Origin of the sequence: Acinetobacter pragensis (assembly GCF_001605895.1) — a bacterium.
Classification (GTDB): domain Bacteria; phylum Pseudomonadota; class Gammaproteobacteria; order Pseudomonadales; family Moraxellaceae; genus Acinetobacter; species Acinetobacter pragensis.
In genome coordinates this window covers 1-57,671 of the sequence record NZ_LUAW01000034.1, presented here as the reverse complement: position 1 = coordinate 57,671, position 57,671 = coordinate 1, and the positions used below count along the sequence as shown (strand labels likewise).

Here is a 57,671-nt window from a genome sequence, read left to right as displayed (position 1 = left end):
TTCATTGCGTGCTTGCCTGAAACCACAAATTCATGTGGAATGCCATTGGCTTCAAAACTGAAACGGCTTTGATCCGCCAGCTCAAATGGTGAATCAATCAGCTGTGCATAACTGTCGGCATATAAGGTATAGCGGCCTTTCACCAAGGTTTTAGATTTTAAACCGGTCGCCAATTGAAAATGCCGCAACTCCTTTGGCAGAAACACTTCAACTTCAACCGCTTTGCCCTCTTGTCCATCCAGCCCTAAACATGCGCAAGCCGGATTTACATATAATCGGTTTTGATCGACATAAGCGCCGCGCACAGACAGATCATAGGCGTAAACATCATATTCAACGGTAATCAGCTCATGATCGGTATTGAATAAACGCCATTTATTCTTTTCAAATTTCTGAATCTGCAAAACCCGCCCGTCTTCATCATAAGCTCGGACAGATTCAATATGTTTTGAAAACTCACGAATTAAATAGCTTCCCGGTATCCAAGTTGGAAGTGATAAAACTTGCGTCGGGTCTGCCAGAAAACGTGCAGTGACATGAATAAGGTGCTGACGATAATCGTCAAATTCGATTTGATAATGCAGCATAATGGGCAATACAAAATAAAAAATGTTAACTTAACAATAAGCTTAACATTTTTTAGCTGAACGATGCAGGACTGTCGCAATTGTCTACAATTATGACTAGTCAGCAGAAAAAAAAAGGCATAGCATTCCACTAATTTTTTCGTATTTTTGGACTCAGGGATGGGTCTTAAGGAACCTCATTGAAACGCGTGATCTACTTCATCCTGGCGCTATTCGCTTTATGCTCCACGATAGCAAATGCTGCACTGCTTAACATCAATCCAGAAACCGTAGAAGCTGAAGCATGGACCATTCTTGACCCGCAGTCAGGCCAAGTCATTGCTGAGCATAACAGCCATGTGCAGCGCGCTCCTGCATCATTAACCAAGATGATGGTAGCCTATATCGCCTTAAAGGAGATTCAGGCAGGCCACTTAAATAAGAATGATGTCCTTACTGCAACACCCGTAGTGAATGTCGTGCAGTGGGATGAATCCCAGATGTACCTAAAAGAAGGTGAACAAATTACTGTAGACCATCTTTTGGCCGGCTTGATTGTGATGTCAGCCAATGATGCCGCAGTCACTTTGGCAGAAAAAATTTCTGGCGGCCTTCCGCAGTTTATTGACCGGATGAATAAAGAAGCCAAAGCGCTGGGCATGAATGACACACATTTCCAAAACCCCGCCGGCATCACCATGCCGGACCATTATTCGTCAGCATCTGATTTGGCCCGTTTAGGGCGTGCGCTGGTACAGGAAACACCAGACTATCTCAATTATTCCAAACAGACCAGTTTCAGCTATAACAATCATTTTCATAAAGCCACCAATATTCTGCTCAAGCAAGATCCAACCGTCGACGGCATGAAAACAGGCTTTACCAAAGCTGCCGGCTATAACTTGGCTTTAACGGCAAACCGCCCGTCCGGACTGCACAATGTCCCTGACCGCCGTTTAATTGTAGTGGTTATGGGCACTAAAAGCGGCTTAAAGCGCGCCGAGGTTGCTCATAAACTGATGAATCTGGCTTATACCTATAGCCGCAATGAAGTTGCAATTAAAGACAAGCAGCTGGTAGCGGAATTGCCCGTCATTAAATCGACTTTGAAAATGTTTAAGGTAGAAACGAAAAAACCGCAAATTATTACCACGTCATTATTCGATCCTGCACAGACTATTGACCTGAATACTTTTGACCAGCCGCATCAGCGCATCATGCTGAATACGGGCAGCCTTGTTCAAACCATAGAGCCGCTTCAGCAAACCCAGACCCAGATGAATATTGAAGTAAATGAAAAACTGCTGACTGCGCCTTTGACTCAGGTCATGAAACTCGTCACTGTCAACGTGTATCAAAACAACCAGCTGATCAATACCATTGATATTGAAGATGACGTCAATATTGAAGAAGCTAATGTTTTTGAACGCTTCTTATTTTGGATTAAAAGTATTTTCGGTCTTTTCTCAGCCGATGCAGGCGCTGTTAAAACCTACCCTTTGTCGCAATAGATATACTTCGGATGGCATTGTGTAACTTGTAAGACAATTCAAAAACACCCTGAAAAAGAAGATGGCATACTCCTGCCATCTTCTTTTTTTTACAATAAAAATAGGCATTTCGAATGAACCAGCAACAGCAAAATGAACTGCACAGAATTGTTATTGTCGGCGGCGGTGCAGGCGGCTTGGAATTGGTTACTCAATTGGGTGACAGTATTGGAAAATCAAGTAAAGCGCATATCACGCTGATTGATATGAAACTGACACACGTCTGGAAACCGCTGCTGCATGAAATTGCAGCCGGCACAATGAATATCAATGAAGAAGAAACCAATTACTACAGCCATGCAGCCAAACATCATTATGAATTCGTTTTAGGCTGCTTAGAGGACATTCTTCCGGCCAAAAAACAAATCATCCTGAGTCCAACCCGATTAGGAAAATACGGCAGCTCGAATGAAAAGCTCACACTCAATTACGACACTTTAATTTTAGCCGTAGGTTCGGTGTCCAATGATTTTGGCACAGCAGGCGTGCTTGAGCATTGCCACTATCTCGACAGCCTGCAGCAGGCTGAAATTTTCCAGCAAGACATGCTGCGCCTTTATTTAGATGCTCAAGGCAGCCATGAACCGCGCCAGCTGAATATCGGCATTATTGGCGCGGGTGCGACTGGGGTGGAACTTGCTGCAGAGCTGGTGCAGGCAAAGCAGAACTTCTACAAATACGGCTTGAACAAGATTCTGCCTCAAAATGTGCAAATCAATCTAATCGAAGGTGCAGATAGAATCCTGCCGGCCCTGCCTGAAAAGCTGGCCGATCATGCGCAGAAGCAATTAGAACGGATGAGCATAGACATTCACACATCCAAACGCGTTGAAAAGGTGGATGCCGAAAAAATTTATTTCACTGACGGCAGCAGAATTCATGCGGAACTCAAAGTCTGGGCCGCCGGCATTAAAGTGCCCGCAGTGATTGCGGATTTAAACGGTTTTGCAAAAGACCGCCTAGGCCGCTTAGAAGTCTATGCGACGCTGCAGACTAAAGCTGATCCTGATATTTTTGCCTTCGGTGACTGTGCGCATTGCCAGCCGCGTGCAGATGAAGCAGTACTTGGCCCGCGCGCGCAAGTGGCCAGCCAGCAGGCTGCATTTTTAACCGAGGCGATAAAAGCCCGCCTGCGCGGCCAGCAGCTGCCGATGTTTAATTTTTCCGATAAAGGCTCTTTGGTTTCTTTAAGCAAAAATAAAGCCGTCGGTGAATTATTGGGGCAAGTCAATGTACAAGGCTTCATTGCAAAATCTATGTACGTCTCTTTATACCGCATGCATCAAGCCGCCATCCACGGCTATACACATGCGGGTTTATTAACCGTAAAAGATTTTATGAGCAAAAAAATCACGCCAAAAATAAAATTGCATTGAAATTTTAATATTCACCCCGATTAATGAAAAAACCATCATCTAAATAGTAAAAATGCAATTTTTTAGTAAATTTAGTCTACAAAAATGCAATTTCACTTTATGATGTACCCTTTAAAAAATTGAATGGATCATTAACATGACTGCTATTGCAAATAACCTTGTGGTGTCTTTCCACTACACATTAACTAATGCTGAAGGTGAAACACTTGACCAATCTCAAGGTGAGCCGCTTGCCTATTTGCACGGCGCTGGCAATATCATTCCTGGTCTTGAAAAAGCTTTAGAAGGCAAAACTGTAGGTGAAAAATTCACTGTAAATGTTCCTGCTGCAGAAGGCTATGGCGAATATAATCCTGATTTAGTTCAAGAAGTTCCTGCTCAAATGTTCCAAGGCGTTGACAACATTCAAGCTGGCATGCAATTCCAAGCGCAAACAGATGACGGCGTTCAAATTGTTACTGTTAAAGCAGTTGAAGGCGACAATGTTGTTGTTGATGCAAACTTCCCGCTTGCTGGCCAAGATTTGACTTTCGAAGTTGAAATTGTAGAAATCCGTGAACCTTCTCAAGAAGAATTAGATCACGGTCACGTACACGGTGCAGGTGGCCACCACCACTAAGATCTTATGATCTGACGTGCAAAAGGCAAAGTTTTACTTTGCCTTTTTTGCGCCCTTAAGTTTAGACCGCACTTTTAAATATGCAGTCAAAGACATAAAAAAGCAGAGCCTATGCCCTGCTTTTTTCAATTCACTTAGATAGATCGCTTTATTTCCGCTGATTGTAAATTGCTTGCGCCGCTGGCAAGTTCTTGCGCATGGCCTCTATACGCTGGCCATTTGACGGGTGAGTCGACAAGAATGAAGAGCCGCCCGCGCCATCAAGTTTGTTCATTTTTTCCCACAAGGTAATCGCGGCTTGCGGATTGTAGCCTGCGCGCGCCATCAGCATTAATCCGCCTTGGTCTGCACGGCTTTCCAAGTTCCGCGAATATGGCAAACCGATACCAATTTGGCTGCCCAGCTGCGCCGCTGCAGCGCCGGTTTGACCAACGCCTGCCGCGCTAAGGCCTATGCCAAGCGCCAAATCAGTCAAAGCTTGCGCCCCCACTTTATTCTTAGAATGCTCTTCCAGCGCATGCACCATTTCATGGCCCATCACTGCCGCAATTTCCGCATCTGTTAAATTCAGCTTAGTAACAATACCGGTATAGAACACCACTTTACCGCCTGGCGCCACATAAGCATTCACTTGTGAAGACTTTAATACAGCAAGCTGCCAATCAAACTTCGTGCCCGTTTGGTTCATTTGATCTGCATAAGGCTTAATGCGGGTGAATACGCTGTAAATGCGCTTATAGGTCGCAGATGACGTATCCAAAGTATTATTGCCGCGCGCTTCAGTGACTGTTTTATTAAAACCCTGTGTTGCTGCGGCGTTTAATGTAGCTGTATCTGCACCTGCCATATCCGCTACGGTTGTACAGCCAGAAATTGTTACAGCACTGGCAGCGCATAAGCTCATTAATATATTTTTATTCATTATTCAGGACTCCAGACCCACAATCTAACATGCATAAATTATAGCAATTATATTCTTTAAATTTAGGAGGTTAAATAAAGTTAAAGCGCATTATCATATGATTTATGTAAAATAGGTTTATCCAATGAACTGAATATACAGCCAGTAAATCAAACAGCAGGCATTTAAAAATAAATAGACTTTGCACAGCGGCTCAACTTTGGCCTCAACTGCCGCATTATTGCGTTTAAAAAACAGATAGGCATTTTGAATTAAAATAATAGGCACTAGAATGCAGGCAATAATGACTGACAGCCCGACCAGCGCTTTATAAATAATTTCTGGATTTTGCGTCTGCGCGCGAATGATCATCATGGCAATCGTCGGCGCTCCGCCCATTGCAAACAGCAATGAATAAAAAATCGTTCCGGAAATATACTTCTGCATCCTGCATTGCCTGAAAATTTAGGTAAAAGGCATTTTAGCAATTCCCTTTCTGCTGTACAGCAAACAGTACTGCAACTTTAGTCTTGATTTTTATCTATATACACCTGAATGCTTCCCTATCTGCATAAAAAAAGCCCCGCCTATGCGGAGCTTTTTCAACATCAGGATTCTAAGCGGATTAAGCTTGGAATGGATGACGTAAAATCATTGTTTCTTCACGGTCAGGACCAGTCGAAATGATGTCGATTGGGCATTCAATTAACTGCTCGATACGCTTAATGTAGTTAATCGCATTTTGCGGCAATTGATCTAAAGATTTTGCACCAAAAGTAGATTCAGACCAGCCTGGCATAGTTTCGTAGATTGGTTTTAAAGTTTCAAATGCAAGCGCATCAGAAGAACCGACACAGCCAGAATCTGCAGCTTCGTAACCTACACAGATTTTCACTTCTTCCAAGCCATCCAGAACGTCAAGCTTAGTCAAGCAAATGCCTGAAAGTGAGTTAACATCTACAGAACGGCGAAGAATTTCTGCATCGAACCAGCCACAGCGGCGCTGACGGCCAGTAGATGCGCCAAATTCTGAACCAATTGTACCCAAATGCTTACCGATTGCATCGCCAACATCATTCGCGGCATCGTAAACAAGTTCAGTTGGGAACGGACCCGCGCCTACACGAGTGGTGTACGCTTTGGTAATGCCAAGAACATAATCAAGGTGCAATGGACCAAGGCCTGAACCTGAGCTTACGCCGCCAGCTGTTGTATTTGAAGAAGTCACATACGGGTATGTGCCGTGGTCTACGTCAAGAAGTGAACCTTGCGCGCCTTCAAACATGATGTTGTCGCCGTTTTTACGGTAGTTGTGCAGCTCTGTTGTTACATCAATCACCAGCGGAGCAACGACTTTACGCCATTCATCACACAGCGCAACCACATCATCAACATTCACAGCTTCAACACCGAAGAATTGAGTCAACTGGAAGTTATGGTATTCAAGCAATTCTTCAAGCTGCGCTTTTAAATGATCGCCGCCGCGAACCAAGTCAGCTACGCGGATTGCACGGCGCGCTACTTTATCTTCGTACGCAGGGCCAATGCCGCGGCCTGTTGTACCAATTTTAGCATTGCCGCGTTTAATTTCACGCGCTTGGTCAAGCGCAATATGATGCGGCAAGATCAATGGACAGTTTGGAGAAATACGTAAACGCTCACGAACTGGCACACCTTCTTTTTCAAGGATGTCCATTTCTTTGATCAGCGCTTCAGGTGAAAGCACAACACCATTACCAATTAAGCACAGTACGTTTTCACGCAAAATGCCAGATGGAATGAGGTGTAATACAGTTTTCTTACCACCAACCACGAGAGTATGGCCAGCGTTGTGACCGCCTTGATAGCGAACAACTGCAGCCGCCTGATCTGTGAGCAGGTCGACGATCTTGCCTTTGCCTTCGTCGCCCCATTGGGTACCAAGTACCACAACATTCTTGCCCATAATAGCCTCATTACATCATGCTGTTAAAATTGAAAGTAAAGCTGAATGACATGAACATTCAGCCTTGCCATTAAATTGTTTCGACTAAACTGCTTCGACTTTCCACTCAGCGCCAGCATTCACCAATCGGTGAGTTGCATTCGGCACAGAGCTTAAATCATCATCACCAAGCAGCTGAATGACGCTTAAACCTTGTGCACGGACCTGCGCAATTGCTTCTAGCAATGCCTTATCTGTGCCTTTAGGCGCAACGACTTTCTGAATCTGCTTGAACTGCCCCGCGCTCAGCGCGTACAAGTCACAAGAGAAGCCTGTTGCTGGACGCGCACGCCCAAAGTGTTCACCGATACCGTCATAGCGGCCGCCTTGAGCCAGCGGCGCTGCCCGATTCGGCGCATATACTGCATACATTAAACCTGTGTGGTAGTGATATGAACGGAGTTCTACAACATCAATACCAATATGCAGCGCTGGCCAGCGGGATTGAATCTCTGACTGAGTTTGCTTAACTGCATCAAATGCTTGCTTAAACTCAAGATTTTCAAATATTTCAACACTTAAATTCGCTTGGAGCGCATCCAAGTCACTTGCATAACGCCCTAAATTATAAAAATCTGAACCGCATTTCAGGTCTTGAGTAAACTCTGCAAGTTCAGGCAAGGCTTTACGCTGATACATATCTGAAAGCTGACGCTCTGTCGCTTTAGATAAGCCCGCATGCTTCACCAGACTGCGGAATAAACCGACATGGCCTAAATCCAGATGAATGCTATCTGCCAGTCCTGATTTTTCAAGCAGGCCCAGCATCACATCGACCATTTCTACATCAGCGTCGATACTATCTGAACCAAATAATTCTGCACCCAGCTGCAGCGGGGCGCGTGTGGTATTAAAACCCTGAGGTTTCGTATGCAAAACCGTGCCAGCATAGCAATAACGCGCTACGCCTTCGACTGGATGTACATGCGCATCGATACGGGCCACTTGCGGTGTCATATCGGCACGCACACCAAGTAAACGGCCAGATAATTGGTCGATAACTTTAAAAGTGGCTAAGTCTAAATCTTGATTCGATTCTGAGAGAGAAGAAAGAGATTCGATGTATTCGATAAATGGCGTGTACACCAGCTGATAACCTCGAGTTGCGAGGAAATCCAATGCTTCACGGCGCAAAGCTTCAATTACTTGCGCTTGTTCTGGTAATACATCAGCTACACCATCAGGTAATAACCATGTCTCTGAAATGGGCATGTTGTAAACCTAAATACTTGTCAGCGCGGAAGTAATCCGCATAAAAAAATCGGGAACACACCCGATTTCTCATAGTCTATCACGTTCGATTTAGCCATGCATCAGACTTTTTTCAGATTTGTATATTTTTAAGGCCCGAATGTCTGCGATTTAAAAATCAAAGGAGTTAGATGCTTTTATTTTGGCAATTTTACATAAATTTATTGATGCAAAACCTTATTTTCAACCAATTGGTCAATTTAAATATGCAAAAACCTCCGTCGTGTACTATAGCTATAGAATGACAAGTATGCTGGCAGCTTGCTTAGCGAGCCAATTTAGCAAGATTTTCTTGTGACACTCCTGCCGTTGGAAAATGCTGTTGTGAAAAGCCCGTATCAAGATATCCGAGTGGTGGAGCTGAATAAATAGTGCGGATAAACCGTATTCATGATTACTGCATTTCGTCAACCCAAAGGCAATTCAGTGGTTTGTTTAATTTTTTGCAAAGGAATTTCAGTCTTTACGTTTTGAATACTGCTGATTTTGTTTAAGCGCTGAATTTGAAATTTACGGTAGGCATCCAAATCCGCCACCATAATTCGCAAGAAAAAATCACAATCCCCTGCCATTAACTGACATTCCACCACCTCATCCATGGACTGAATCGCATCTACAAATGCATTGACAGTTTTTTCATCCTGACCTTTTAGCCAAATACGGGCAAACACTGTCAATCCTAAGTTAATCTTCTGCGGATTCAGCAGCGCAACATATTTTTCAATAATGCCATCATCTTCCAGCTGTTTGACACGGCGAAGACAGGGTGATGGTGACAGCCCTACTTTTTGAGCCAGCTCGACATTCTGAAGCCGACCATTGCGCTGAATTTCCAGAAGTATTCTTTTATCAATATGATCCATCTTAAACCTCAGCATTTAATGCCAATATTTTATCCATATGCAGCATATTATGCCAAAAACAAATCCAGATAAATTAAATTCAGCGCCAAATGCCACAACGAAACTTTTACAATTGTTTTCTTTATGACTTATTGCTTGGAAAGCCTTATGTTGACCTTTCGGACCGATGCTGCTGATATCAAAACTTCTGATAGATTCTCAGAATTTAAACGCGGTCTGAAAACCTCCGTTCCACTGCTGTTAGGCATTATTCCCTTTGCCTTAGTGCTTGGCGCTCAAGCCACCAATAAAGGCTTGTCATTGCTTGAAGTTCCTTTATTGACCGGCTTAAACTTCGCTGGCGGCTCTGAATTTGCCATTTTAGAAGTATGGAGCAACCCGCCAAACATCATCATGCTGATCTTCATTACCTTTTTAGTGAACAGCCGGCATTTGCTGATGGGTGCAAGCTTGGCGCCATACTTACGGCACCTGCCCAATAAAACTGCATTTACAGCGCTGTTTTTTATGGTGGATGAAAGCTGGGCAGTCAGCCTAGCCGATGCACAGAAAAAACAGCCCTATTTAGGCTATCAGCGCGCGTTCAGCATGCTGTTCTATGCAGGGCTATGTTTTGCGCTTTACATCATGTGGGTAGGTTTTACAACGCTAGGCGCAATGATTGGGCCTGTTTTGGGTGATGTCAGCCGTTTTGGCTTTGACATGGCATTTCCAGCGGTCTTTTTAGTGTTATTGCGCGGCATGTGGAAAGGCGTCCGCGCTGCCCGGCCATGGCTGATCAGCTTAATTGCGGCGGCATTCGCTTATTTATACCTGCCGTCTGGCTGGTACGTTCCAATTGGCGCCATCAGCGGCATTGTTTCTGCGGTATTTTTAACTGGAGATGATGCATGATTCACTCGACTACACTCATTGCCATTATTTTCATTGCCGCCACGACCTATCTCACGCGAATTCTTGGCTATGTCTTACTGAAAAATAAAACCCTCAGCAATAAACAGCGACAAATTTTGGAAGTTGTGCCGGGCTGTGTGCTGATTTCTGTCATTGCGCCCTATTTTGTTCAAGACAATCCTGCAGATATGCTTGCCATTGTCATTACCTTGCTGGCTGCAGCACGTTTTTCTTTACTGCCCACTGTTGCCATCAGCATGGCTTCTGCAGCGTTGCTGCGCTTAGCGCTGACTTAATTTTTACACTTTATCGGCATGTTTCTTTTAATTAGTCTGCGCTGTTCTTTTGCGCAAAGCAGGATGCCCTTTGACAGCAATTGCTCAGAAGGAATCCTAATGAAAAGTGCAAAGCTTCATTCACGGATGAAGCTCTGCATGGCCAATCACTCTTTTGGCGTCATCACTTTGGTCAATAAATTGACCAGCTCGGCATTTTGCAGTTCGACCTGCTGCAGCTTATGAGAGGTTTGATCCATTGCTTCCTGCTGAACATGCATTTTCTTGGCCAAGTCCTGCATAATTTCTAAGGTCTTCTTCAAATTCGCTTCCAAATGGACAATTTTTTCTTCCAATTGAAAATTAGCTTGAACTTCAGCATTATCATCTTGATTTTTAAACTGCAACCAAATCAGAAAAATAACGGCCATTGAAAGTAAAAAGATAAATGCCCACAGTAAAATCATCAGTCTTGCTCTTTTTAATCATTTATTTGCTTCATCTTACCTAATTTTTAAAATGTTTTTTAGAAAAAACAGTGATTTCCTCACTTTTATGATTAACCGTGCAATCCAAGCGCTTTATTCTTTAAATAAAAATAAAGCGCCCAAAGGCGCCTTCAATGCATATAGCAAACACTGCTATGCAAAGGATTCGCATAAATCCAGCAGGCGGTTGGCATAGCCCCACTCATTATCATACCAAGCAAAGACTTTGGCCTGCCGTCCGACTGTCATGGTTTGCCCTAAGTCCACAACCAAAGAATAAGGAGAATGGTTAAAATCACTCGAAACCAGCGGTTCGTCTGTCACCGACATAATTGAGGCATAATCTTGCGCGGCGGATTTCACCAAAACCTCATTGATGCTATGCACAGTTATCGGCGACTGAGAGATAAAGGTCAGATCGATGGCCGCTACATTAATGGTCGGAACACGGATTGAAAACCCATCAATACGGTTTTCCATTTTCGGCATAACGCGTTTTAAGGCGCCTAAAGCAGACGATGTCGTTGGAATAATATTCTGACCCGATGCTCGGGCACGCCGCAAATCACGGTGCGCATGATCCAGCACCGACTGATCCGCAGTCACGGCATGAATTTCAGTCATGAGCGCAGATTCTATGCCAAAAGCATCATCAATAATTTTCACCAATGGTACTAAAGCCTGCGTGGTGCACGATACGCTGGAAATGATCTGATCCGCAGCTTTGACTTCATGATGATTAACACCATACACAATCGCGGCATCAACACTGTCAAATGGCGCTGCGCCAATGATCACGCGTTTTGCCCCTGCAGCAATATGCTGTGTCGCCGCTTCCCGCGAACGGAATAAGCCCGTACATTCCAGCACGACATCAATATTCAGCTCTTGCCAAGGCAACTGTGAAGGCTCAGCGCTGCGCAGCACTTGCACCCTTAACGCCGAATCTCCCGCTTGAATCTTTAAATACTGCTTGCCTTCATCTGCATCAATTTCTGCAGTGCCGTGAAAGCGGCCATGGGCAGAATCGTATTTAAATAAATGCAGTAAGGTTTCAATGTCTGCAATATCATTAATGGCAATAATTTCAAAATGAAACTGCTTTGGATTTTCAAACCACGCGCGAAGCACATTACGCCCAATTCGGCCAAACCCATTGATTGCCACTCGCTGCATGACTTATCCTTCATTTTGAAACAATTAAAAAGCGCCTATATATTAATGGATTTCTATTATCAACCGTTATCATTAATTCATTTAAGGCTTATTTGGCAGTATTTTTATTTTTAATAAAAAAGAGATGAACAATGAAAAAAAGAAACCTTATTCCAAGATTAGGGCTGCAAAGAATTGCACACAACGTTGAAGCTCCAACTTTCAGCACCCTTAATCATTGGTACAGCCACCTATTCCAGTTTTAGTTCTGCCGGTATGTTTCAACCTTGCTCTGCCGCCGAGCTTCAAAAATCCAAACAAAATCAGCGACCACGTCTGCAAAAAAAGTTCGGTGCAAACGGAAGAACCCGTATTTTTTGACTGCATGTACGTGCAGCAGAATAAATCTATTCTTACGCTAAGCGGCCGCCCTATTGGCACAATCCAAAATAATGCAGGCAATTACGATTTAACCACCACTTTGCTTCACCCAACAACACTAAAAATATTGAATCAATTTCAACCCGTTAAACAAATCGTTCCTGCGAGTCGTTTGGATGCCATTAAATTTGATAGAAACCCCTATTCTCCACAACAGGATTTAGTGGGGATTGCAATTTATCAATCACATATCGGCGGGATAAATTCATCCAGACGTTTGCTCAACCTGTATTCGACCAACCAACAGAGCAGTATTAAACAAGTTTTAAATGGGCTTATGACCAATTATCAAAGCAGCACTTCAAATAATAACTGTGATGACTGGAATACAGTTGAATTGAAGCGTACGATTCATTTAACAGGAAAAAATAAAAATCAGCTCCCTATTTTACGCATTAAAGAACACATAATTGATAACGATTACGACCAAAAATCATGCCATGCTGAAATTTCAAAACATCAAAAAACGTATCAAATCCAATTCAATGGCACAGATTATCCAATACAACAGATCACGAAAAATGACTTGGAATATTAATATTCACACGCAATTTATTTTTGCAAAATACAAATAAATTTGAATATCAAAACCAGTCAAATGGCGCTGAGTGGCCAATGTAAAAATGCAAAACAATCCGAAATAAAAATTAATCAAAAATTTGACAATTTTCAGAGAAATGCATGAATTCAGATGAATTGTATAAAAAGTCATAGAGATAACTGAAAATCATTGGTCGCAGTGGCTTTTTCCGTTATAATTTGTCGTTTTAAAATTTTAAGCCAGTATCTCAAGCCAGCTTTATCTATATGTAAGACTTGCTTGACATGCTATTAGCCAAATTCAAGATTTATGGAGTGACTTGGTGTGAGTACTCGTTTTATGACATCAGCTGAAATTCGCGAAGCTTTTTTAAGCTATTTTGAATCGCAAGGGCATACACGTGTCGCGTCGAGTTCTCTGGTTCCTGCCAACGACCCAACATTATTATTTACAAATGCTGGTATGAACCAGTTCAAAGACTGCTTCCTCGGTCTAGAAAAACGTGATTATGTCCGCGCAACAAGTTCACAAAAATGCGTACGCGCAGGCGGCAAGCACAACGACTTAGATAACGTCGGCTACACAGCGCGCCATCACACATTCTTTGAAATGCTGGGCAACTTCTCCTTTGGGGATTACTTCAAACGCGATGCGATTAAATTCGCGTGGGAGTTCTTAACTGGCGACAACTGGCTTGCGCTGCCAAAAGATAAACTCTATGCCACTGTTTACCATACAGATGACGAAGCATTTGATATTTGGAACAAAGAAATTGGCCTAGATGCCAGCCGTATTATCCGTATTGGCGATAACAAAGGCGAAAAATACGCTTCCGATAACTTCTGGGCTATGGGTGATACTGGCCCTTGCGGCCCTTGTTCTGAAATTTTCTTTGACCACGGCGACCACATTTGGGGCGGCCTGCCGGGCACTCCTGAAGAAGACGGCGACCGTTTCATTGAAATCTGGAACAACGTATTCATGCAGTTCAACCGTACTGCTGATGGCGTATTGCATGCTCTGCCTGCACCTTCTGTCGATACCGGCATGGGCTTAGAGCGAATTTCTGCAGTTTTACAGCATGTCAACTCAAACTATGAAATTGACCTGTTCCAAAACCTATTAAAAGATGCTGCTGACATTATTGGTCTGGATACGGCTGAAATTGATGCAAAAGCCAAAGAAGCCAACAAGCCCGTAGACTACCCTGCTTCACTGAAAGTCGTTGCTGACCATGCGCGTTCATGCTGCTTCTTAATTGCAGACGGCGTAAACCCTTCAAACGAAGGCCGCGGCTATGTGCTTCGCCGCATCATCCGCCGCGCAGTGCGTCATGGCAATAAATTAGGCGCAACAGGCTCTTTCTTCCACAAAATGCTGCAGCCTTTAATTGCTGTGATGGGTGAAGCCTATCCTGAACTTGAAGCGCAAAAGGCCCGTATTGAAGCCCAGCTGCTGAAAGAAGAAGAACAATTTGCAAAAACACTTGAGCAAGGACTGAAATTGCTTGAAGGTGAACTTGCAAATCTGAAAGGTTCAGTTATTCCGGGCGCAGTAGTGTTTAAGCTGTATGACACTTACGGCTTCCCTGCTGACTTAACTGCTGATATTGCGCGTGAGCGTGAATTGACTATTGATGAAGCTGGCTTTGAAGTCGAAATGGCTGCTCAGCGCCAACGCGCGCGCGATGCAGGTAAATTCGCAATCGACTACAACTCAATTGTAAAAGTTGATGGCGAAACTCAATTCGATGGCTATGAAGCGACAGACGGCCAAGGTCAAATTATCGCAATCTATAAAGATGGCGAACAGGTCGATGAAGTTGCTGAAGGCGATGAAGCGCTGATTGTATTGAACCAGACTCCTTTCTACGCAGAAAGCGGCGGTCAAGTCGGCGATACAGGTATCTTCAAAAACGAAACAGGTATTTTTGAAGTTCAAGATACCAAAAAATCCGGCGGTGCATTCGTCCACCAAGGCATTGTGACCATGGGCAGCTTAAAAGCGGCTCAAGCTGTAGAAGCGATTGTCAAAGCGGATATCCGTGCAGCCACTGCACGTAACCACTCTGCAACCCACCTTCTGCATGCCGCTTTACGTCAAGTTTTAGGTTCGCATGTACAGCAAAAAGGTTCATTGGTTGCAAGTGAACTTTTACGTTTCGACTTTGCCAATGACCAGCCTGTAACTTTTGAACAGCTTCAAGAAATTGAGCGTATCGTCAACCGCGAAGTGATTGCAAACACAGCAGTTTCCACAGAACTTTTAGACATCGAAGCGGCTAAAGAAAAAGGCGCGATGATGCTGTTCGGTGAAAAATACGGTGATGAAGTACGTGTATTGTCTATGGGTTCAATCATTGAAGATAAAAACTTCTCAATTGAGCTATGCGGCGGTATTCACGTGAAACGCACGGGTGACATCGGCCTATTCAAAATCACCTCTGAAGGCGGTGTGGCAGCCGGCATTCGCCGTATTGAAGCAGTAACAGGCACTAAGGCTGTTGAAGCATCTCAAAAAGCGGATCGCGATATTCACGCAATTAATGATTTGCTCAAAGCGCAGAAAGATCAAACCCTAGAAAAGGTTGAATCTTTAGCTCATACAGCTTCTAGCCTGCAAAAACAAATTGAACAATTGAATCAAAAATTAGCAAGCTTCCAAGCAGCTGAATTATTAAGTCAAGTTCAAACAATTGCGGGCCGTCAAACGCTGATTACCACTGTTCAAGGTGTTGATGCAAAATCACTGCGCAACCTGCACGACGGTGTTAAATCTAAATTAGACAATGCTGTGATTGTCATCGCGGCTGTTGATGCTGACAAAGTCAGCCTCATTGCCTCTGTTGCCAAAGAATACACTTCAGCGGTTAAAGCCGGCGACATCATCAAGCATCTGGGTCAAGAACTTGGCGGTAAAGGCGGCGGCAAGCCAGATATGGCTCAAGGCGGCGCACCATACAGCGACAAGCTTGCGCCTGTTATGGCAAGCGTAGCTGCTTGGCTTGAACAGAAATAAGTCAAACTGCAAGTCACTCAAGGTAAAAGCTGGTCATATTATTGGCTTTTGCCTTAGCCAGTTCAGCCTGCCAATTCTGTTTTAAACAGCGCGGCGCTGAACAGCACAGCTTTAAGCAGATGCCGAAAATATATGGCGCTGCAAACAATATTTATGCTGAAATCACACAATGACAGCCGCTGAATAATCAAGATGAAGTCTGATTACTGTTTTTTGAAGGTGTCAGGCACAAAGTATCCCGATAAATTGCAATCTGAATTGCAATTTAGGAGCTGCGTGGTATTTTGGAGCTGCTCAATACAGTTCGCTTCAAATATGTGTAAGTGCTTTAAGTCGTTAGACTTATTTACTTGGTAAGGATAGTTATGGCATTAATCGTTCAAAAATATGGCGGTACCTCAATGGGTACTCCAGAGCGCATTTTAAATGTTGCTCGTCGTGTAAAGCGCTGGCATGATCACGGCCACAAGGTCGTAGTTGTAGTTTCAGCAATGAGTGGCGAAACCAATCGCCTGCTTGCTTTAGCGAAAGCCATTACGGACACCCCTGACCCTCGTGAATTAGACCAGATGGTCTCTACAGGTGAACAGGTAACGATTTCGATGTTGGCAATGGCGCTGAATTCAATTGGCGTAGAAGCTAAATCATTAACAGGCCGTCAAGTTGGCATTAAAACCGACAACGCCTTTACCAAAGCACGTATTGAATCTATCGATACAGATGTCATGACTGCGCACTTAGACGCAGGCCGTGTCATTGTTGTTGCCGGCTTCCAAGGCTTTGATGCTGAAGGCAATACAACAACACTAGGCCGCGGCGGCTCTGATACTTCAGGCGTAGCGCTGGCTGCTGCACTAAAAGCAGATGAATGCCAAATTTACACAGATGTAGACGGTGTTTATACCACCGATCCGCGCGTTGCTCCAAAAGCAAAGAAAGTAGACCGCATTTCATTTGAAGAAATGCTGGAAATGGCATCACTTGGTTCTAAAGTTCTGCAAATCCGTTCTGTAGAATTTGCTGGAAAATACCAAGTGCCTTTACGCGTATTATCAAGTTTTGATAATGACGATGATGGCGCATTCGACGATAATTTCAAACAAAACGTCGGAACACTGATCACCACTGAAGCGGAAGACAACATGGAACAACCAATTATCTCAGGTATCGCGTTTAACCGTGACGAAGCAAAATTAACGATTTTAGGTGTTCCTGATGAACCGGGCATTGCGTCTAAAATCCTCTCTCCGATTGGCGCTGCCAACATCGAAGTAGACATGATTATTCAAAACGTTGAAGAAGACGGCACCACTGACTTCACGTTTACAGTAAACCGCGGTGAGTTAGCGAAAGCTAAAGCGATTCTAGAAGCGACAGCCAAAGCAATTGGCGCACGCGAAGTCGCTACCCGCGATGACATCGTAAAAGTATCTATTGTTGGCGTAGGCATGCGCTCACATGCAGGCGTCGCAAGCAAAATGTTTACGGCATTGGCTGATGAAGGCATTAATATTTTAATGATCTCGACTTCTGAAATTAAAATTTCAGTGATCATTGAAGAAAATTATTTAGAACTTGCTGTCCGCACACTGCATACAGCCTTTGGCCTAGACCGTGAACACGGCGAGTCAAGTGTACGTGCGTAAATAATGTGTCATCAATTGTCATTGTTAGACAGTTTTTGAAAAACATTACAAATAAAGCAGAGCCACTATAGTTTTTCGTATAGTGGCTCTGCTATATTAAGCCTGAGGATTTTTAGAAAATTTATTAAAATTAAATCTGTAACCACGATAGTTACTATAATTTAATAAATTTTCTTTGCTTTTTCAGGTTGTGATTTTACATTCTAGATCAATTGCAGGTTTAGCGTTTTGCAAGGAGATAAACATGCTGATTCTGACTCGACGTGTCGGAGAAACATTGATGATTGGGGACCAAGTCAGCGTGACTGTTCTTGGCGTTAAAGGCAATCAAGTGCGTATAGGCGTAAATGCTCCAAAAGAAGTATCCGTTCATCGTGAAGAAATTTACCAACGTATTCAACATGAACGCGCTATGCACGAACATCTTCAACATCTCGATCAAGATTATCAGCCTTCTTTTGAAGATGATAATCTGTCACAGAACAACTTTAATCGCTAATATTAAAGTTAGAAGTGAAAGTAAAGCGGCTATTCAGCCGCTTTAAGTTTTTTATATACCTAATAAATGAGGCATATCTTAATTTCCCTGCTCTAACGCTTTACGGACGGGCCCAAAACTTCTGCGGTGCTCTGAAATCACCCCATGTTCTGCAATCGCCTCGAAATGCGCTTTGGTTGGATAGCCCTTGTGCTTGGCAAAGCCATACTGCGGATAGAGCGTATCCAATGCAACCATCTCACGATCCCGGCTAACCTTGGCCAAAATACTGGCTGCAGAAATTTCGGGATGTATCGCATCTCCGCCAATCACAGCATCACAGCTCATGCTTAGGCCTTGCGGCACTTTATTGCCGTCCACCAGCAAATGTTCGGGCTGAACTTCAAGTTTTTCGACAGCGCGGCGCATGGCCAGCAAAGATGCCTGCAAAATATTGTATTCGTCAATTTCAGCAGCAGAACATTCAGCAATCGCCCATGCCAAGGCTTTTTCCTGAATTTCCACAAACAGTTTTTCACGTTTTTTTTCTGTCAGTTTTTTTGAGTCATTTAAACCCTCAATCGGATTATTCGGATCCAATATAACTGCCGCAGCCACCACAGAACCAACCAATGGCCCGCGCCCCGCTTCATCAGCACCTGCAATTTTCATCTTATTTACCTATTCATTTGCAAAAAAATAGGCCGAACTTCTGCCAGCCTATTTCTATATCATCTCTCACCATTCAGTGATTTCTGAATAATGACAATTGAACCGCGAAACAATTAAATTGCCTCGCGCATAATGCCCGTTTTTCACTCAGGCATTTCAATGCTTAGCTTACAGCTTCTTGTACACAGGCATTAATTGTTTTAGAAACCACATTGCTTACAATTGTAGCACGCGCGTTCGGGTCCAGCGCAGCTGTCGCCAAATCTACAGCGGTTACACTTTCAGGCGCTTTTTCACTCACGCAGCCGCAAATTTCAGATTGAATATTTTGCTGCTGAGTAGAAGTCATTACTTTAGTTGCGGTTTTCCAAGCAGGAAGGGTATTCAGCTCTGTAGTGCATTTTGCATTAATAGCAATTTTAATTGCAGTCATACCCAGCTGCTGTGTTGCTGACTGCGCGGTTCCTGCAGAAGATGCGGTTCCAGTCGATGTGCCTGTTGCAGTGCACGCTGAAAGAACAAGTGCTAAAGGCGCCATAGCAGCAAGAAGTTTTTTCACAATTTGTTCCTTAATGTATTTATAAAATTCGGCAGGCTATTTTGCCCAAAGACGAAAAATTAAGAAATAGCCAATATACAAATACACCGCGAATGTACATTAATAAAACACTACTGAGCGTTGCAGATTTTCAACGCTATGTTCCTAAATTTCACTTTTTTTAAAGTCCGAGATAAAATAGCATGCATCAACCTAAAATAGCTTGATGCAAAATGAAAAATACAACTGGATACTACACGCGTACAGCGCAGCTGCTGCACTGGCTGATGGCGATTATTTTTATCGCCGCATGGCTTATCGGCTTTTACAGCGGTAATTTTTTAAGCTACGAAACCGACGGCAGTTTCAAAGGCCAAGTCATCACCCTGCATAAAAACATAGCAACAACCATCATCTTTTTAGTGATCATTCGAATTTTCTGGCGGTATACGCATCCCGCGCCTGAACTGCCGGACAGCATGTCCCCGCTGATGAAAAAACTGGCGCATTTGGGTCATTTAGCATTGTATTTAGTGCTGCTGGCACTGCCAATTACAGGCTGCTTATTCAGCTGGAGCGCAGGACACCCAGCGCCTGTGCTGTATTTATTTGATATACCGCGCTTAGTACAGGAAGATTCGGACATTTTGGCTGTGGTCAAGCCGCTGCATATTTACATTTCATGGGCAGCCGGCTTATTGCTCGCGGGGCATATCTTAGCCGCGCTGAAACATCATTTTATTGATAAGGACAATGTCTTAAAAAGCATGATTCGCCAAGGAAAATAACATTTTCTCTGTCAGCACAATGCGATAAATATTTGACATCGCTATTCTACATCTACAGACTTTGACCCATAAATATCAGCAATCCAGCTGAAAAGATAAAAGCGCTCATGAAGCGCTTTTATCTTTTCAGCTGGATGACACAGCCTTTAACGGTATTCAGCACGGCTTTATGAATCAGCTGATTCTTTGCTTCCGTACTGACAGCAGCATGCGCCAGTTCAGCCGCAGGCACTTCATTTAATGCATTCTCTCCCACACAGCTGCAAACCTCCTGCTGAAACTGCTGCTTATTGCGCTCAGTCATTAAAAATGTAGAAGCTTTCCATAAGTTAGAGTCTTTCAATTCCATACTGCATTGATGCTCAATGACCGGTTTCAGCATTTTCTGCACAGCTGATTGCCCTGCCTGTACTTGCGCGAAACAGCTGACAGCGCTGGCCATAACCGCAGTTTTCAAAATGGTTTTCATTATTTATATTCAATCTGTCCGATAATTTAAAATAAAAAAGGCAGCCTGTGCTGCCTTTTTTCAGCTCAGCAATTACTGTAAATTTTCAATCTGCAGTTTCCATTTCTGCTTTTCTTCAGCAGAAATAAACGATGCTTCAAAAGAATTCACTGCCAGCTGTTTCAGCTCTTCATTGCTTAAATCCAAGGCCTCTGCAACCGCAATGAAATTATCATTCATATAACCGCCAAAGTACGACGGGTCATCAGAGTTCACCGTAACATGCACACCCTGCTGCAGCAGGCGGCGGATATTATGTTCCGCCATGTCATTGACCACGCACAGCTTTAAATTACTGAGCGGACAGACTGTTAACGGCATTTTTTCTGCAATGAGGCGCTGCATAAGCTTCGGATCTTCCTCTGAACGTACACCGTGATCAATACGGTTTACTTTCAGCAAATCCAATGCTTCCCACACATATTCTGCTGGCCCTTCTTCTCCGGCATGCGCGACAAGCAAAAAGCCCTGTTCGCGCGCCTTGGCAAAAACACGCTCAAACTTTGCCGGCGGATGTCCCATCTCACTGGAATCCAGACCGACACCGATGATTTGATTTTTAAATGGAAGCGCCTGCTCTAAAGTCTCAAAAGCCGCTTCTTCACTTAAATGCCGCAGGAAACACATGATCAGCTTTGAGCTGATGCCCAGTTTGGCTTGCGCATCATCACAGGCGCGCTGAAGGCCATTAATCACGGTTTCAAACTTAATTCCTCGATCTGTGTGTGTTTGCGGATCAAAGAACATTTCTGTATGCACTACATTGTCTTCGGCGCATTTTTCAAAGTATGCCCAAGCCAAATCATAAAAATCCTGCTCATGAATCAGCACATTCGCGCCAGCATAATAAATGTCCAGGAAAGACTGTAAATTATGAAAGTTGTACGCCTGTCTAACTTCTTCTACAGATTGATAAGGGATTGCAATTTGATTGCGCTGCGCAATTTCAAACATCAATTCAGGTTCAAAAGTGCCTTCAATATGCACATGCAGCTCTGCTTTCGGCAAAGCGCGAATCAGCTCAAGTTGATCCATCTCTTATCCTCATAAAAATAAAAAAAGGGTGCAAACTGAGTTTACACCCTTTGATCTGTCTGGAAAATTAACCGCCAAACATCGCAAATTTTAATGCCCAAAGCGCAGCAATAATCCACACCATATACGGTACAGTTTTCGCTTTGCCTGTAAACAGCTTAATCAATGCATAGCTAATAAAGCCCATTGCAATACCGTCAGCAATTGAATACGCAAATGGCATAAAGATGATGGTTAAAAAAGCAGGTACAGCTTCTGTAATATCATCCCATTCAATATGCACAATTCCCTGAATCATCAGCACACCAACAAACAGCAATGCTGGCGCAGTTGCAAAACCAGGCACAGACTGCGCTAATGGCGCCAAGAATAAACATAGAACAAACAGTACGGCTACGACTACTGCAGTTAAGCCGGTACGACCGCCTGCAGCTACACCAGCTGAAGATTCAATATACGGTGTAGTAGAAGATGTTCCCAATGCAGCGCCGGCAACAATAGCTGTTGAATCTGCAAATAGCGCCTTTTTCAAACGCGGCAATTTGCCGTCTTTTAACAAGCCGGCACGGTGTGAAACCCCAACCAATGTCCCTGTAGAGTCAAATAAATCAACCAGGAAGAATACAAAGATCACGCCAATCAAGCTGGCTTCAAACAAGCCGGAAAAATCCATTTGCATAAATGTCGGAGCAATGGAAGGAATTTCTCCCACAATGCCTTGGAACTGGTTATAGCCCAAAACAGTTGCGATTGCAGTTACCGCCAAAATACTGATAATAATTGAACCGCGTACTTTGAACTGGTGCATGATGACAATCAGTAAAAAGCCAAACAGCGCCAAAATGACCGAAGGCTGGCTCAGATCACCCAAACCGACCAAAGTGGCATCATTTTTAACAATAATGCCCGAATTTTTCAGCGCAACCAGCGCTAGGAATAAGCCAATACCGCCGCCAATCGCCAGTTTGAGCGACATTGGAATTGCATTGACAATCGCTTCTCGGATTTTAAACATGCTGATGGCGATAAATACCAAGCCTGATACAAAAACCGCAGCCAACGCAGTTTGCCAAGGCACGCCCATGCCTAAACATACCGAGTAGGTAAAGTAGGCGTTTAAGCCCATACCGGGTGCCAGCGCAATAGGATAGTTCGCCACTAAACCCATGACTAAACAGCCGATTGCCGCTGCAAGGCAAGTTGCAACAAAGACAGCCCCATGATCCATGCCCGTTTCGGACAAAATCATCGGATTGACAATAATGATGTAACACATCGTAAGGAATGTTGTTACACCGGCTAACACCTCTGTTTTAAAGCTGGTTTTATTTTCACTCAGCTTAAACAGTCGTTCCAGTATATTTTCTGAAGATGGATTAGGAGTCGTCATGACCTGCCCCTATTGAGTAAACTTTATGCCCTAAGCACTCCACAAAATTAATCACAAGAAAAGCATCATTAATTTTGTCGATGTTCTAGCAATCTGTATGCCAGCATTTTCATACCGCAGGAAATTTATTTGCGCAATCAGCCAGTTAAGCTGCATTATTCATACAGCTCAATCGGCATCAACAAAAAAGCTGCATATAGTGTTTATGCAGCTTCATTTACCTGTATTAAATCAGATGCTTATTCAGCGGATTTCTGACCTAATTTCACATTTAACAAATTATAACACATTGATTTTTATTGTTTCTAAAATTTATGATAATGCTAAATCCAGTATATTTAACATATTGGTTTTATTTAAAAGAAATCCTTTTTATTGATAAAAAACTTATTCATGCGTCATTAATTAATGGATTTTTCATCGGCAATACAGAATTTACTAACTAAGGGCTTTCACTATTTATTTTTTTGAGGCTGATCAGCTTCCTGCAGCAATTGATTAACCTCTATTTGTTTTCTTGATTGGGTCTCTTTATGCACCATAAAACCCAGCACACCAACCAAAAAAATAAAGAGCGGAATCATAAGACTTTTCATGACTGTAATTTATTATTCACCAAACTATTTATTATAATAACAAAATTAAAACAAAAGAGTGTGATGAATTTAACATTTATGAAATTTGGTTCTTTTATTAAGCTTAATGATTAATGTGTGCTTCAACAATCTGCAGCACATAAGGCTTACTATAAGTAACAAGCTTACGTTATGAAATTTTTAAGATAAGGCGCCAAATTCTGCTTGGCCCGCTGCTCATATTTCCGATGAAAGTAAGCCGATTGATACAACCGTTCTGCCTGATAGAAAGCTGTCATCACTTTAAGCCGTCCAGACTGATATGCAGTTTGATCCACCCAGCTATATTCTTTTCTAATTTCAGATTCATAACGGTTAAATCTATCTGTATTTGCCGCCAAAATAGCCAAATCGATATCCAATAAAAATTGTAAATCGGCATCATCAGTTTGCGCGTGCAGCTGAGTCGCGCATATCCAATCTGAAGCTTTACCTAGCACTGCATCGGGAAATATGCCCGCACAACTCTGACGCATCAGCAAAGCGCTGTTTTCTTCATTCTGCGCTGATTGAGGATCATATACAGCATCATGAAACCACAGCGCCAGCTCAACAGCCTGTGCATTGCGCAGCTGTTCTTTAATTTCATGAAATAATTGCAGGCATTCGACAATATGCAGCACCGTATGATAATAGCGCTGGGGCTCTGAATACGCCGTCAGCAATAGTTGAAAAATATCAGCGCTCTGCTCTGCAGGCAAAGCATAGCGCTGAGAAAATAAATTCCAAAAATATTCAAATTGGCGCTGAATGTCCGGCATACAATTTCCTCAACACAATCAAAAACCACCTCAGCAGAATACGGCTTTCTAAGACTATGCCGCTTTTTCATCTCGCTTAAAGACCAGTTCACCCTTCAGCGAGCTGTCAGCGTCAAAATAGTAGCCATCAGTATTAAAGGATTTCAAATCTTCTGCACGGTCCACTTTATGTTCAATAATGTAGCGCGCCATTAAACCGCGGGCCTTTTTCGCATAAAAACTGATGACTTTATATTTGCCGTTTTTCTGGTCTAAGAACACTGGCTTAATAATCTCGGCCTGAATTTTATTCTGCTTGACCGACTTATAATATTCATCGGAAGCTATATTCACCAGCAGCTCAGACCCCGCTTGGGCTAAATCTGCATTAATCATTTTTGTGATGTCATCTCCCCAGAAGTCATACAGATTATGACCGCGCTGGTTTGGCAGTTTTGTTCCCATTTCCAGGCGGTACGGCATCATTAAGTCTAAAGGCCGCAGCAACCCATACAAGCCAGAAAGCATACGCAAGTGCTTTTGAGCATAAGCAATTTGATGATCATTTAAACTGTAAGCATCCAGCCCTGTATATACATCGCCTTTGAAGGCAAACAGCGCTTGACGGGCGTTGGAGAAATTCAAGTCAGATTGCCAGTCCCGGAAGCGCTCAGCATTCAAATTCGCGATTTTTTCACTCACACTCATCAAACTGGCAATATCTGAAGCTGACAGCTTACGACTTACGTCGATAAGCGCTTGTGAATGATCCAGCAGTCTTGGTAATGTATTTTGATCTGTAGGCAGCGCAGTTTCATAATCTAAGGTTTTTGCAGGGGAAATTAAAGCGAGCATAAATAACTTGATTAAAATTTAAGTAAACAAACTATAACAGTAGACTTATTTTATTTCCAATCTGTGTTTTTACTGAGCATTATCGGTAGAATAGTTCATTCTCCTGCCATTTAATCTATTTTTATGTCTGAACAAATTTTCATTCAAGGCCATGCCGGCCAAATTGAAGTTTTTGTAGATTATCCACAGGGTGAAGTGAAAGGATTCGCGGTCGTGACTCACCCTCACCCGCTGCAAGGCGGTACACCTCTGCACAAAGTTCCAGTACTGCTCGCGCAAATGTTTTTAGAGCGCGGCTGTATTGTCTATCGTCCAAGTTTCCGCGGTGCAGGTCAAAGCGACGGCATACATGATGAAGGGTACGGCGAGACTGAAGATGTTCTTGAGTTGATTAAGCACGTCCGCGCCATGCATACAACGCTTCCTTTCTATGCAGGCGGTTTCAGCTTTGGCGCGCACGTCATGGCAAAATGCTACCATTCACTGCAAGAAGAAATCCGTCCAAAACAAACTATTTTATGCGGCCTGCCGACAGCGACAGTTGCTGGTGTACGCCACTATGTGACACCGGCCATTAAGGGCGACATTCTTTTCATTCACGGCGAAGCCGATGAAGTTACACTGCTGTCCGATTTAATCGCATGGGCGAAGCCGCAGCGTCATCTACTGACCGTACTGCCAGGCGCAAACCACTTCTTTACAGGCTATTTAAAACAGCTGCGTATCGCTATTTCACGCTATCTAGTTTCTTAAGCGTTTCATCGGCGCTGCTTTTGGTAATCCAATTAAAAATCTAAAGATTCTTATAAATACAAAGCTCAGTATTGTCTGGGCTTTTTTCTGCATGCATGTTAGCCAAGGTATGGACCAGCACTGCAGATTTCAAAATATTTTCGTACAGCGCATTCAGTTTTTGCTTTATTTCAATGCTGTTTTGATCGCTTAAAAGACCAATTCAACCATTATTTTTCACGTGGTTTTATAATGAAAACTCAAAACAAAATTTCTTCAAATGTAAGAAAAATATAAATAAATTGACTCACAATTAAGCTCTATTGCAATTTATTCAGCCATCTTTACAAAATATAATCGTCCTCTAGTCAAATATGGCTGGGGTTTAGCCATAAAATTTATTGCAGTTATAAGGGAAACTATGAAAATTATTTTGGGATTACTCAGCATCGCCGCGTTATGTTCTACTGCTATGGCACAAAATATTTCTGGGACTTGGCGCTACATGGATGACAAAACCGGTGAAGCTAAAGGGCTGGTTAAAATTGAACAGCAAGCGGACGGCACTTATGCCGGCACAGCCCTAAAAGCAACACCGCGCACAGGCTATACGCCAAAAGAATTTTGCACCAATTGCCCTGCACCTTACACCAACAAACCCATCATCGGCATGCAGGTCATTCAAGGATTAAAAACAGCAGATGGCACCAACTATACCCATGGAAAAATCATTGATCCTGTTTCCGGGAAAATTTACAGCTTAAAAGGCAAGTTAAACCCAAGCGGCAAAAAATTATTTCTTCGCGGTTATATGGGTGTTTCTGCAGTAGGACGCAATCAGACTTGGCTGCGTGTGGAATAAAATGCAACTCTAAAATAGCTGAATAATCGAATAGGCCATTATATAAAATATTGTTTAAGCTATTATTTTATAGCCATTTCCAATATTTACATGCAAAACGGCAAATTCTCATGAATGCTGCCGTTTTGCATCTTTAGCAATTTATTCAGCCTTTCCACTCAAACTTGCTAAATGCTTCATCTTCTTTAAGAGTATTTTCAACCGCTTGCGCCAATTGATTGAGCAGGCTTTGTTCTGTAATGCGGTCCAGCCAATCTTGATCTTCATCTGGGTATGACGTAATTTCACAAACCAAATGGCCAGCAGAATCATGCCCCTGACAAGTAATCGACAACGGCAATGCATGATTATCCACGCTTACGGCCACCTGATCACCACTTTGTGACAGTGTCTCAAAACCATATTGGCCTAGTTTATTCACCAATAAATCGGCCACCTGCTTTTGCGCCGCACTGAAATCATCTTTATCCGCCTGATGCTCGCAGTTGGCTGCAAATTGTAATTTTCTCATCGTATACCCTAAAGGCTTTATTGTTGTATGGTTTTAGAATAAGCAATTAAAACAAAACAGCCAAGCGTTTGCTTGGCTGTTGTCTAACAAGTGTACAATTTTAACCCGTTTTCTATTCAGCAACTTGAATTGGCAAGCCGGCTTGATTCGCCAACGCTGTAAATGTCGGGAAGCTGGTCGCTACTGTTTCTGTGCCCACAATTTTGATTTCACCCGAAGTCCGCAGACCCGCCATAGAAAAGCTCATGGCAATACGGTGATCATGATGCGATTCAATTTCACCGCCAGTAAAGATTGCACCCCACTCGCCAGCTTTGCCTTTCCCTTCAATGATGATCCCGTCATCTGTCGGGGTGCAGTCAATGCCCATAATTTTTAGGCCATTCGCCATCACTTGAATACGGTCAGATTCTTTTACGCGAAGCTCTGCAGCCCCAGTCAGAATCGTTTGCCCTTCTGCGCAAGCAGCCGCAATAAATAGCGCCGGGAACTCATCAATCGCCAATGGCACTTGATCTTCCGGCATGTGAATGCCCTTTAATGTGCGCGAACCGCGTATGCGGATATCCGCAATCGGCTCTCCGCCCGCAATGCGTTCATTTTCTACAGTCAGGTCAGCGCCCATCTGTTTTAAAATTTCTATGACACCTGTGCGGGTCGGATTAATGCCCACTGCTTCCAGTGTTACATCTGAACCTTCAGTAATGGCAGCGCCCACCATAAAGAAGGCTGCAGAAGAGATATCAGATGGCACTTGAATTTCGGTCGCCACTAATTTTCCGCCGCCTTGCAGTGAAATACGGTTGCCTTCTGTTTTTACGTCATAACCAAAGGCGCGCAGCATGCGTTCTGAGTGATCGCGAGTTGGTTCAGGCTCAGTCACCGCTGTTTCACCTTCTGCCCAAAGGCCGGCCAGCAAAATACCTGATTTCACCTGTGCAGACGCCATCGGCAAATCATATTGAATGCCTTTGAGCTGTTGGCTGCCAGAGATTGATACGGGCGGTGTACCGCGCTCACCTGTCGTTTGGATCAGCGCGCCCATTTCACGCAATGGTTTGGCAATACGCTCCATTGGGCGTTTAGTCAGTGAGGCATCGCCAGTCATGACAGAATCAAATTTCTGCGCTGCCAGCATGCCTGAAAGCAGACGCATGGATGTGCCTGAGTTGCCCATATACAGTGCGCTTGCAGGCGCTTTTAAACCATGCATGCCAACGCCATGAATGGTCACTTCGCCATTTTTTGGACCTTCAATGCTCACACCCATATCACGGAACGCCTGCAATGTCGCCAATGCATCCTCACCTTCAAGAAAGCCTGTTACATGCGTTGTGCCTTCTGCAATGGCGCCAAACATAATAGAGCGGTGTGACACAGATTTGTCGCCTGGCACGGTAAATTTACCTTGGAATTTTTTTTGGCCCGGTAAAATAGTAAATTGCTGTGTCGTCACTTTGTTTTTCTCCATCAAAGGTTTGTTGGCGAGCATATGATTGAAGTGCTGGCGGGCAGCCTGTGCATGCCCCAGTAGCCCCATGAGCGCCTGCGAGTTTTCATCTTCAATCAATTTGCGCAATGTCGCGAGCTGTTTTTCAAAGCCATCGACTGCATTTAAAATTGCTTTTTTATTGGCAAAAAAGATGTCATGCCACATTTGCGGATCACTGGCTGCAATTCTGGAAAAATCGCGGAAACCGCCAGCGGCATACCGGAATATATCTAAATTGTCTTCACGGTTGGCCAATTGCTCAACCAAATTAAAGGCCATTAAGTGCGGAAGATGACTGGTATGCGCCAGCACTTCATCATGCTTGTCGACATCCATGCAAATCACTTCTGCCTTGGCGGCCTGCCACAGTTGAATCAGCTTTTCGACCGCCCAATCTGCACTGCTCGGCAGCGGGGTCAAAATCACTTTATGATTGGCAAATAAATCCACCTTGCCTGCATGTACGCCCGTATGCTCAGCCCCAGCAATCGGATGCCCTGGCACAAAGCCGGCAGGCAGATGCTCGCCAAACACTGCTTTAGCCGCATCGACCACATTGCCTTTGGTGCTGCCGACATCAGTCAAAATCACATTTTCAGACAAATACGGCTGAATGCTTTCCAGCACTTTTTGCGTAGCGCGCACTGGCAATGCCAGTATCACGAGATCTGCGCCTTTGACCGCTTCAATCGGGTCACTATAGCCCTCTTGAATCAAGCCCAATGCCTTTGCATCATCTAATGTTTTTTGAGAACGGGTCGATGCGACAATTTGATTTGCCAAATTTTCAGCAATCATCACACGGGCAAGGCTTGAACCAATCAGCCCAAGCCCAATAAAAGCCACTTTTTCAAACAATGGTGCAGACATAACTTATGCAACAGCCTCTAATTCAAGCACCTTTGCCAAAGCCGCCAAGAACTTCGCATTTTCAGCTTCCGTACCAATAGATACGCGCAGATGATTGGCAATGCCGACAGGACGCACAATAACACCTTCTTTCAGCAAGCCATTAAAAGTTTGAGCAGGATCAGCCTGAACATCTACCAAAATAAAGTTGGCGCGTGACGGCACATAATTCAAGCCCAGCTTTTCAAAACCAGCCTGCAGCTGCGCCATTCCCGCTTTGTTCACTTCACGCGAAAGTTCAATGAATGATTCGTCTTTCAGCGCCGCCACTGCCGCAACCATCGCCAAATGGTTCACGTTGAACGGCTGGCGGATACGGTTCAAGTAATTTGTCACTTCCGCAGAAGCCAAAGCAAAACCAACCCGAAGCGCTGCCAGACCATAGCATTTGGACATTGTGCGGCTGACAATCAGATTCGGATAATCTTCCAAGAATTTCAAACTGTTGAAGTTTTCTGGGAAATACTCGACATAAGCTTCATCCAGCACCACTATGACATTTGCTGGCACTTTTTGCATGAAAGCATCAAATTCAGATTCTTCAAACCAAGTGCCCGTCGGGTTGTTCGGATTCGCAATGAAGATCAATTTGGTATTGGCTTTCACCGCTACGGCCATGGCATCCAAATCGTGCGCAAAGCCTTTTGCCGGCACTTCAACTGCTTCTGCATTAATCGCTTGGGTCACAAGGCTGTACACCGCAAATGCATGCTGGCTGTAGACCACAGAATCGCTTGAAGATACAAAAGCGCGCGCAAAAATTTCCAGAAGATCGTTTGAACCATTGCCCAAAGTAATACGGTCATGCGCAACACCAAATTGCGCCTGCACTTGGTCTTTTAAGATAAAACCGCCGCCATCGGGATATCGGCCAATTTCCGCAAGTTCCGCAGCCACAGCTTCTTTGACTTTGTCAGAACAGCCCAAAGGGTTTTCATTTGAGGCTAATTTAACAATATCCGTCATGCCCAGTTCACGTTCAAGTTCACTGATCGGCTTACCTGGTTGATAAGGCTTTAATTTTGCAATACCTTCATTGGCTGGAACAAACGTCATTTTACACTTCCGATGATTTCAAGTGACAAATGCACTGAACGCCAATGCAGCATTCAATGCAGCTCTAATTTATAAAACAGCAATAGGATATGAACCCAGTACGCGAAGCTCTTTAACCAGCGGGCGGATTTCTTCAAGCGCTGCTTTCACATTGTCCTGTTCGACATGGCCTTCTAAATCGATAAAGAAGACATAGGCCCATTTTTCCGGCAAAGCCGGGCGGGTTTCGATACTGGTTAAACTGATTTTATGCTTCGCAAACGGCGCTAAAATTTCCAGCAACGCCCCAGCGCGGTCATGTGCAGAAATCAGCAGGGAGGTCTTATCATTGCCGCTTTGCGGAATTTTTTCACGGCCAATCACCAAGAAACGTGTCGTATTTTCCGGGTTGTCTTCAATGTTGCTGTGCAGAATTTCTAAACTGTAGATATTGGCTGCCACTTCTGAGGCAATGGCGGCTGAATGCCATTCATTGCGGATACGCCGCGCCGCTTCTGCATTTGAACTGAGTGCTACGCGCTCAACACCAGGATAATGCGCGTCCAGCCAGCTGCGGCACTGCGCCAAAGTTTGCTGATGCGCATAAATCTGCTTAATGCTGTCTTTGCGGGTATTTTCAGAAATAAGGAATTGATGATGAATTGGCAATTCAACTTCACCAATCACGTTTAAATGAGAGGTTTTAAAGCAATCCAAGGTGTGGTTAACCACGCCTTCAGACGAGTTTTCTACCGGCACTAAGCCATAATGCGCACTGCCCGCTTCAACTTCACGGAAAACCTCATCAATGGTCGGCAGTGGACGGATTACAGCATCCTGACCAAAATGCTTGAGCACAGCAGAATGTGTATAAGTGCCGACCGGGCCTAAAAACGCAATGCTTTGCGGAGCTTCCAGCGCGAGACAAGCCGACATAATTTCTCGAAATAGGCGCGCCATTGTTGAATCGGACAGCGGGCCTTCATTGCGCTCCATAACTTTGCGTAAAACTTGCGCTTCACGTTCAGGACGGTAAAACAGCGGGTTCTCTTCAGCAGCAAATTTCGCTTTAGCCACGGCTTCTGCCAATTTTGCACGGCGATTAATCAATTGTTGAATCTGCATATCAACCGAGTCAATATCTTCGCGGATTTGAACTAGGTCAAGAGAAGCCGTAGAGTTTTGATCGTCATTGATCATTGTTATATCGCCCTTCAAAATCATGGTTGCAAACATTATAACAATAGTTAGCTTTCAAATGTTGCGCAATAAGACTTTCATTGAATCAGCCTTAAAAACATACAGTTGTTTAAACCATCAGCATGGCTGAAAGCCATCATAAATAAAGCTGATATCCGCATATACATGAACAGACAAAACCCCAATATTGTCGGCTACAGATTTTATCCGAATTGAATTTCAGTCCATTTGAGTATTTTTCGATGAGCACAGATATTTTAGCGATAAGAAACTGCAAATAGAGATGGTCTTTTTTGGCATTATTGATTAGATTTAAAACAGAAGAATGTATAAAAACCTGATTCAATTCTTTTTATATATTGAATATATTTGGCTGATATCAGCCAGCCGAAATAAAAAACTTCAATAAGAAATGGCGATTCAAAATCAAAACTCACAATAACGTTTTTAGACCAAGCAACTACAAAGCAATCACGAACTTTTAATATTTTTCCGATAATCTTTTAAAATGCAGTACAGGAGTTTTCCATCATGCGCAAAAGAATTGCAGTACTTGTGACCCATGACTTTGAGGATTCAGAGTATCTCGAGCCTGTCGAAGCTTTTCGCGCTGCACGCCACTGCATTTCAAATATTGAGCATCATGCTGGCAATATTGTATATGGGAAAAACCGGAAATCTGCTGTTACCATCGACCAAAGTATAGACCTCGCCTCTATCCATGATTTTGATGCATTGCTCATTCCCGGCGGCTATTCTCCAGAAACTCTTCGTGCAGATGAACGCTATGTCGATTTTGTCCGCAATTTTGCCGGCGCATATAAACCTATTATGTGTATTTGCTATGGTCCTAAACTGCTGATTAATGCGCAAGTCGTTAAAGGCCGCAGAATGACATCCATCGAACCCCTAATTAGCGAACTGATGGATGCGGGCGCTGTATTTTTTGATCAGCCTGTCGTCAATGACAATAACCTATACATTACGTCACGCGCGCCAGATGACCTGCCTGAATTTATCCGTGAAACCCTGCATGTCCTCAGCCAATAAAACAGAATTGAAATAAAAAAGAGCCTTTAGGCTCTTTTTTTACACTGCAAATTTAGCGCCCCAATATGCCGCGCGCTACAATCTCTTTCATAATTTCATTGGTGCCGCCATAAATCCGCTGAATACGCGCATCGACAAAGAAACGTGAAATTGGATATTCAGTCATATATCCGTAGCCGCCGAACAGCTGCAACAAGTTGTCCGCCACTTTCATCTGCATATCCGTTGAAAAGCTTTTCAATGCGGCAGCGGTTTCTACATCCAGCTTGCCCTGCATATACAGTTCAACATTGCGCTCATAAAATGCCGCGGTCGCCAGCTCGTCAATTTTAGCCTGCGCCAGTACAAAACGGGTATTTTGAAACTGGCCTACTGCCTGACCAAACGCTTGGCGCTCTTTGACATATTGAGCAGCCAATTCAATTGAACCTCGGATTGCGCCAATTGCAGTCGAGGCAATTGCCGTGCGCTCACGCGGCAATTCCTGCATCAAATACGCAAAGCCTTGACCCGGCTGGCCTAACAGCTGCTCTTTGGGCACTTTGACATTGTCATAAAACAGCTCTGAGGTATCCTGTGAATGCAGGCCAATTTTGTCTAAATTCGTTCCCTTCTTAAAGCCTTCCAGATGCGTATCGACCAATAGCAGCGAAACACCTTTTGCCCGCGCTTGCGGATCAGTTTTCGCCGCCAGCACGACTAAATCTGCATGCTGGCCATTTGAAATAAATGTTTTAGAACCATTCAGCAGATAATGATCACCTTGCAAAATAGCGCTGCTGCGCATGGACTGTAAATCTGAACCGGCCCCAGGTTCGGTCATGCCAATAGCGCCCACGACTTCGCCGCTGACCATTTTAGGAAGCCAATGCTGCTTTTGTTCCTCTGAACCGATGTGCAGAATATACGGCGCTGCAATTTCAGAATGGCACGAAATACCCGTCGATAATGCGCTGAAGCCTGCACGGGCAGATTCTTCAACCAGCATCAGCGAATAGTGCGTAGGAACACCGTATCCACCATATTCTTCAGGCACATCTACACACAGAAAACCATTTTCGCCCAACGCAGTCCATACCGAACGCGGCATCAGGCCTTCCCGCTCCCATTGATCATAATGCGGTGCAATCTGTTCCTGCATAAAACGGCGGAAGTTGTCTCTAAATAATTCTAAATCTGCATCATATGCCAGCATTGCATTCTTCCTTGTAGAGCTTGTTGTTTTTGATTGCCTCCATCCTAGTGAAGTTTTGAGTAAGTGTCATGCGGGAAAACTGCGCGTTCAAATTTTATAAAAATACATACCGCCCAAACCTGCAGCAACAAAAAAGGAAGCCGAAGCTTCCTTTTTCAGTGAATCCTAAGATTCAGTAATGGCATGAAGAATTAAGCGTGGGCTTGATTGTTTTCTTCAAGCATTTTGCGGTCAACTTCTGCAGGATTATTCAATGCATCATTCAGCTTAGCGGTATCTAATTGGCCGACCCATTTTGCAACCACAATAGTGGCCAAGGAGTTGCCGACTAAGTTGGTTAATGCACGGGCTTCTGACATGAAGCGGTCAATACCTAAAATCAATGCCAAACCGGCAACAGGAATATGGCCGACAGCAGACAACGTCGCCGCCATAACAATAAAGCCTGAACCTGTTACGCCTGCAGCGCCTTTAGATGAAATCAGCAGAACCGCTAAAAGCGTAATTTCATGTGCTAAATCCAACTGTGTATTGGTTGCTTGCGCAATAAAGATGGCAGCCATTGTTAAATAAATTGAGGTACCGTCCAAGTTGAATGAATAACCTGTAGGAATAACCAAACCAACCACAGATTTTTCGCAGCCGGCAATTTCCAGCTTTTTCAGCATGCGCGGCAATACAGATTCAGATGAAGATGTTCCAAGTACAATCAGCAATTCTTCGCGGATCATGCGGATCATTTTTAAAATGCTGAAACCGCAGAAACGGGCAATCGAACCCAACACAATGAAAATGAACAGCAGGCAAGTCACGTAGAAGCAGATAATCAATTGCGCCAATTGAGCCAGCGAACCAATGCCGTATTTGCCAATAGTGAATGCCATCGCACCGAATGCGCCAATCGGAGCAAGCTTCATGATCATGTTTACAATGTTAAAGAACACATGTGAAATTTGATCAATAAATTTCAATACAGGCTTACCGGCATCGCCTAACTTATGCAGCGCAAAACCAAACAGCAGCGCAAACAGCAGGACTTGCAGAATTTCACCTTCAGCAAAGGCGCCAACCACTGTATTTGGAATAATATGCAGCAAGAAATCAACAGTGGATTGCGAAGCGCCGGATTCAACGTACTTAGAGATGCCTGATACATCTAAAGTCGCAGGATCAATGTTCATGCCTGCACCCGGCTTGGCGATATTAATCACCACCAGACCGATAATTAATGCCAGCGTAGACACAACTTCAAAGTAAAGCAGCGCAATACCGCCGGTTTTACCGACAGATTTCATGCTTTCCATGCCGGCAATACCGCTGACAACCGTACAGAAAATCACTGGCGCGATAATCATCTTAATCAGCTTGATGAAAGCATCACCCAGTGGTTTTAATTGCTCACCCAATCCAGGCACGCTTTGTTTTACGCCGTTCACAATTTCAGTGGAACTTGGTGAGAAATGCCCCACCAGAACACCCAAAATAATAGCTACAATCACCTGAAAATACAGCGACTTATAAATTGGTTTTTTCGTCATGAGAATACTTCACGATCAGCTTCTGTTTCCAGAAGTTTCCATTTTTATGTTTATTTCCTAAGAAAATAAACAGCCCAAACTCATTTGCCGCTGACAAAAGAGCACTATCGTATTGAGTATCATCCAATACTTAAAAAATCTTAAAAAGTGTGAGTGTGATTTTTAAGGGAAAAAAACCACGCCAAGCCAAAATTGCATGCAGCAAATGGTCGGGAGATGAAGAACACACAGAAATACGGTTAAATTTTACCAATTTCTAAAGCCGAGTTTTGGCCTTAAATGTTAAGTTTGATTAATAAATACGCATTTTTTATTAGACTATAGTCTAGCACCAACTAAATGGGCACTAAAATTTGACTGAAAAATACCGAGTGAAAAAGTAGACTACAAGGTTCACCTATACTTTAATGTTTGCTAATACTTTTTAAAATCCGGCGCCATGAATATCAAACGAAATATCTATAAAGATTTTGAACATCCATTTGCCCAATTTATCCGCATTATCGGCAAAGGGAAAAATGGGGCCCGTTCATTGAGCTATGACGAAGCCTATCAAGCGTTCAGCATGATTTTAAAAGATGAAGTGCTTGACGTTCAGTTAGGCGCGTTTCTGATGCTGCTGCGGGTTAAAGAAGAATCTGTAGATGAACTGGCCGGCTTTGTGCAGGCGACCCGTGATCAGCTGAATTTCCAGCCTTTACAGGTCGATTTAGACTGGTCTTCTTATGCCGGCAAACGCAAGCATTATCCGTGGTTTTTACTGGCAGCGCTGACACTGGCGCATCATGGCTATAAAATAGTTATGCACGGCGCATCTGGCCATACTTTAAACCGGCTGTACACCGAACAGGTTTTAGAATATCTCAGCTACCCAATTTGCAGCAACGATACCGACGTTGAAGCGCAGCTGACAGAGCGCAATTTTGCCTATCTGCCCCTGCATGCAATTTCCCCAATTTTAAGTGATTTAATTTCACTGCGTAATGTTATGGGGTTGCGCTCCCCTATTCATACATTAGCGCGCCTAATCAATCCATTTAATGCCAAAGCCACCATGCAGGCTATTTTCCACCCGGCATACCGCAGTTCTCACCAACAGTCCGCTTTTAAACTCGGCTACCAAAACAGTGCCGTTATAAAAGGCGAAGGCGGAGAGTTCGAACGCAATCCGGATGCCAAAACATTAATTTGCGGTATTAAAGAAGGCGAAATGTATGAACACGAACTGCCGAAACTCACCAGCAACCGCAGCCCTGTAGAAGAAGAATTAGACCTTGCTGTATTTAAAGCCGTTTGGGAAGGCACACAAAATCACGAATACGGTGAAATAGCAGTCGTGGAAACCATGGGAATCGCATTATATGCCATGGGTGCAGCGTCAAGCTTTGACGATGCCATGCAGCAAGCTGAAGCAATGTGGCTGGGCCGAAATTCAGCTCAATCATTTTAAGATTTAACTGCTGCAAGATTTATACAGACCGCAGAGAGATCCGCTAGGCATAGCGGATCATTAATGCTAATTTAATTGTGTGCATCCGTTATCACAAATATAAAAAAAGAGGAATCCACATGACAATTACCCTGAACAGCAATGTCACAGAAAAAGAGACATTGGCCCGCAACGCATTATATGACGCCATCAGTTTTAGAAATGTTTTTACCCAAGTGGTCATGCAGTTTATTCAGCATCATTTAGATACTGTTCCTGCAGCTTATTGGACAGCGCATTTCGGTACGCCCAAACCCAGTACAGAACAAATTATTGAAAAATTGGAATTGGATGACCGTTCATTTTTAAATGCAGATGAGCTCACTGAAGATGAACGTCTATTTCATGAAAATCATTTAGATTTTATCTTGCCTGCAGATGTCAGCATTTACGCCTTATGTGTCAGTTTTGAACAGAGCCAAATGTACAGCATCAGTATCGCCAATTAAAAAAACCAGCCCGAAGCTGGTTTTTTTGCTGTGCGCTTAACAATAGTATCATCAGTTACTTTAACGCTATGCACTTCCACGGCTTTATACAAAGCGGATTGGCTTGAACTCTGGTTCTTCTACATGAGAATCGCAATGTTCGTCTTCTTCTTTGGTACCGCGGTCAATATAGCCGCTGCGCTCAGTTTCAGGCAGGTTTTTAATTTCCCACGCATATACCGCCTGCATGCAGGTCTTACGCTGTTCTGGACTTAGCGCTACACCATTGGGCCATTTACCAATTTCAATCGCAGTTTTTAAACGCGCAACGATTTCAGGATCCAATACGGCAAGCATTTGTTCAATATTCATGGGCTAATCCTGTTTAAATGAGTCAAAGTCTTGATTCCAGCCAAGTTTAGTACGGCATGCGATATAAAAATCATACCCTGGCGGATGAAGCAAATTTAGTTTAAATGGATGCTTACGGATGTGTAAGCTGTCGCCAACACCCAGCGTTACACTGTGCTGGCCATCCGCACTGACCATGGGCAGTACACGGTTTTCACGGATAATAATCTTAATTTCACTTTGACCGCCGACCACAATCGGACGGGATGACAAAGTATGCGGATGCATCGGCACCAATGCAATGGCATCCATGCTTGGATGAACAATAGGCCCACCGCCGGACAATGCATACGCTGTTGAACCTGTCGGAGTCGATACGATTAAGCCGTCACTGTGCTGGCGGTATACGTACTGACCGTCAATATTCAGCTCAAAGTCAATCATATGCACTGATTTTCCCGAATGCAGCACGACATCATTTAAAGCAATCGCATCATAAATGGTTTCGCCTTTAGAGCGAATTTCAATTTCCAGCAAAAAACGGCGGTCCTGCTGAAACTCACCTTTCAACACCTGATCAAGCTTAAAAATAACTTCCGTCGGCTTGATGTCAGTTAGAAAGCCTAAACGTCCGCGGTTGACCCCGATGACGGGGGTATTGAACTTGACCAATGAGCGCGCGGCATGCAGCAAAGAACCGTCACCGCCCACAACAATAACCAAATCAACCACTTCACCCAGCAAAGCTTTACTGACAGTTTGGGTATTGGTGTAGGGAACCAATTGAGCTGTTTCCGTATCAAAAACCGGATGCAGCCCTAAACTTAATAAATGATCATGTATCAGGCATAAGGTTTCTACCACTGACGATTTGTCAGGACGTCCAATTAGTCCGATATTACGAAAAGTCTTATGTGAAATTTGCACCTGCGCCATTGCTCCGCTACGCCTCATGCTTATCATAGCATTAACGCTTTTGATTTAAAAAAACTTTGATTTGCTAATTAATCTGACCGAAGCCTTGATATTTTGCATACATATACAGTTTAAATATTGCAAATTACGTAAAAGCTTCGCATGATTAGCGAAATTTCTCAGGATCTTATAACAATTTATGAAGTCTGAACGTGGCATCGGCACTATTGCATTCATTTTCTGTGTTTTGGTTATTTGCGCATTCGTCGCATTCAGTATTTATCTGATTAAAATAGACAATGTCGTCAGAGCCAAATTTGAAGGCCAGCGCTGGGATATCCCTGCGAAGGTTTTTGCACGTCCGTTGGAAATCTACACCAATGCGCCTGTCAGTCAGGATGATTTGCGTGAAGAACTGAAAATGCTTGGCTACAAAAATGCTGAAAGCTATGCAAAAACAGGCAGTTTTGTTGCATCAGGCAATGAACTATATGTGCATACCCGCGGTTTTGACTTTGGCGACAGTGTAGAACCTGAGCAAGTTTTAAAGATTTCATTCGGCAAAGATACGGTGGCAGATGTCAGCGCGACCAAGCCTTCGTCTAGCGGCATCGCGCGTCTAGAGCCTTTATTAATTGGCGGCATTTATCCGCAGCACAATGAAGACCGTGTGCTGATTAAGCTGAAAAATGTGCCTAAACCGCTGATCGAAGCTTTGATCGCTACAGAAGACCGCAATTTCTACCATCATCATGGCGTGTCTGTTCGCGGAACCGCGCGTGCTATTGTCAGCAACGTGACTGGCGGAAAACGTCAGGGCGGTTCAACCCTAACCCAGCAGCTGGTCAAAAACTTTTACTTAAGTCCTGAGAAAACTTTAAAGCGTAAAGTGAATGAAGCGCTGATGGCGCTGTTAATTGAACTGCATTATGACAAAGATGAAATTCTTGAAGCATATTTAAATGAAGTGAATTTAGGGCAAAATGGCAACTATTCCATTAACGGTTATGGCTTGGCGTCGCAATTTTATTTTGGTCTGCCTTTGCGTGAGCTGAATATTGCCCAGCAGGCTTATTTGGTCGGTTTAGTTCAAGGCCCGACTTTATATAATCCTTGGCGCAATCCTGAAGCGGCTAAAAAACGCCGTGACATTGTGCTGAACAATATGCTGGTGATGGGCTATTTAACCCAGCAGCAGTATGAAACAGAAACTGCCCGCCCGTTGAATGTCATCGCCAAACCGACTCTTGGCCCTGCCCGCTTTCCGGATTTCTTAGATGTTGTGCGCCGTCAGCTTCGTACAGAATATCAAGAAGGTGATTTAACCAATCAAGGCCTGAAGATTTTTACAACCTTAGACCCCTTGGCGCAAACCCGAATTCAAAACAGTTTTAAAGAAACCGTAGCGCGCTTAAGCAAAGCCAACCCGAACCGTTTAAAAGAGCTACAAGGCGCTGTGCTGATTACCCATCCAGAAAATGGCGAATTGGTCGCGGCTGTGGGTTCTACGCAAGACTTCACAGGCTTTAACCGTGCGGTGGATGCTAAACGCCAAGTCGGCTCTCTGCTAAAACCCGTGATTTATCTTAGCGCAATTGAAACAGGCCGCTATAACTGGGCCAGCCAGATTCAAGACAGCGCGATCAGCATTCAAAGTGAAAGCAAAGCATGGACGCCGAAAAACTACAGCGGCGGTGAACACGGCGTTGTTCCAATGGTTCAGGCCTTGTCCCATTCATACAACCTGTCTGCAGTGCGTTTAGGTCAAGAATTTGGAATATCCACCTTCATCAACCATCTGAAAAAATTTGGCGTAACATCGAATATTCCGAGCTATCCATCTATTTATTTAGGCGCTGTAGACATGTCGCCTATGGAAGTGATGAGTATTTATGGCAACTTCGCTACTGGCGGCTTTAAATATCCGGTTAAATCCATCCGTTCTGTAGTTGACAGCAATGGTCATATTTTGGAACGCTACAGCCTCTCTGTGCAGCCGACCATTGACCCTGCTGCCGCTTATGTTCTCAATTATGGCTTGCAGCGGGTTATGTCTTCAGGTACAGGTAAATCAGCCTATAATACGTTCCCAACATCCTTGGAGCTTGCTGGTAAATCAGGTACGACAAATGATACCCGTGATTCATGGTTTGCAGGCTACTCCGGCAACTATGCTGCTGTCGTTTGGCTAGGATTGGATGACAATAAGATTACAGGACTGACAGGTTCATCTGGCGCGCTGCCTGTGTGGATCAATGTGATGAAGCAGCTGCGTCAAAAACCTGTAAATTTACGCCAGCCGGACGATGTGCAGTGGCACTGGCTGGACAGCAATACAGGCGAACTGTCTGCTGCTGGCTGTGCAGGCGCAATTCATATTCCTCTGCTGCGCAGCTCTATTCCGAACCGCGCAACAGCATGCGGTCAGACACAATATGAAGTACAGCCTTACACAAGCGATACTGAAGCGCCTCAAGAAGCAGCTCCGAAAAATGATAGTTTAGACAACTACATTCAAGAGAGTGAAAATAACATGGATCAGGATATGTCTGACAATCCCCGTGTTATTTCCAGCGGAAGCTACAACAATTGAGGTTTGAATTGATTTTAAAAAAGATACTTATCTGCACAGTGCTGGCCGGACTTGCAGGCTGTCAAAGCTTGCCTGCGCCGGAGCAAAGTGCGCCTGAGAAAAAGATAGACAAAGATTCTGCTAAAGACATCCGCAGCCCTTCCGGGGTCGTTATTCATCCCTATGACCACCCGGATATTGAACGCAAGCGGATAGTCATTCCCAAACAGCAGGAACGGGTTCAGAAGTTTGAAGATGGCCGCAACCTGCCTGCATTTAAAAAGTTAATGCAGCAGACGCAGACAGCCTATGCAAAGGGTGAATTGAGTAAAGCTGAAACTGCAGCAATGCAAGCGCAGCGTCTGGCGCCGCAATCAGCGGAAACCTTTATGTACCTTGCGATGATTGCCAACCGTAAAAATCAGCCGGCCAATGCAGAGGCTTTAGCGCAGCGGGGTTTAAGCTATGCTCAGAGCGCTCCGATGAAAAAGCAGCTGTGGAATATCATTCTGCAAGCGGGGAAAAAGCAAAATAAAACCCAAACCGTTCAAAAAGCGCAGCAAGCCTTAAAAGCCCTTTAATGGGCTTTTCTATTCCAATGCTTCTAAAATACTTTTGCAGCAAGCACCTTCATCATTTTAAAGCGTTTCTACTTTTCGATGCTTAGATACTTAAAAGAAACGTACACCGGCAACTCCATAGCCTTTGTGCTGCTGTGCATCTATTAAATTGTCCTGTTTCATGCCGCCCAAAGCAAAAACTGGAATATCCAGCTGTGCTGCTATCATTTCAAACTGTTCCCAGCCCAATGCTGGAGCATCCGGATGTGTTTCTGTCGGCAATACAGGACTCAGCAATATGGCGTCGCAGCCAATGGATTGCGCATGCAAAGCCGAAATTAAATCATGGCAGGCCGCCAGATAGCGGCAGCCAATTTTTAAATCGCCTTTTTTTAGCTGCATGCATTGCGCCTGTTTTAAATGAACTGCGCCTATACCTTGCTGCTGTATGCTGTTCAGCTGCTTCCAAAGCTCGATATTGACGATTAATTTATCCAGCAGATTGATATTGCATTCGGCCAGATCTTTTATTTTTTCCGGTGTAGCCTCAGTACGCCAGTACATTAATTGCTGTTCACTGATTTGCGCCAATGCAGACAAATCATCGGATATTTTAATATAACGCTGCCAATACAGGCGTTTCAGCATGGCCTTATTGGCTTTGGGAAAATTCAAATCCAGTAGCTGATCCCGGTTATACCAAGCCCAAGGCGGCTGAATTTCATTCAGTAATTCATCAGGAACTGCCGCTTGAAACAGATGCAAATTCACAATCACATCGTCATATTCATGACGGATAAAATCAAATGCCTGCCAATCATGCAGCCCGATGCCCACCTCTTCATAAATCTCACGGCGGCAAGCCTCTACGGGTGTTTCACCCTCTTCCACCTTTCCGCCCGGAAACTCATGCTTATTGCCCTGATGCTGCGATACTTCACGCCAACCGACCAAAACTTTTCCATGATGCAGCAAAATACCAATAGCAATATGAAGATTAGGCTTTGACATAAAACGGTTTCCATTTCATTAAAGTTTTACCGAGTGTAAGCAAATTTGAGTTTTTTATAAAATATTATCATTTACCGTTGACAGGCCTATTCGATAATGATTATCATTTAAATCACTCAAACACACCACGGAGTCAACGGAATGAACGCACCATTTAGCTTGTTTACACGCAGCACAGAATCTCATCATGCACTTCCAATGCTGCATTCTAATAATTTATTTGCATTAGGCCGTGAAATCCGCATTATGCATGCCGGTGAAGAATACCGCTTACGCTTAACACGCAACAATAGGCTCATTCTCACAAAATAATTAAAACAGAGAAATAATAATAAACGTGGAAACAAGCAGTATGAATCAGCGCATACTGCTTTTTAAGACGTACCTTCAAAAATATAATTAAACCGAAGAAATGAATTCGGTATGTTTAGGCAATACAACCTGCACTTTCAAACCGCCCAAAGATGATTTAGAAAAGACAATTTTTCCATTATGCAATTCAATAATTTTTTTACAGATTGATAGCCCTAATCCTGTACCTTGGGTCTGCGTTCCTAAAGCCCTGTAAAAGCGTTCCCCCATTCTTTGCAGCACGTCCTCAGTGACCTCTGTGCCGTTGTCCTCAATCATCCATGTGGCCTGCTGGGCTGCATCAAGGATTTGAATCTGCAGCTGTCCATGCGCATTGCTATAGCGCATGGCGTTATCAACCAAATTGCGCAAGCAGGTAAACAGCAGCTCCGCATTGGCGAACACCGTTAAGGAATTCATTTGCGTATCCACATGAATATCTTTTTGCTGCATGAATGGCGCCAGCGCCAGCAGCACATCATGGGTCACATCCGCCAAATCAATTTGTGCTTTCGGTAAATCATCCGGTTTTGACGGGTCCAGCCGCGCCAGCAGCAGCAGATTTTCCAGCACTTGTGTCCCGCGCCTGACATCTTGCTGAATATGCAGCAATTCAGCTTGCAGCTGCGGATGATCCTGATATTTTCGATTCAGGACCTGTACCCGCATTTGAATTGCAGACAGCGGCGAACGCAGCTCATGCGAGGCATCAGCGGTAAAGCGCTGCTCCGCAATTAAGGCCTGCTTTACCCGCTCCAGCATATAGTTCAGCTGCTGCACCATCGGCTGCAGCTCTGCCAATTCAGGTTGCGGCGAAATGATGGGCTCTAAATCGTCCGCGCTTTTTTCAGAAATTTGATGAGACAGCGCATGAATCGATTTGAATTGCCTTTTCACAGACATATGTACAATCAGCCACTGCAGGCACCACAGTACCGCTAAAATTGCCGCATATCCTGCTGCAGTGGAAATAATTTCCTCGAAGCGGATTTTTAAGGGCTGGACGGCATACAGGGTCATATCCGACTCATTTTGCACAAAGGTACGCCAAAGCTGCTCCTTATGCCACATGATGGAATAGCCCTGCTCTGCAGGATGCTGAATTAAATATTTAAATACATCATTTTGCGCATCTTCGGACTGAGTAAGGGTTTGCCCCTCATAAATCAGGCGGTAGTGAATATCAAACTGATCACTCAGCTCATCAATTTGGTGGCCTGATGATTTGGTGATATCCGTCAGCAGCAGCATATCTGAAATTTCATCCATGATTTCATCTTGCAGATGCATGGTTTGATAAATAGAAATGCCCAATAGCAGCAGCAAAGAAATGAGGCCTGCAGCAATTGAACTGAAAACTGACGTTTTGACCAGCCGATGCTGCAGTGAAACCGCTTGCTTATCCTGCATGGCTAATCCTGCGGCTGATTCATGCGGTAACCTAATCCGCGTATCGTTTTGATGTATTGGCTGCCGATTTTTTTACGCAATTGATAAATAAAAACTTCAATGGCATTGCTTTCAATTTCATCTCCCCAGGCATATAGCGACTCTTCCAATTGTTCTCGGGTAATCACATGCTCTGGCTTCTGCATCAGCTTATACAGAATTTGGAACTCTTTGGCTGTCAGCGTCAGCGTTTCGCCATTTTGCACCAAAATTTTGGCTTGCGTATCCAAAGTCAAATCAGCGAAATGAATTTGCTGGCTGTTTACACTATGCTTTTGGCGTATTTGCGAACGAACCCGCGCTGACAGCTCTTCTAGGCTGAAAGGCTTAACCAAGTAATCATTGGCGCCTAAATCAAGCCCTTCTACGCGGTCCTGCACGCTGTCGCGTGCAGTCAAAAATATAACCGGTGTATTCAGCTGTTTCTTGCGCAGGGCTTGCAGAATTTCATCCCCCGTGGCCTTCGGCAGGCCGCGATCCAGCAGCACACAGTCATACTGATGCTGATTAATGGCTGAGATAGCAAAGTCTCCGCGTTCTACCCAGTCAATACTGTAGCCATCCATTTCCAGCCAAGTCTTAATGCTTTGCGCCTGAGAAACATCGTCTTCTGCCAGCAAAATTCTCATAAAGCTTCTGCCTGTTGATTGCTATTTTTGATTTATGATACTGCTTAAAATTCTTTATAGCATTGTTATTACACAAATAAAAACAGCATGCCTATCATCATAGCGGCATGCTGTCATATTGTTAAAAAACTGCAGTTCATTGTGCTGTGCAGATTAGAACTTCACTGAATCCACATCAATGCTGACATGTTTTGCAGGCTTATGGTCAATATCAATTTCGCCTGTGATCGTTACAGGGGTTTTTGCCAATACTTTTTTGCCATGCCAAAGCTTGTCATCAATCTCGACTGTGATGGTGCCCGTGCTGTCTCGGAACTGATATTTTTCATCACCCAGCGATTTCACAACATGGCCTTTCAATTCAACCTTGGTATCATCTTTCAACGACAGCGCCTGCTTTACGGTTACCGCCTTGGCAAAAGAAGCATGATTGACCGCTTCATGAGCTGCATGTTCCGGCATTGCCGGCGCTTTTACCGTATTCGCCATAGACACCGCTGATACAGCAGTAAAACCAGCAGCCAAAATGACTTTAGTGAACGTATTCATGTTCTAGCCTCATCGTTATGTTGTATTGCGTTAAAGTCATTAAAACAACTGCAAATGAACTGAACCTTAAGAGCGCTTTATAGGCTAACAGCGCGCCTCAGCTTAATTTAACGGCACAACCCGCAAGACTTCCTCTAAGGTGGTAATGCCGGCAACCACTTTACGCGCACCCGCAATCCGCAGCGGTTCAATGCCTTCTTTGCGCGCCTGCTGGCGCAGTTGCGCTAAATCAGCATTGGCGCCGATCAGGTGCTTTGTTTCTAAACTTAAAGGCATAAACTCATAAATACCGACACGGCCTTTATAGCCCGTATGGCGGCAGGCTTCACAGCCGACTGCTTTAAAAACAAATTCAGGCGTTTTGACATTATAGTCAAAAGTTAAGTGTTTCCATTCCTGATCATTGATAAAGGTTTCCTCTTTACAGTGCGGACACAGCTGGCGCACTAAGCGCTGCGCCAGCACACCTAAAATTGTGGCGGCGGTCAAAAATGGCTGAACGCCTAAATCATGCAGACGGGTTAAACTGGAGGGCGCATCATTGGTATGCAGTGTCGACAAAACCAGATGCCCTGTCAAAGCGGCCTGAATAGCCATATTGGCGGTGTCATGATCGCGAATTTCCCCGACCATAATAATGTCCGGATCCTGCCGCATCAGCGCCCGCACACCATCTGCAAACCCCAAATCAATGCCGGTATTGACCTGCATTTGGTTAAAGCTCGGCTCCAGCATTTCAATAGGGTCTTCAATGGTGCAGACATTGACTTCTTCGGTCGCCAGCTGCTTTAAAGATGAATACAGCGTGGTGGTTTTACCTGAACCTGTCGGGCCAGTCACTAAAATGATGCCGTGGCTGTGGCTGGTCAGCTGATTCCACGACTCCTGCAAACGACCTTCAAAACCCAGCTGCTGAAAGCTGCGCACCAGCACTTCCGGATCGAAAATACGCATGACCAGCTTTTCACCGAAGGCGGTCGGCAGCGTCGATAAACGCAGCTCGGTTTCCTGCCCTTTCGGAGTGCGGGTTTTTAAACGGCCATCCTGCGGCTTGCGCTTTTCCGCAACGTTCATCCGGCCTAAAATCTTAATCCGAGAAATGACGGCAGTCAGTGTATTGGCCGGCATGTTGTAAATTGTATGCAGCACGCCATCAATACGGAAACGCACTTTACCCGTATCTTTACGCGGCTCTAAATGAATATCGCTGGCGCCCTGTTCAAAGGCGAACTGCAAAACCCAGTCGACCAATTTGACAATATGCTGATCATTGGCATCTGGATTTTGTGAATCACCCAGCTGCAACAAAGCCTCTACACCTTTGTTTTCACGGTCATACGTAGATGATTTTTGCGATGAATTCACCGCACGGCTTACCTGATAATATTCAACCAAATAGCGCTGCAGCTGGTCTGGGCTGAGCAGAACCCGCTTAATCTTCCTTGGAAGCACGGTGCGTTCTAAATTGGTCATCCATTCCGATTTGTAAGGCTGATCCGTCGCAATCAGCACAAATTCATTTTGCAGTTCCACGGCCAAAATTTTATTGCGCATGGCAAATTCTTGCGACATGACACTGGTCAGCGCCTGAACATCGGCTTTTAATGGATCAATCACATAAAATGGCACCTCAGATTTCTCTGAAAGCCACTGACATAAACGGTTCAGGGTCAGCGTTGATTGCGGATGGCCCAAATCGGGTAAATTAAAATTGGCAATCCATTGCAAAGGATGCCATTTCAGCTGTTCACGCTGACGGTGCGTGGTTTGAATCAGCATTTTTTCACGTTCGGTAATACGGCCGTCTTTTTGTAATTGCTCTAGGCACCAAGAGGTGTCAATTTCAAAATTAAATGTCATTCGTTCATGTCCCCAAACATGCCCCAACTATAGCAAGTTTTCATTGCGGTGTTGAACAATTAAAGCCCCTTAAGCGCCATCATCAGAACATCATTCAGCGCAAATGCATTGGCTGTGCAGTATTCCCTTACTTATTTTATGGTTTAATTCACATTGGCGTGATTTTCACTTGATCATTCTTCTACGCATCGCCTATATTTCACTCAATCATCAGATTTTATTTTCCGGAGAAATCTTTGGATTTTTCAATGCTTTCGGTCAATAGCAGTTCATTTCAAGAACTGCTCGCCATGTTTGCATCCGCATTAGGCTGCGGGATGCTGATTGGCCTAGAACGTGAACGCAGCAAACAGCGGGAAAATCAGCATAGTTTTGCAGGCCTGCGCTCCTTTACGATCTGTGCGCTGCTGGGCGCAATGTGTTTTCTGCTGGGTGCGGCTGTCGGCATTGCGGGTGCAATTATTGTAGGCGGCATGACAGTGCTGTCTATCAAAAATCAGCCGGAAGATCCTGGGATTACCACTGAACTTGCATTTGTCATGACCTATTTTATAGGCGCCATGTGTTTATGGAATGCCCCTTTGGCTGCAGGCTTAGCGGTATTTCTGACTGTAATTTTAATGGCGAAACGCTCTATGCACAGCATTGCCGGAAAGTGGATTACAGAAGCAGAATTTAGAGATGGCTTATTCTTGCTGGCGCTGATTCTGATTGCCTTGCCCTTAACACCGAATACACCGCTTTGGGGCTCGGCGTTAAATCCCTATATTATTTTAAAGCTGCTGACGTTGATTTTAGCCGTGCAATCATTGGCGCATATTGCAAAACGCCTGCTGACATCAAAAAACGCCATGATTCTATCCTCTATCGCCTCAGGATTTGTGTCCAGTACTGCGGCGGTTGCAAGCCTAGGCATGGAAGTCCGTTCCGGACGGGCAAGCGCCAAAGCAAATGCTGGCGCGGCTTTAATGTCCTGCGTCGCCACCCTGCTGCAGCTGCTGATTATAGTGGCTGGCGTCAGTATGCTGTGGCTTAAAACAATTATTATCCCAACACTCATTGCTACCGTTATTTTAGCCTGCTGCGCCTATTGGCAGCTGCGCAATGCCGCGCCTGCTGAACAAATACCGCAAGCCGATACACGCATGTTCAGCCTGAAAGAAGCTGGAATAATTGCAGCCACCTTAACGCTCATTCAAGCGGGAGTATATGGATTAAATCTGTGGCTGGGTGATGCAGGCTTGATTGCCGGCACTTTGCTTGCGTCCCTCTTTGAGATTCATGCAGCGATGGCAACAGTCGTCATGCAAGGATCCCCGGCTGAAACTGCTGTCTTTTACGCTTTTATTTTAGGTCTTGCTGCCCATGCTATTGCGAAATCTATCAACGCACTGCTGACAGGCGGCTGGCAGTATTTCCGTGTTTTTGCACCAGTCCAGATTCTGCATATGGCCGTATTAATCAGTTTGCTGATTCTGTACAGATAAAAGCCGATTTTGTTAAATAACATTTAACAGCCAATCCTATTCATCAGTAACAATAAAACCATTAACATTTCTTAAAATAAAAATTCTCTTTATTACATAATATTTACAATATTATCCCTGTGCTTTAAGCATTTATTAATATTAAAAAACAGAGGGTATAACCAATGCAGCTGAAAAGCCTGAGCCTATCAATAATTACAGCATTAACACTCATGGGCTGCGGAGGCGGAGGAGGAAGTTCTTCAAGTGATTACACAGGGAGCAATGGCGGAGCAGCTGAAGAAAATAAAGATTTTCAGCAATGGCATTATTTTGAACTTAATGGCGGATATGCAGTTAATGAAGCGCTTGAATTAGTTCATCAAGTTATCACCTTAGATCATGGCAATTTATATCTTCAAGACGATTCAGCTGAAATTGATAATGATTATTTGATTACTCAAGATGGTGTATATCAAGATTTCGGCCCGCAAAATTCCAAATATGGATATGAAGCAGGAACAGGCACTTTTAATAATCTGCTCTTCAGCCAAAAGCCCTATTCTCCTGTAGGATCGAGCGGCCTGATGTTTACGACGCAATTCAAAAAAATTGATTTAAGCGGAAAAAATGCTTTAGCAACTTTAGAGTCAAGAGATCAATGGGAGATTGCAAACAGCCCAAATGCGAGCTTTGGCCCAACGCGTCAATCTTATTATAATAAAGTCAATAACTTAAACTTCCCAGCAGGCTCTTCTTGCCTACAGGATACACTGCGCAGCAATAATCAGGAAAATCTGTATTTATATACAAATGGCAGTACTCTCAAAGACTATGGATTTGATGATTATGCTAAAAAATATGCTGAAAATAATTCACATATCTTCAAAAAAACTTATAAAGACACCATTGCTTACTTATATTCAGATGACAGTACAGAAGCAGGCGCTTCATACGGCGCAGCTGAATATCAAGGCAGCTATTACGGCGCTGGGCGTTATTTAAAAGGTGTTGAATACAGTTTGGCTCAATACATTCAAGAAGAAAAGGATCAATTAGATGCATCCTTAACAGAAGCAGAACGTAAGCTGGCTATTGAAGAAATTGAGACTTTAAATAATCAATGTTCTTGGTATAACGACACTGCAGCAAAATTCATTCAAGCCAATATGAAACCATAAATACACAATTGGCAGTATTAAAAAAGGAGCTTTAAAGCTCCTTTTTTCCTTTTCTATAGCGCTACGGCAGTAATTTGAATCAGCTCATCATTCGCCTGAAACTTAATGTTAAATGCGGCAAACAGCATGCCATATTCTCTGTCTACATCATCTTGATATGCTGGCCGCGGATCGAGGCTCAACACCTGCTCAAGCTCATCAATCAGCTGAGCAGTCAACTGCTGTGTTTTTAGATATTGATCACGCTGGATTTCAGCTTCATTGCTCCAAATAACAGCCTTTCGCTGAGGTTCTGCCTGCGCATAGCCGCTTTGTGCATTCAAGACTGCATCTGAATACTGAATATAAGGCTTAATATCAATAATGGGCGTTCCATCCAGCAAATCGCTGCCAGTGACATACACCCGAACAGATTTGCCTACTTTTTTGACGTCTTTCAGCTGCACAACGGATAAGCCAATCGGTGCAGGACGGTACATACTGCGTGTCGCAAACACGCCTATTTTTTTATTGCCCCCTAAGCGCGGCGGACGTACTTGCGGGCGGAATTTGACTGGTTCATGCTGATTTTTATTGTCATGAAATTGCCACACCAGCCAAAGATGGCTGAATTCATCAATACCCTCAAATGCCAATACATCATTATACGGCGCCTGCATTTCGATATACGACTCCACCTGCACCAAGTTAGGCTGGCGCGGAATCCCGAACTTTTCTTTGTAGGGAGAATTCATATACCCAATAATTGGCAGATTTAAGCCTGTCATAATCACTTTTTCTGATAAGTTCAATTAAATATATTCAGTTTATCGAGAATGATTTTAGATTAGAATAGCAACCTGTTCTAATTTGATAATTTATTGAGACCTTTAATGGCTGCTTTCAACGTCGAAAAGATTACTCACGTACACCACTGGAATGACACATTATTCAGTTTTAAAACCACTCGCGATACTGCGCTGCGTTTTAAAAATGGTCAATTTGTGATGATTGGTCTTGAAGTGAATGGCAAGCCACTGATGCGTGCGTATTCTATCGCCAGCGCAAACTATGAAGAAGAATTAGAGTTTTTCTCTATTAAAGTGCCGGATGGCCCTTTAACTTCTATTTTGCAAAAAGTAAAAGTGGGCGATGATATTTTGGTTTCTAAAAAACCGACGGGCACTTTGGTTCTTGATGATTTAAATCCGGGTAAAAACCTGTATCTGCTTTCTTCAGGAACAGGTCTTGCGCCATTCTTGTCAACTATCCGTGACCCAGAAACCTATGAACGCTTTGAAAAAGTGATTGTTGTGCACGGCACACGCTTCATTTCTGAATTGGCTTACCAAGATTTAATCCTTAATGAACTGCCAAACCATGAATTCTTTGAAGAATTAGGCATTAAAGACAAATTGGTTTACTACCCAACAGTTACCCGCGAAGAATTCCATACTCAAGGCCGTGTAACTACAGCTATTGAAACTGGACAGCTGTTTGAAAAAATCGGTTTGCCGCGCTTTAACCCAGAAACTGACCGCGCTATGCTTTGCGGCAGTCCAGCATTCCTTGATGATGTTGTTGCGCTTCTAGATCAGCACGGCCTGAAAGAATCGCCTAAAATGGGTGTTCTTGGCGATTACGTGATTGAACGCGCCTTCGTTGAAAAATAATTTGGACTAAAACTCCAAAAAAGCGCACTTCGGTGCGCTTTTTTTATGCTGTATTCAACATTATGCGCCCTTCAGCGTCAGCACCGCGGTGACAGCATTCAAAACCAGACTGTGCCTGATAAAATAATTTGCATTGTTAATTCAGCCGAAAATTCTATCGCTGGCAATGAATCGGCCTATCTGAAGCCATTGGCGCAAGGGGCAAAAATACCAATGAACTGCGGGATATGCTCAATACCCTGTTTTCCGCCCAGTCAAACTTCTGAAAAACCTCCTGTAAACGGACAGCATAGGCAGGATCATCAGACTGTGCCGCTTTCAGCTGAATTTGACTGAGGCGCACGCTGTTGCCGCTTAAGGTCCACTGCGCCTCTACCTGAATTGAAGACCGCTGAACGGTATCTCCCCGCTTAATCTCGGTTACACTTTCAGATGAATATGCACCGTCAGCGCGGTATTCATCCTGTGTATTGGTTTTAATTTGATATTCGGCAATCTCCGAACTGCAGCGCCATTTTCCGATCAAATTTTCATGATTCAATTCAGCAAAAGCTTTTCCAGCGGATACGGTTGCCATACCGTGCTGGCTGCCCGCCAACAATACCATCAGCAAAGGCATTTGACGCAAATATAATGTTTTCATTGTTTTAACGGTTTTTAATTTTCAGCAGCAAGCTGACATATTAAGCGAAAAATCAATTGAAAAGATAGTTCAATTCAGGTCACATATTTTACCTAAAGCATGCTGAATTCACTGAATATTGTATTCAAAAACAAACTCCTTTCTGCGCTATCTATTATTTATGCTGCGCATTCATTTGCTAAGATTCAATCACAATGATAAAACCTGAAAATTAAATTTATGACATTCCCGCAATTAAAATTTCAAGATTTCCTGCATCCGCGCCCTCAGCCCAAAGGCATTGATGTGCAATGCAAACTGCAGCATTTCGCATTAATTACCTATGCGATAGAACCAGCCCGTTTCCAAGACATCATTCCAGCACGCTTTCAACTGGATACCATTCAATATCAAGGCGCAGAAAAAGCGCTGATGTCTGTCGTGCCGTTTATTGATGTCGATTTTACGTCTGCTGTTTATCCATTTCCCAAATTTACCATGGGACAAACCAATTACCGTGTTTACGTCATTGATCAAAAAACACAGGAACGCTGTGTCTGGTTTATTGGCACGACTTTGGATTCTTGGACATTGATAGTGCCGCGCTATTTATGGCAATTGCCTTGGCATGCGGCAAATTTCGAATTTGACTGCCAGCAAAATGCTTCGGGGCTTTATCAGCAATACAAAATGCAGACCCGCTCTGAATGGGCAGGCGCAGAACTGCATTTAACTCAATCTGAAGAAGACGCTTGGCAATACCAAGGCTTTCCGGATTTAGAAAGCTATCAGGTCTTTTTAACCCATCCCTTGGCTGGATTTTATCATCGCCGTGATGGACAGTTAGGCACTTACCGCGTTTGGCATGATCGGCTGCAGCCCAAACCCGCTCAGCTGCATCATGCGCGTTTTGAATTGCTGGCCCGCATGAATCTGGTTTCATTTGAAGATCAGCTAAAGCCGTACAGTGTCCTGATTGAGCCAATCAATGCGTTCACAATCTATTTACCGCCGGCCATTTTGGAAAAATAATCATCTAAAATGATCAATTTATTTTTATTTTACCCACAATGCATAAATAACAGCCAGATTCATCCCGTATCTGTTGTTTTTTACATCAAATTCTATATAATCTGACCAAACAGACAAGTCTGTCTATTTTACTGCTGAAAAAACGAATGAACCAACATTCAGAGGGTCAAAATAAATACAAGAAGATGCATTAAGTATCTCACTGCCGCAGCTTTCATTTTTTACAGCAAAATGAATGCTGCAGGTTATAACTCATTATCAGCAGAGCGCGCTTAACTTTCGGTTAACGCGCTTTTTTATTTTTTAAGCTTTTATCTGAGCGCTAAATATCAATTTCAGTTAAAAAGTGCTTCATTTGAATGTTTTAACCACGATCAAGCACTGGCTAATTCCATTTGAATCAGTGTATCCACCCTTTTCCAGTAGTCCTCCAAATGAACTTGATTCGGGTCAATTTGCGCCTGAATGGTCATGCCATCTAAAATACTGGATAAAAATGCAGCCAGCTGGTCGGGCTGCGGAATGCCCAAATGCTGCAATGCATGGCTCAGCTGAGCTTTAAGCCATTCTTTATAGTCAATTGCCGGCTGTAAAGATGACGGATAAATTTTTGAGATTTCTTCTACGGCTTTTTGAAACATGCAGCCGTTAAAATCCGCCGTGCGGAACCATGCGTCGTACCATACAAATATGGTTCTGATATGGCAGAGGTAATCTTTCGGGTCGCACTGAGCAATTGCCGCATCTAAAGACTGCTGCAGATTTTGATTTCGGGTCACCAGACATTCTTCTATCAATTTAGCTTTAGACGGGAAATATTTATAAAACGTCATTTTCGCAACGCCAGATTCACTGATAATCCGATCGATACCAACTGAATTATAGCTATACGAATTAAAGAGATTAAGCGCTGTATTAATGATGTCTTGTTTTTTTGACATTTATTTTACCTGATGCACCAAACTTTAAAATTAAGCCAGTGGCTCATAACAACTGTATGTATAAGATTTACATCCCCTCTATGCGTGAATTATATCTTAAATTCAGAACTTCTTAGGCTTTTTATTAAAAATACTGCACGCACATCTACAACATACTGAAATATAATAAATTATTTAAAATAAAAAACTGGAAGATTGCTGTTTTTTTCACTATGATAAAAAAAGATGAAAAATTAAAATTTAATGCAGTATATGAATACATTCTCTTTTACTCAATCTGAACTGACCCGTGTAGAACTTCTGCATTTTATTCAAAATTCTACTGCAGCGGCATTATGGGACAGCAATTCTGCAACGGTAAATGCATTAAAGCATTCAACGGCAAGCCATATATTGTTTAAACATCCTATTCTAGACAAGCTGAATCAGTGCCAGCTTAGTCTTGAGCAGTTGAAATTCATTCATATTAATTACTTCACGGCAATCGTCAAAAATTTTACCGATGCGCTGAGCATGGCGATTTATCAAGCCTGCAGTTTAGAAAATTGCCATAATATTGATCCTGAAAAGCGTATCGCATCAAAAATATATTCACGCTATTTATTGTCGCTGAATCTGATCGATGAATTGGGATTCAATACTCGCCAGCTTGATCAAAGCTCCCCATCCAAATCACATTTAGTCTATTTTTTAAAACTGATGCAGCAGCTTGAGCTGAATGCAGCAGATCGGCAAGCAGCTGCAGATGAAGCGGTTGCATTAGCGCAATTCATTCAGCAGCATCTGCACTCGTATGCAGATTTATTGCTGATTTTAGCGTGCACAGAACTGCAGGTGATTAAATTCAGTGAAGCGCTGAGGTGCAATATCTCAATCTACGGGCAAATTTACACACAAGGCTACTATGCCTGCCACGGCATTGCCGAAGCAGATGGAAGCAATACCCTTGCCAATGATGACAACCATGAAGATGACATTTGGGCATTGCTCACACAGTGCTATTTATCTGAAAATGCGCTGCACTTTCAGCAATTGCAAACTGACTATTTAGCACTTTGGGACAATTTTTGGAGCAAAATGAACCAGCAGCTGGCTTAAAGATGAGCAGCTTTTCTAATTTCATTCTTCCGCCGTAAATGTTTCAAAAGAGTACTTTGCCAGTATAAGCATGAAGCTGGCAAAGTTTATTCATCAGGGTCATAACATTGATTTTAAGCCGAACAGCACAATGGCTGTTCGCAAAAATGCTGCCGACCATCTTCATTTTTAAAGCGCAGATTTTTTCTATTACTCTGTGGACTGAAAGGCCTGTTTTTCGTCCGAACTTTCTTTACGCTCCTGCTGGGCTTTTTTCATTACTTGATAACCGCCCGTCAGGCCTAAAACGGCCATAATGACAGCCACAATAATATCCGGCAGCATGCTTCCGGTACCAAAAACACCGACCGCTGCCAATATAACCGCCACATTGCCGATGGCATCATTTCGGCTGCACAGCCAGACAGATTTCATATTTGAATCACCGTCACGGAAGGCATAAAGAATAAACGCGCAAAACATGTTGGCTGCCAATGCCAAGACACCAATTGCCCCCATCGTTATCGCTTCAGGCGGTATGCCTTGCGTGTAGGCATAAATTACCTTGGCGATCACAATGAAGCCGAATCCAGCCATTACAAGCCCTTTCAGCAATGCAACGGATGCGCGCCAATATAGACTCGCGCCCAATACAGCCAGTGACACGCCATAATTCACAGCATCGCCGAAGAAGTCCAAGGCATCGGCCCAAAGCGCCGATGAATGTGCATAAGCCCCACCAATCAATTCCACACCAAACATCGCCAAATTAATGACTAGTGCAATCCAAAGGGCCGTTCTGAATTTACTGTCCGGTTTTGGAGGTGCGGGTTCGTGACTGCAAGTACAAGCCATTTTCAAGTCGCTCTGATATGTATTATGCTTATTCAAAACTATGGACCAACTCTAAGGTCAAGCTCTATGAACCCAAATAATCCTGCAGAATATTTAATAAAAGATTTAGTGCATAAAACGGGGTTAAGTGCTGATACCATCCGCTTTTATGAAAAGAAACAGCTCGTTCAGCCCAGCCTGCGGGGCGCAAATAATTACCGCTACTACAACGACGATGCACTGCGCAGATTAGTTTTTATTCAGCGCTGCCGCGCCTTGGATATGACCTTAAAAGAAATTCAGCGGCTGATTGAACTCGAGCAAAACCCTGAACAGGACTGCTGTGCCGTCAATGACTTAATTGATGAACATTTAGGGCATGTTGAAAACCGAATTGCGGAGCTGCAAAAATTTCAAGTTCAATTGCAGCAGCTGCGTCAATCCTGCACATCTCAAAGCACCGTAGATGACTGCCAAATTTTAAAACAGCTGGAGTCTTTGGACTAAAATCATTTAGCCAGTTCCGCATATTGCCACTTAAACAAACAGCAATCTGCAAACTTCGGGCTATCCGCTAAAGATTGACTTCGACTCGCGGCTCGATATTCTGCATAAGGACGAATGCGCTGAAATAAAAAACAATACTGGCTCATAATGGACAAACCATCATTAAAATAACGAATGGTTTTAATGTGTTTCGTTGGACTAATTAAGAAGTTCCAGCCATCCAATGGCATTGCAATGTGTAATTATCAACCTGTTGTTTACAGCTAAAATTGGCATAATTTCATCAAATAGATTAAGTATTAAGACAGTTTTTTATCGTGTTTTTCAATCTAAGCACATTGCCAATACGCAATTCAAAAGTTCGGAATCTAAAACGTCTGACCAACCTTAATTTTGAATGCAAAAATATGCKSWYTMMTSWTCAACCAGCTTCTGCTCATACAGATGCGCATCCAGAATGTTGC

Annotated in this window: 56 protein-coding genes (1 of these 56 running past the window's edge); 24 read left to right on the top strand and 32 right to left on the bottom strand. The window is 43.7% G+C overall.

Annotated elements, in window-relative coordinates:
* Window positions 1-587, bottom strand: the 5' portion of a protein-coding gene (locus tag AZH43_RS13975) for a M61 family metallopeptidase (RefSeq protein WP_067670731.1). Its footprint begins 1,117 nt before the window's first position; 587 of the gene's 1,704 nt are visible here — the first part of the coding sequence; its start codon is at window positions 585-587; its stop codon lies beyond the left edge, outside the window.
* Window positions 588-766: 179 nt separating this feature from the next.
* Between AZH43_RS13975 and AZH43_RS13970 the strand changes: the two genes are divergently transcribed.
* The 3 genes from AZH43_RS13970 (at window position 767) to slyD (ending at window position 4,111) form a co-directional block, all read left to right on the top strand.
* The gene (locus AZH43_RS13970) at window positions 767-2,077 is read left to right on the top strand and encodes a D-alanyl-D-alanine carboxypeptidase PBP6B (protein WP_067670729.1); all 1,311 of its coding nucleotides are present in this window, start codon (window positions 767-769) and stop codon (window positions 2,075-2,077) included.
* A 113-nt stretch (window positions 2,078-2,190) separates the two neighbouring features.
* Window positions 2,191-3,492 (top strand): NAD(P)/FAD-dependent oxidoreductase, encoded by a 1,302-nt coding sequence (locus AZH43_RS13965; protein ID WP_067670727.1) that lies wholly within the window; start codon window positions 2,191-2,193, stop codon window positions 3,490-3,492.
* Window positions 3,493-3,628: 136 nt separating this feature from the next.
* Window positions 3,629-4,111, top strand: coding sequence for a peptidylprolyl isomerase (gene slyD, locus AZH43_RS13960; RefSeq protein WP_067670725.1), 483 nt, complete (start codon window positions 3,629-3,631; stop codon window positions 4,109-4,111).
* A 148-nt stretch (window positions 4,112-4,259) separates the two neighbouring features.
* On the opposite strand, the gene AZH43_RS13955 is transcribed toward slyD, so the two are convergent.
* From AZH43_RS13955 to AZH43_RS13935, 5 genes are all read right to left on the bottom strand, one after another.
* The gene (locus tag AZH43_RS13955; RefSeq protein ID WP_067670723.1) at window positions 4,260-5,033 is read right to left on the bottom strand and encodes a M48 family metallopeptidase; all 774 of its coding nucleotides are present in this window, start codon (window positions 5,031-5,033) and stop codon (window positions 4,260-4,262) included.
* Between the two features lie 117 nt (window positions 5,034-5,150).
* Entirely contained in the window at window positions 5,151-5,459 is a 309-nt protein-coding gene (locus tag AZH43_RS13950; RefSeq protein WP_067670721.1) for a hypothetical protein, read from the bottom strand.
* Window positions 5,460-5,637: 178 nt separating this feature from the next.
* Window positions 5,638-6,957 carry an adenylosuccinate synthase gene (locus tag AZH43_RS13945; protein ID WP_067670719.1) on the bottom strand — a complete coding sequence of 440 codons (1,320 nt, stop codon included), beginning with the start codon at window positions 6,955-6,957 and terminating at the stop codon, window positions 5,638-5,640.
* A gap of 84 nt (window positions 6,958-7,041) precedes the next feature.
* On the bottom strand, window positions 7,042-8,208 hold the full coding sequence (locus AZH43_RS13940; protein ID WP_067670717.1) for an ATP phosphoribosyltransferase regulatory subunit: 1,167 nt from the start codon (window positions 8,206-8,208) through the stop codon (window positions 7,042-7,044).
* A gap of 446 nt (window positions 8,209-8,654) precedes the next feature.
* Complete coding sequence (locus AZH43_RS13935; RefSeq protein ID WP_067670715.1) at window positions 8,655-9,110, bottom strand: Lrp/AsnC family transcriptional regulator; 456 nt, start codon at window positions 9,108-9,110, stop codon at window positions 8,655-8,657.
* A 147-nt stretch (window positions 9,111-9,257) separates the two neighbouring features.
* Here AZH43_RS13935 and AZH43_RS13930 point away from each other — a divergent pair, with 147 nt between their 5' ends.
* On the top strand, window positions 9,258-10,004 hold the full coding sequence (locus AZH43_RS13930) for an AzlC family ABC transporter permease (protein WP_067670713.1): 747 nt from the start codon (window positions 9,258-9,260) through the stop codon (window positions 10,002-10,004).
* Complete coding sequence (locus AZH43_RS13925; RefSeq protein ID WP_067670711.1) at window positions 10,001-10,300, top strand: AzlD family protein; 300 nt, start codon at window positions 10,001-10,003, stop codon at window positions 10,298-10,300. The genes AZH43_RS13930 and AZH43_RS13925 overlap by 4 nt, the downstream gene beginning before the upstream one ends.
* 146 nt (window positions 10,301-10,446) lie before the next feature.
* Here the strand turns inward: AZH43_RS13925 and AZH43_RS13920 are convergent, their stop codons facing one another.
* On the bottom strand, window positions 10,447-10,746 hold the full coding sequence (locus AZH43_RS13920; protein ID WP_067670709.1) for a hypothetical protein: 300 nt from the start codon (window positions 10,744-10,746) through the stop codon (window positions 10,447-10,449).
* 174 nt (window positions 10,747-10,920) lie between these two features.
* Window positions 10,921-11,943, bottom strand: coding sequence for a type I glyceraldehyde-3-phosphate dehydrogenase (locus tag AZH43_RS13915; RefSeq protein WP_067670707.1), 1,023 nt, complete (start codon window positions 11,941-11,943; stop codon window positions 10,921-10,923).
* A 331-nt stretch (window positions 11,944-12,274) separates the two neighbouring features.
* Here AZH43_RS13915 and AZH43_RS13910 point away from each other — a divergent pair, with 331 nt between their 5' ends.
* From AZH43_RS13910 to csrA, 4 genes are all read left to right on the top strand, one after another.
* On the top strand, window positions 12,275-12,901 hold the full coding sequence (locus AZH43_RS13910; protein ID WP_131796936.1) for a hypothetical protein: 627 nt from the start codon (window positions 12,275-12,277) through the stop codon (window positions 12,899-12,901).
* Window positions 12,902-13,228: 327 nt separating this feature from the next.
* On the top strand, window positions 13,229-15,922 hold the full coding sequence (gene alaS / locus AZH43_RS13905; RefSeq protein WP_171254475.1) for an alanine--tRNA ligase: 2,694 nt from the start codon (window positions 13,229-13,231) through the stop codon (window positions 15,920-15,922).
* Window positions 15,923-16,287: 365 nt separating this feature from the next.
* Window positions 16,288-17,568: an aspartate kinase gene (locus AZH43_RS13900; protein WP_067670700.1), complete on the top strand. Its 1,281-nt coding sequence runs from the start codon at window positions 16,288-16,290 to the stop codon at window positions 17,566-17,568.
* 244 nt (window positions 17,569-17,812) lie between these two features.
* Entirely contained in the window at window positions 17,813-18,067 is a 255-nt protein-coding gene (gene csrA, locus AZH43_RS13895; protein ID WP_067670698.1) for a carbon storage regulator CsrA, read from the top strand.
* Between the two features lie 78 nt (window positions 18,068-18,145).
* On the opposite strand, the gene rnhB is transcribed toward csrA, so the two are convergent.
* Complete coding sequence (rnhB, locus tag AZH43_RS13890) at window positions 18,146-18,718, bottom strand: ribonuclease HII (protein WP_067670696.1); 573 nt, start codon at window positions 18,716-18,718, stop codon at window positions 18,146-18,148.
* A 163-nt stretch (window positions 18,719-18,881) separates the two neighbouring features.
* Window positions 18,882-19,277, bottom strand: a complete 396-nt coding sequence (locus AZH43_RS13885; protein ID WP_067670694.1) for a hypothetical protein — start codon at window positions 19,275-19,277, stop codon at window positions 18,882-18,884.
* A 212-nt stretch (window positions 19,278-19,489) separates the two neighbouring features.
* Here AZH43_RS13885 and AZH43_RS13880 point away from each other — a divergent pair, with 212 nt between their 5' ends.
* Window positions 19,490-20,044, top strand: a complete 555-nt coding sequence (locus AZH43_RS13880; protein ID WP_067670692.1) for a cytochrome b — start codon at window positions 19,490-19,492, stop codon at window positions 20,042-20,044.
* A gap of 118 nt (window positions 20,045-20,162) precedes the next feature.
* On the opposite strand, the gene AZH43_RS13875 is transcribed toward AZH43_RS13880, so the two are convergent.
* From AZH43_RS13875 to yaaA, 5 genes are all read right to left on the bottom strand, one after another.
* The gene (locus AZH43_RS13875) at window positions 20,163-20,513 is read right to left on the bottom strand and encodes a hypothetical protein (protein WP_067670690.1); all 351 of its coding nucleotides are present in this window, start codon (window positions 20,511-20,513) and stop codon (window positions 20,163-20,165) included.
* 72 nt (window positions 20,514-20,585) lie between these two features.
* On the bottom strand, window positions 20,586-21,587 hold the full coding sequence (locus tag AZH43_RS13870; RefSeq protein WP_067670688.1) for an adenosine deaminase: 1,002 nt from the start codon (window positions 21,585-21,587) through the stop codon (window positions 20,586-20,588).
* Window positions 21,588-21,654: 67 nt separating this feature from the next.
* A complete protein-coding gene (locus AZH43_RS13865) occupies window positions 21,655-22,977 on the bottom strand; it encodes an NCS2 family permease (RefSeq protein ID WP_067670686.1) in 1,323 nt (440 codons plus the stop codon).
* A 760-nt stretch (window positions 22,978-23,737) separates the two neighbouring features.
* Window positions 23,738-24,373, bottom strand: coding sequence for an HD domain-containing protein (locus tag AZH43_RS13855; protein WP_067670682.1), 636 nt, complete (start codon window positions 24,371-24,373; stop codon window positions 23,738-23,740).
* Window positions 24,374-24,427: 54 nt separating this feature from the next.
* Window positions 24,428-25,207, bottom strand: coding sequence for a peroxide stress protein YaaA (gene yaaA, locus AZH43_RS13850; protein WP_067670680.1), 780 nt, complete (start codon window positions 25,205-25,207; stop codon window positions 24,428-24,430).
* 123 nt (window positions 25,208-25,330) lie between these two features.
* Here yaaA and AZH43_RS13845 point away from each other — a divergent pair, with 123 nt between their 5' ends.
* Complete coding sequence (locus AZH43_RS13845; RefSeq protein ID WP_067670678.1) at window positions 25,331-25,960, top strand: alpha/beta hydrolase; 630 nt, start codon at window positions 25,331-25,333, stop codon at window positions 25,958-25,960.
* A 400-nt stretch (window positions 25,961-26,360) separates the two neighbouring features.
* Window positions 26,361-26,801, top strand: a complete 441-nt coding sequence (locus AZH43_RS13840; RefSeq protein WP_067670677.1) for a DUF2147 domain-containing protein — start codon at window positions 26,361-26,363, stop codon at window positions 26,799-26,801.
* Window positions 26,802-26,946: 145 nt separating this feature from the next.
* Here the strand turns inward: AZH43_RS13840 and AZH43_RS13835 are convergent, their stop codons facing one another.
* The 4 genes from AZH43_RS13835 to pheA all read right to left on the bottom strand — a co-directional run bounded on the left by AZH43_RS13835 (window position 26,947) and on the right by pheA (window position 31,948).
* Window positions 26,947-27,312 (bottom strand): hypothetical protein, encoded by a 366-nt coding sequence (locus tag AZH43_RS13835; protein WP_067670675.1) that lies wholly within the window; start codon window positions 27,310-27,312, stop codon window positions 26,947-26,949.
* Between the two features lie 112 nt (window positions 27,313-27,424).
* Window positions 27,425-29,674 carry a bifunctional prephenate dehydrogenase/3-phosphoshikimate 1-carboxyvinyltransferase gene (locus AZH43_RS13830; protein WP_067670672.1) on the bottom strand — a complete coding sequence of 750 codons (2,250 nt, stop codon included), beginning with the start codon at window positions 29,672-29,674 and terminating at the stop codon, window positions 27,425-27,427.
* A gap of 3 nt (window positions 29,675-29,677) precedes the next feature.
* Window positions 29,678-30,769, bottom strand: coding sequence for a histidinol-phosphate transaminase (gene hisC / locus AZH43_RS13825; RefSeq protein WP_067670670.1), 1,092 nt, complete (start codon window positions 30,767-30,769; stop codon window positions 29,678-29,680).
* 69 nt (window positions 30,770-30,838) lie between these two features.
* Window positions 30,839-31,948, bottom strand: a complete 1,110-nt coding sequence (gene pheA, locus AZH43_RS13820) for a prephenate dehydratase (RefSeq protein WP_067670820.1) — start codon at window positions 31,946-31,948, stop codon at window positions 30,839-30,841.
* 531 nt (window positions 31,949-32,479) lie between these two features.
* Between pheA and AZH43_RS13815 the strand changes: the two genes are divergently transcribed.
* Window positions 32,480-32,998, top strand: coding sequence for a type 1 glutamine amidotransferase domain-containing protein (locus AZH43_RS13815; protein WP_067670668.1), 519 nt, complete (start codon window positions 32,480-32,482; stop codon window positions 32,996-32,998).
* Window positions 32,999-33,050: 52 nt separating this feature from the next.
* Here AZH43_RS13815 and AZH43_RS13810 read toward each other — a convergent pair whose 3' ends face one another.
* A complete protein-coding gene (locus AZH43_RS13810; RefSeq protein ID WP_067670666.1) occupies window positions 33,051-34,193 on the bottom strand; it encodes an acyl-CoA dehydrogenase family protein in 1,143 nt (380 codons plus the stop codon).
* 191 nt (window positions 34,194-34,384) lie between these two features.
* Window positions 34,385-35,731: a dicarboxylate/amino acid:cation symporter gene (locus tag AZH43_RS13805; protein WP_067670663.1), complete on the bottom strand. Its 1,347-nt coding sequence runs from the start codon at window positions 35,729-35,731 to the stop codon at window positions 34,385-34,387.
* Between the two features lie 439 nt (window positions 35,732-36,170).
* Between AZH43_RS13805 and AZH43_RS13800 the strand changes: the two genes are divergently transcribed.
* Window positions 36,171-37,181, top strand: a complete 1,011-nt coding sequence (locus AZH43_RS13800) for a glycosyl transferase family protein (RefSeq protein WP_067670661.1) — start codon at window positions 36,171-36,173, stop codon at window positions 37,179-37,181.
* Window positions 37,182-37,300: 119 nt separating this feature from the next.
* Window positions 37,301-37,669 carry a hypothetical protein gene (locus AZH43_RS13795; protein WP_067670659.1) on the top strand — a complete coding sequence of 123 codons (369 nt, stop codon included), beginning with the start codon at window positions 37,301-37,303 and terminating at the stop codon, window positions 37,667-37,669.
* A gap of 84 nt (window positions 37,670-37,753) precedes the next feature.
* Here AZH43_RS13795 and AZH43_RS13790 read toward each other — a convergent pair whose 3' ends face one another.
* Window positions 37,754-38,020, bottom strand: coding sequence for a YeaC family protein (locus tag AZH43_RS13790; protein WP_067670656.1), 267 nt, complete (start codon window positions 38,018-38,020; stop codon window positions 37,754-37,756).
* A gap of 3 nt (window positions 38,021-38,023) precedes the next feature.
* Complete coding sequence (locus AZH43_RS13785) at window positions 38,024-38,962, bottom strand: NAD(+) kinase (protein WP_067670654.1); 939 nt, start codon at window positions 38,960-38,962, stop codon at window positions 38,024-38,026.
* A 151-nt stretch (window positions 38,963-39,113) separates the two neighbouring features.
* On the opposite strand from AZH43_RS13785, the gene mrcB reads away from it, so the two are divergent.
* Both mrcB and AZH43_RS13775 read left to right on the top strand, forming a co-directional pair.
* Window positions 39,114-41,507 (top strand): penicillin-binding protein 1B, encoded by a 2,394-nt coding sequence (gene mrcB, locus AZH43_RS13780; RefSeq protein ID WP_067670653.1) that lies wholly within the window; start codon window positions 39,114-39,116, stop codon window positions 41,505-41,507.
* Between the two features lie 11 nt (window positions 41,508-41,518).
* Entirely contained in the window at window positions 41,519-42,067 is a 549-nt protein-coding gene (locus AZH43_RS13775; RefSeq protein ID WP_067670818.1) for a hypothetical protein, read from the top strand.
* A gap of 90 nt (window positions 42,068-42,157) precedes the next feature.
* On the opposite strand, the gene AZH43_RS13770 is transcribed toward AZH43_RS13775, so the two are convergent.
* Window positions 42,158-43,057, bottom strand: a complete 900-nt coding sequence (locus tag AZH43_RS13770; RefSeq protein ID WP_067670651.1) for an NUDIX domain-containing protein — start codon at window positions 43,055-43,057, stop codon at window positions 42,158-42,160.
* Window positions 43,058-43,198: 141 nt separating this feature from the next.
* On the opposite strand from AZH43_RS13770, the gene hemP reads away from it, so the two are divergent.
* A complete protein-coding gene (gene hemP / locus AZH43_RS13765; protein ID WP_067670649.1) occupies window positions 43,199-43,369 on the top strand; it encodes a hemin uptake protein HemP in 171 nt (56 codons plus the stop codon).
* An 87-nt stretch (window positions 43,370-43,456) separates the two neighbouring features.
* On the opposite strand, the gene AZH43_RS13760 is transcribed toward hemP, so the two are convergent.
* The 4 genes from AZH43_RS13760 to AZH43_RS13745 all read right to left on the bottom strand — a co-directional run bounded on the left by AZH43_RS13760 (window position 43,457) and on the right by AZH43_RS13745 (window position 47,895).
* Entirely contained in the window at window positions 43,457-44,818 is a 1,362-nt protein-coding gene (locus AZH43_RS13760) for a sensor histidine kinase (RefSeq protein WP_067670648.1), read from the bottom strand.
* A 2-nt stretch (window positions 44,819-44,820) separates the two neighbouring features.
* Window positions 44,821-45,486, bottom strand: a complete 666-nt coding sequence (locus AZH43_RS13755; RefSeq protein ID WP_067670646.1) for a response regulator transcription factor — start codon at window positions 45,484-45,486, stop codon at window positions 44,821-44,823.
* Between the two features lie 153 nt (window positions 45,487-45,639).
* The gene (locus AZH43_RS13750; RefSeq protein WP_081406827.1) at window positions 45,640-46,035 is read right to left on the bottom strand and encodes a NirD/YgiW/YdeI family stress tolerance protein; all 396 of its coding nucleotides are present in this window, start codon (window positions 46,033-46,035) and stop codon (window positions 45,640-45,642) included.
* Between the two features lie 102 nt (window positions 46,036-46,137).
* Window positions 46,138-47,895, bottom strand: coding sequence for a GspE/PulE family protein (locus tag AZH43_RS13745; protein WP_067670644.1), 1,758 nt, complete (start codon window positions 47,893-47,895; stop codon window positions 46,138-46,140).
* Window positions 47,896-48,143: 248 nt separating this feature from the next.
* On the opposite strand from AZH43_RS13745, the gene AZH43_RS13735 reads away from it, so the two are divergent.
* A complete protein-coding gene (locus AZH43_RS13735; protein WP_067670640.1) occupies window positions 48,144-49,382 on the top strand; it encodes an MgtC/SapB family protein in 1,239 nt (412 codons plus the stop codon).
* A 164-nt stretch (window positions 49,383-49,546) separates the two neighbouring features.
* On the top strand, window positions 49,547-50,542 hold the full coding sequence (locus AZH43_RS13730; protein WP_067670638.1) for a hypothetical protein: 996 nt from the start codon (window positions 49,547-49,549) through the stop codon (window positions 50,540-50,542).
* A gap of 53 nt (window positions 50,543-50,595) precedes the next feature.
* On the opposite strand, the gene tsaA is transcribed toward AZH43_RS13730, so the two are convergent.
* Window positions 50,596-51,309 carry a tRNA (N6-threonylcarbamoyladenosine(37)-N6)-methyltransferase TrmO gene (tsaA, locus tag AZH43_RS13725; RefSeq protein ID WP_067670636.1) on the bottom strand — a complete coding sequence of 238 codons (714 nt, stop codon included), beginning with the start codon at window positions 51,307-51,309 and terminating at the stop codon, window positions 50,596-50,598.
* A 105-nt stretch (window positions 51,310-51,414) separates the two neighbouring features.
* On the opposite strand from tsaA, the gene AZH43_RS13720 reads away from it, so the two are divergent.
* Complete coding sequence (locus tag AZH43_RS13720) at window positions 51,415-52,194, top strand: ferredoxin--NADP reductase (protein WP_067670634.1); 780 nt, start codon at window positions 51,415-51,417, stop codon at window positions 52,192-52,194.
* Window positions 52,195-52,348: 154 nt separating this feature from the next.
* On the opposite strand, the gene AZH43_RS13715 is transcribed toward AZH43_RS13720, so the two are convergent.
* Complete coding sequence (locus AZH43_RS13715; protein WP_067670632.1) at window positions 52,349-52,837, bottom strand: hypothetical protein; 489 nt, start codon at window positions 52,835-52,837, stop codon at window positions 52,349-52,351.
* Window positions 52,838-53,056: 219 nt separating this feature from the next.
* Between AZH43_RS13715 and AZH43_RS13710 the strand changes: the two genes are divergently transcribed.
* Window positions 53,057-53,848 (top strand): DUF2071 domain-containing protein, encoded by a 792-nt coding sequence (locus AZH43_RS13710; RefSeq protein ID WP_067670630.1) that lies wholly within the window; start codon window positions 53,057-53,059, stop codon window positions 53,846-53,848.
* Window positions 53,849-54,222: 374 nt separating this feature from the next.
* Here AZH43_RS13710 and AZH43_RS13705 read toward each other — a convergent pair whose 3' ends face one another.
* The gene (locus AZH43_RS13705) at window positions 54,223-54,789 is read right to left on the bottom strand and encodes a TetR/AcrR family transcriptional regulator (protein ID WP_067670628.1); all 567 of its coding nucleotides are present in this window, start codon (window positions 54,787-54,789) and stop codon (window positions 54,223-54,225) included.
* A 252-nt stretch (window positions 54,790-55,041) separates the two neighbouring features.
* On the opposite strand from AZH43_RS13705, the gene AZH43_RS13700 reads away from it, so the two are divergent.
* Window positions 55,042-55,887 carry a hypothetical protein gene (locus AZH43_RS13700; RefSeq protein WP_067670626.1) on the top strand — a complete coding sequence of 282 codons (846 nt, stop codon included), beginning with the start codon at window positions 55,042-55,044 and terminating at the stop codon, window positions 55,885-55,887.
* A gap of 189 nt (window positions 55,888-56,076) precedes the next feature.
* Here the strand turns inward: AZH43_RS13700 and AZH43_RS13695 are convergent, their stop codons facing one another.
* Window positions 56,077-56,721 carry a cation transporter gene (locus AZH43_RS13695; RefSeq protein ID WP_067670624.1) on the bottom strand — a complete coding sequence of 215 codons (645 nt, stop codon included), beginning with the start codon at window positions 56,719-56,721 and terminating at the stop codon, window positions 56,077-56,079.
* A gap of 66 nt (window positions 56,722-56,787) precedes the next feature.
* On the opposite strand from AZH43_RS13695, the gene AZH43_RS13690 reads away from it, so the two are divergent.
* Window positions 56,788-57,207 (top strand): Cd(II)/Pb(II)-responsive transcriptional regulator, encoded by a 420-nt coding sequence (locus tag AZH43_RS13690; protein ID WP_067670622.1) that lies wholly within the window; start codon window positions 56,788-56,790, stop codon window positions 57,205-57,207.
* Window positions 57,208-57,671: the final 464 nt, after the last annotated feature.

Bases quoted from the DNA above. Each gene is read 5' to 3' on its own strand.
- AZH43_RS13965 (WP_067670727.1), top strand. From the start codon at position 2,191: ATGAACCAGCAACAGCAAAATGAACTGCACAGAATTGTTATTGTCGGC.
- slyD (WP_067670725.1), top strand. From the start codon at position 3,629: ATGACTGCTATTGCAAATAACCTTGTGGTGTCTTTCCACTACACATTA.
- AZH43_RS13955 (WP_067670723.1), bottom strand. From the start codon at position 5,033: ATGAATAAAAATATATTAATGAGCTTATGCGCTGCCAGTGCTGTAACA.
- AZH43_RS13950 (WP_067670721.1), bottom strand. From the start codon at position 5,459: ATGCAGAAGTATATTTCCGGAACGATTTTTTATTCATTGCTGTTTGCA.
- AZH43_RS13945 (WP_067670719.1), bottom strand. From the start codon at position 6,957: ATGGGCAAGAATGTTGTGGTACTTGGTACCCAATGGGGCGACGAAGGC.
- AZH43_RS13940 (WP_067670717.1), bottom strand. From the start codon at position 8,208: ATGCCCATTTCAGAGACATGGTTATTACCTGATGGTGTAGCTGATGTA.
- AZH43_RS13935 (WP_067670715.1), bottom strand. From the start codon at position 9,110: ATGGATCATATTGATAAAAGAATACTTCTGGAAATTCAGCGCAATGGT.
- AZH43_RS13930 (WP_067670713.1), top strand. From the start codon at position 9,258: ATGTTGACCTTTCGGACCGATGCTGCTGATATCAAAACTTCTGATAGA.
- AZH43_RS13925 (WP_067670711.1), top strand. From the start codon at position 10,001: ATGATTCACTCGACTACACTCATTGCCATTATTTTCATTGCCGCCACG.
- AZH43_RS13920 (WP_067670709.1), bottom strand. From the start codon at position 10,746: ATGATTTTACTGTGGGCATTTATCTTTTTACTTTCAATGGCCGTTATT.
- AZH43_RS13915 (WP_067670707.1), bottom strand. From the start codon at position 11,943: ATGCAGCGAGTGGCAATCAATGGGTTTGGCCGAATTGGGCGTAATGTG.
- AZH43_RS13900 (WP_067670700.1), top strand. From the start codon at position 16,288: ATGGCATTAATCGTTCAAAAATATGGCGGTACCTCAATGGGTACTCCA.
- csrA (WP_067670698.1), top strand. From the start codon at position 17,813: ATGCTGATTCTGACTCGACGTGTCGGAGAAACATTGATGATTGGGGAC.
- rnhB (WP_067670696.1), bottom strand. From the start codon at position 18,718: ATGAAAATTGCAGGTGCTGATGAAGCGGGGCGCGGGCCATTGGTTGGT.
- AZH43_RS13880 (WP_067670692.1), top strand. From the start codon at position 19,490: ATGAAAAATACAACTGGATACTACACGCGTACAGCGCAGCTGCTGCAC.
- AZH43_RS13875 (WP_067670690.1), bottom strand. From the start codon at position 20,513: ATGAAAACCATTTTGAAAACTGCGGTTATGGCCAGCGCTGTCAGCTGT.
- AZH43_RS13870 (WP_067670688.1), bottom strand. From the start codon at position 21,587: ATGGATCAACTTGAGCTGATTCGCGCTTTGCCGAAAGCAGAGCTGCAT.
- AZH43_RS13865 (WP_067670686.1), bottom strand. From the start codon at position 22,977: ATGACGACTCCTAATCCATCTTCAGAAAATATACTGGAACGACTGTTT.
- AZH43_RS13855 (WP_067670682.1), bottom strand. From the start codon at position 24,373: ATGCCGGACATTCAGCGCCAATTTGAATATTTTTGGAATTTATTTTCT.
- yaaA (WP_067670680.1), bottom strand. From the start codon at position 25,207: ATGCTCGCTTTAATTTCCCCTGCAAAAACCTTAGATTATGAAACTGCG.
- AZH43_RS13845 (WP_067670678.1), top strand. From the start codon at position 25,331: ATGTCTGAACAAATTTTCATTCAAGGCCATGCCGGCCAAATTGAAGTT.
- AZH43_RS13840 (WP_067670677.1), top strand. From the start codon at position 26,361: ATGAAAATTATTTTGGGATTACTCAGCATCGCCGCGTTATGTTCTACT.
- AZH43_RS13835 (WP_067670675.1), bottom strand. From the start codon at position 27,312: ATGAGAAAATTACAATTTGCAGCCAACTGCGAGCATCAGGCGGATAAA.
- AZH43_RS13830 (WP_067670672.1), bottom strand. From the start codon at position 29,674: ATGTCTGCACCATTGTTTGAAAAAGTGGCTTTTATTGGGCTTGGGCTG.
- hisC (WP_067670670.1), bottom strand. From the start codon at position 30,769: ATGACGTTTGTTCCAGCCAATGAAGGTATTGCAAAATTAAAGCCTTAT.
- pheA (WP_067670820.1), bottom strand. From the start codon at position 31,948: ATGATCAATGACGATCAAAACTCTACGGCTTCTCTTGACCTAGTTCAA.
- AZH43_RS13815 (WP_067670668.1), top strand. From the start codon at position 32,480: ATGCGCAAAAGAATTGCAGTACTTGTGACCCATGACTTTGAGGATTCA.
- AZH43_RS13810 (WP_067670666.1), bottom strand. From the start codon at position 34,193: ATGCTGGCATATGATGCAGATTTAGAATTATTTAGAGACAACTTCCGC.
- AZH43_RS13805 (WP_067670663.1), bottom strand. From the start codon at position 35,731: ATGACGAAAAAACCAATTTATAAGTCGCTGTATTTTCAGGTGATTGTA.
- AZH43_RS13800 (WP_067670661.1), top strand. From the start codon at position 36,171: ATGAATATCAAACGAAATATCTATAAAGATTTTGAACATCCATTTGCC.
- AZH43_RS13795 (WP_067670659.1), top strand. From the start codon at position 37,301: ATGACAATTACCCTGAACAGCAATGTCACAGAAAAAGAGACATTGGCC.
- AZH43_RS13790 (WP_067670656.1), bottom strand. From the start codon at position 38,020: ATGAATATTGAACAAATGCTTGCCGTATTGGATCCTGAAATCGTTGCG.
- AZH43_RS13785 (WP_067670654.1), bottom strand. From the start codon at position 38,962: ATGATAAGCATGAGGCGTAGCGGAGCAATGGCGCAGGTGCAAATTTCA.
- mrcB (WP_067670653.1), top strand. From the start codon at position 39,114: ATGAAGTCTGAACGTGGCATCGGCACTATTGCATTCATTTTCTGTGTT.
- AZH43_RS13770 (WP_067670651.1), bottom strand. From the start codon at position 43,057: ATGTCAAAGCCTAATCTTCATATTGCTATTGGTATTTTGCTGCATCAT.
- hemP (WP_067670649.1), top strand. From the start codon at position 43,199: ATGAACGCACCATTTAGCTTGTTTACACGCAGCACAGAATCTCATCAT.
- AZH43_RS13760 (WP_067670648.1), bottom strand. From the start codon at position 44,818: ATGCAGGATAAGCAAGCGGTTTCACTGCAGCATCGGCTGGTCAAAACG.
- AZH43_RS13755 (WP_067670646.1), bottom strand. From the start codon at position 45,486: ATGAGAATTTTGCTGGCAGAAGACGATGTTTCTCAGGCGCAAAGCATT.
- AZH43_RS13750 (WP_081406827.1), bottom strand. From the start codon at position 46,035: ATGAATACGTTCACTAAAGTCATTTTGGCTGCTGGTTTTACTGCTGTA.
- AZH43_RS13745 (WP_067670644.1), bottom strand. From the start codon at position 47,895: ATGACATTTAATTTTGAAATTGACACCTCTTGGTGCCTAGAGCAATTA.
- AZH43_RS13735 (WP_067670640.1), top strand. From the start codon at position 48,144: ATGCTTTCGGTCAATAGCAGTTCATTTCAAGAACTGCTCGCCATGTTT.
- AZH43_RS13730 (WP_067670638.1), top strand. From the start codon at position 49,547: ATGCAGCTGAAAAGCCTGAGCCTATCAATAATTACAGCATTAACACTC.
- tsaA (WP_067670636.1), bottom strand. From the start codon at position 51,309: ATGACAGGCTTAAATCTGCCAATTATTGGGTATATGAATTCTCCCTAC.
- AZH43_RS13720 (WP_067670634.1), top strand. From the start codon at position 51,415: ATGGCTGCTTTCAACGTCGAAAAGATTACTCACGTACACCACTGGAAT.
- AZH43_RS13715 (WP_067670632.1), bottom strand. From the start codon at position 52,837: ATGAAAACATTATATTTGCGTCAAATGCCTTTGCTGATGGTATTGTTG.
- AZH43_RS13710 (WP_067670630.1), top strand. From the start codon at position 53,057: ATGACATTCCCGCAATTAAAATTTCAAGATTTCCTGCATCCGCGCCCT.
- AZH43_RS13705 (WP_067670628.1), bottom strand. From the start codon at position 54,789: ATGTCAAAAAAACAAGACATCATTAATACAGCGCTTAATCTCTTTAAT.
- AZH43_RS13700 (WP_067670626.1), top strand. From the start codon at position 55,042: ATGAATACATTCTCTTTTACTCAATCTGAACTGACCCGTGTAGAACTT.
- AZH43_RS13695 (WP_067670624.1), bottom strand. From the start codon at position 56,721: ATGGCTTGTACTTGCAGTCACGAACCCGCACCTCCAAAACCGGACAGT.
- AZH43_RS13690 (WP_067670622.1), top strand. From the start codon at position 56,788: ATGAACCCAAATAATCCTGCAGAATATTTAATAAAAGATTTAGTGCAT.